Here is a 56,605-nt window from a genome sequence, read left to right on the forward strand (position 1 = left end):
TGACTTCGTTTCTCAGGAATTGAGAGCGGCGGAAGACCCGGAATTTGAAACCTTCTACACTAAAAATATTCTGCTTAACGAAGGTCTGAGAGCTTGGATGGCTCCCCAAGACCAACCCCACGAAAACTTTATCTTCCCTGAGGAGGTTCTCCCGCGTGGTAACGCTCTCTAATATCCCTACTGCTAGTGGTCGTGACCAAAGTTCCACCGGCTTCGCTTGGTGGTCTGGTAACGCTCGTCTTATCAACCTCTCCGGTAAACTGCTCGGCGCTCACGTCGCCCACGCTGGTTTAATCGTTTTCTGGGCCGGGGCAATGACCCTGTTTGAAACCGCCCACTTTATCCCCGAAAAACCGATGTACGAACAGGGTTTAATCCTGCTTCCCCACTTAGCTACCCTCGGTTTTGGGGTCGGTCCTGGTGGTGAAGTAGTCGATACCTTCCCCTACTTCGTCGCTGGTGTTCTGCACTTAATTTCTTCGGCTGTACTCGGTTTTGGTGGTATCTACCACGCCATCCGCGGACCGGAAACCCTAGAGGAATACTCTAATTTCTTCGGTTACGACTGGAAAGACAAAAACCAAATGACCAACATCATCGGTTATCACCTGATTCTCTTGGGTTGTGGTGCGCTGTTGTTGGTATTTAAAGCCATGTTCTTTGGCGGTGTCTATGATACCTGGGCCCCCGGTGGCGGTGACGTCCGCGTCATCACTAATCCTACCCTCAACCCCGCAGTTATCTTTGGTTATCTGACCAAAGCTCCTTTCGGTGGCGAAGGCTGGATTATCAGCGTCAACAACATGGAAGATATCATCGGCGGTCACATCTGGATTGGCTTAATCTGTATCGGTGGCGGTATCTGGCACATTCTCACCAAACCTTTTGCTTGGGCGCGTCGCGCTTTCATCTGGTCTGGAGAAGCCTATCTGTCCTACAGCTTGGGCGCTCTTTCCATGATGGGCTTTATCGCCGCCGTTTACGTTTGGTTTAACAACACCGCCTATCCCAGTGAATTCTACGGTCCGACTGGTATGGAAGCTTCCCAATCTCAAGCTTTCACCTTCTTGGTGCGTGACCAACGCTTAGGTGCTAATGTCGCTTCTGCCCAAGGCCCCACCGGTCTAGGTAAATACCTGATGCGCTCTCCCACTGGCGAAATTATCTTCGGTGGTGAAACCATGCGTTTCTGGGATTTCCGCGGTCCCTGGTTAGAACCTCTCCGCGGTCCTAACGGTTTAGACCTCGACAAAATCAGAAATGACGTACAACCCTGGCAAGTACGCCGCGCGGCTGAATACATGACCCACGCTCCTTTAGGTTCCTTGAACTCTGTGGGTGGGGTTATCACTGACGTTAACTCGTTTAACTATGTGTCTCCTCGCGCTTGGTTGGCTACCTCTCACTTCACCCTCGCTTTCTTCTTCCTGATTGGACACCTCTGGCACGCTGGACGCGCTCGCGCCGCCGCCGCCGGTTTCGAGAAAGGAATTGACCGCGAGACTGAACCCGCATTGGCAATGCCTGACCTCGACTAATTTCGCTTAGTTCGATGGTAGAGGCTCCCGTCTGGTTGGCGGGAGCCTTTTTGTGGTTAAATAGGGTTTGCGGCAAAAAGCTTTTCCTGGGGGCAGGGTGTGGGGTGTGGGCTTCGGCCGTGAGCTCAGCCGAACGGGTGTGGGGTGTGGGGAGAATAAAGCTGCCCCTTGTCTCCTGTCTCCTGTCTCCTGTCTCCTGTCTCCTGTCTCCTGTCTCCTGTCTCCTGTCTCCTGTCTCCTGACTCCTGACTCCTGACTCCTAACCTCACCAACAAACTTTTTCAGCAAACCCTAATTATCAGACGCGGCTAAAATACTCTCTAAAGCCGATAATAATCGTTGATTTTCTGCCGGTAAACGGACAGCGACCCGAAAATAATTGCTACCCAATTCGGGGAAACTGAGACAATCGCGGATGAAAATTCGATGATATTTTAATAAAGCTTCCTGTAGGGGTAAACAGGAAGATTGAGATTGTACTAAGAGGAAGTTAGCGGCACTGGTTTGGGGCTGTAATTGCGGAAAATTAGCTAATCCCTGCCATAAATCCTCGCGGGCCGCCGTTAACCAATCCCAAGTTTGTTGTTGAAAATCCCTATCTTCAATTGCCGCAATAGCGGCAACCACAGCCAAATTATTCACCGACCAAGGATCGCGCCATCTTTGCCATTGTAACAGGCGGTCGGGATGAGCGAGGACATATCCTAGACGTAAACCGGGGAGACTGTAAAATTTAGTTAGGGAACGCAAAATCAAGAGGTTGGGATATTCCGGCAACAGAGATATTAAACTCTCCTGTTGTTGGGGGGGTAAAAAGTCCATAAAAGCTTCATCCACTACCACCAAACCAAATTGCGATAGATAGGGACGAATGGCCGCCACCGTCCAGAGTTTCCCCGTGGGATTGTGGGGATTATTGAGTAATAAGCCTTGTTTTTCGGGATTAACCGGCTTTAAAGTGGTTAAATCTAGGGAATGTTGGCAGATTTTCCCACCAAAACTTTTTAAAGCCCGTTCGTAATCGCTAAAAGCGGGTGTTAGTACATAAACACTATCAAATGAGGCCAATTCCCGGCCGGCCCAGGTTAATAACTCAGCCGCACCATTGCCAGGCAGAATCCAATCTGGCCCGATATTGTGCCATTGACCGAGGGCAGAACGCAACTGCCAATAGCTCGGGTCAGGATAACGAGTCAGACTGGTTAAATGGCTTTTAATAGCGGTTAGGGCGCTTTCCGGCGGACCGAGGGGGTTGATACTGGCAGAAAAATCGAGAATAGAGGAAACCGGACAGCCGGCAATGGCGGCCGCCCAGTCAAGATTACCACCATGTTTAGGTCTAGGCAAAAGACTTACAGCGATCAAAACTCAACAGTAATTATTCCTTATCCGGGGCCACTCTGTCTTTAAACAGTTTACCCGCCGAGAAAGCCGGGACGCGAGTGGCCGGAATCTCCATCTTATCGCCGGTTTTCGGGTTGCGTCCCTCCCTGGCCTGACGTTCCCGGGCCTCGAAGGAACCGAATCCTACTAGGGTTACTTTGTCCCCCTCAGAAACCGCTTCGATAATGGTTTCGATGGCGGCAGTGAGAACAGCATCTGCTTGTTTTTTGGTCACAGAGGCTTTGAGAGCGATTTGATCGATTAATTCACCTTTATTCATGCGCTAACTCCTTTTTTTGCGGTTTTTCTGAGTTTAGGGTGGTTGTCAGTAGTTTATTATGGTTCCCCTGTTGAGGACTCGCCAGGATCGAGATCACTAAATAATGCCTCAAATCCTCATTGGCTATATATTCCACTGCATTATTCTAAGCGGGAATTGTCTCGATCGGAATCGCTGAAACCTTTAATTTATCTAGATTTCCCCCCGATTCCCCACCAAGGGGAGAGACAAAAGGGAATAAGCGAGAGATTAACAGCGATATAAGCTAATAAAAAGAGATTAGCTTGCTAAATTGCCGATAAATATTCTCTAAAAGCGATAGGTATCCTAACTTCCCAAAAATCGTTCATCGGTTCTCTCCAAGATTTTTGACTAATTTTGCCCCCAAAAACGTTAAAAAAGTTTACCAAAGCAATTTCTGCCCAAAAATTAAGGTTCGGTCCCAGGAGATATTGGCTAAAATTGGAACTTATGATCGTTAAAAATATTCAAAAAAGCAGGATTTAACTGGAAAGTTTGCTATCATTATCTATTCAGCGACAAACTCGCATGGTGATTTACTGCTATCCCCTAGCCGATCTAGGTCAAAGCTTAAGACGTTCTTTTATCGTGACTTTTTTGGCAGTAATCGCCATTCTTGGCGGTGTGATTCCCGAATTTTCTTGGACGACGGCGGTGGTTAGTTTCCGGTCTTCCGCTTATACTCAAGATTTTACGGCTGACCAAATTAAACGTTATGCGACCGCAGTTTTGTTGATCGAAACCCAAAGAAAACAAGCTTATCAGGCAATTTCGCAAATTTTAGGCAAAAGTCCCCCAGCAATTACCTGTAACCAACGGGAAAGCTTTAATAATCTTCCAGCTGATGCCCAAAGAATTGCCGTCGATTATTGTAATAACTCAAAAAAGATTGTCCAAGATAGTGGCCTGAATGCGACTGAATTTAACGCCATTACTAATCGGATTCGTAGGGATGATAACTTGAGACGACGGGTGCAAAATGAGATGATTCGTCTGCAACGGGAGAATAAATAGAAAAAGTTCCTCAGTTTTTCGGGTCAAGCTGGAGTCAGGGCTACAATTAAGAGTGTTTTTTCCCATTGACCACTACCATGTTAACTTTTACCGAGCGTTTACCCCCCCGTCATACCGCTAGTCCACCTCCCCCAGAAACGGTAGTTTTTAGCCTTCTACTTACGGCCGAAGAACGCACCCGCAGCCGTTATCGTCTCGACAGTCCCGAAGGTTTTTCCCTCTGTTTTCGTTTACCCCGCGGCACAATTCTACAGGACCGCGATTTCCTGCGGGGGGAAAACGGCGAAATTATTCAAATTATCGCTAAACCCGAACCAGTTATCACTATTACCGCCCCTTCAACCGATTTACTCCTCAAAGCTGCCTATCACCTCGGTAATCGTCATGTAGCCCTAGAAATTAACCCCGATTATCTCCGTCTGGCCCCCGATTCTGTCCTACAAGCAATGTTAGAAGGTTTGGGATTAACCGTAACTGAGGAAATCGCCCCCTTTAACCCCGAAATCGGCGCTTATCAGCATTATCATGACCTGGAAGAGGCAAAAAAGGGATAGTTAAAAAAGAACGGAATTCGGTATCGGTTAAAGTTCCTAGAAAAGCCCTCTGGGTGGCTTGAGTATTTATACTTATTGTAATCCAGATATACTTCTCCTAAGATAAAGACCGGTAATCGTGCCGAACTAATTAGCGAAAATTTGGGTCTAAAACCCTTTGAATGATGTTTTTATTGTATTCAGGAAGTTGAAAAAATGAAGACCAAATCGATCATAAGCTTACTATCTCTTAGCATTATAGGAATGTCAATCTATGCGGGTCAAGCTAATAGTAGTGATTATCGAGCTTTGACCCCGGAAGAAAAATCGCAGTTGACCGATGCTTTGCTAAAACAGGGCTGTAGGAATCCTAAAGAGATGAAATTTGATGTTGAGACTAACCAATTTGAAGCAGAAGATGCTGTGTGTGAGGGAGGAAGAAAGTATGATATTTACCTTGACAAAAACTTTAGGATTGTTTCAATGAAACCAGACTAAAAGATCAAAACCCTGAGAAGCTTTTACTGGTCGCTGCGAAGATTACCGATTAGGTATAATAAAGCCATTCTGACAGCGACACCACTGGTAACTTGTTGGGAAATCAGACTAAAATCGGGATCATCCATTAAATCGGAACTAATTTCCACTCCCCGATTCACAGGACCGGGATGAAGTACCTTCACCCCCGGTTGACAGGATTGCAAACGAGGACGAGTAATGCCAAAACTTTGATGATATTCGCGTAAACTGGGCAAAAGATTGGCGGTCATGCGTTCTTTTTGCAGTCGCAGGGTCATCACAAAATCGGCCTTTTCTAAAGCTGGTTCTAAATCCCAGTGGAGAAATAGGCGATCGCACAATTCCCCAAAATATTTCGGCAGTAGGGTGGGGGGTGCGGACAAATGTACTTCCGCCCCTGCCGTAGTTAAACTCCAGATATTGGAACGAGCCACACGAGAATGGAGTATATCCCCGACAATAGCGATTTTTTTGCCCTCTAACAGTTCTAAACGGGGATTTTCCTCATCTAACAGACAACAGATCGTAAACAGGTCTAAAAGTCCCTGGGAGGGGTGTTCGTGTTGACCGTCCCCAGCATTAAGAATACTGACCCCCGACTGCAAACGATCCATTTCTGCGGCAATTAAATCGGGAACCCCCGACTGTTGATGTCGGATAACAAAAATATCCGTACCCATGGCCACATAGGTTAAAGCGGTATCGAGAATCGTTTCCCCCTTAGTCAAACTGGAACTACCCGGGGCAAAATTGAGAACATCGGCCGAAAGACGTTTCGCCGCTAGTTCAAAACTACTACGGGTGCGGGTGGAAGGTTCAAAAAAAAGATTCGTCACCACTTGTCCCTGTAGGGCCGGCACTTTCTTGGTACGTCGGGAAAGAACTTCACGAAAACTAGAGGCCGTTTGTAGCAGGGTTTGGTATTCTTCTGGTTGCCAGTCTTGCAATCCCAAAATGTGATGTCGGATCCAAGTGAAAGCCATAGGAGTTGAGGAGGCGGTAAAAACGGCAAATTTCGTCTATGCTATTGTAGGATTTCTTTGCATCAAGTTAATAAATAGGGTTTATGAGAATTAATTTTTCCTTGTGTCAGGTCACTCTCGCGATCGCTTTATTTCTCAATCCCTTGCCGGCGATCGTTGCCCAGACTGCCACCTCTGGGGAAATGGTATCACCGACCACGGGCATTAATTACACTCGCCTGAAAAATTTCCTCGCTCAACAAAATTGGCGACAAGCTAACGATGAAACCCGTAATTTAATACTGAAAGCGACCGGACGGGAATTACAGGGCTGGTTTACCATGGAAGACCTGCAAAAATTGGCCTGTTGGGATCTGCAAAAAATGGATCAACTCTGGAAAGAAGCTTCCGGGGGTCGTTTTAGTTTCAGTACCCAATTTCGCATTTTTATCGAGACAGGTAATCGACCGGGGCGCTTAGTGGCGATCGAAAATTTTCAAACTTTTGGCGATCGAATCGGTTGGCGTAAAGATGGTGATTGGATTATTTTTAAAGAAAATCTTAACTATACCCTCAATGCTCCCGTTGGTCATCTACCGGCGCCCCGGGACGAATATCAGATCGCCGGTGGTCGTCTAGAATACACCACCCTCGCCCAAAGATTAGTCACCTGTAATATTGTTAGCTTAGGGCAAAGCAAACAGTGATCACGCGATCAATTCTGTAGAGTAAAATTTAAGGAAAAGCTTCTCTCCTCATCTTCCCCTTCTTTTTCCGATTTACTAGCACTTTTTCCGCTAAAAACCCGTAAATTTAACAATGATTAAACGATCCGTTAACGTATCGAGAGCGATCGGTTCGTCGATCGCCGTTTCCCTAATTATCACCGGTTGCGCCCCCCAAACCCCGCAAGCCACTGGACCGGCGGCTGTTCCCGTCAAACTGCAAACCCTCGGCACCGACAAATTAGTGCAAAGTAGCGAATTTGTGGGTACTTTGATCGCCCAAGAGCGTGTTAGCGTCTCCCCTCAGATTACCGGTCGGATTCGGTCTATTTTCGTTAAATCTGGCGATCAGGTAACTCAGGGACAAAAAATCGCCGAATTGGATCCCGAACAACAACAGCAACAGGTAAACGCTGGCATCGGCCAGGTAAATTCGGCCAAAGCGAACCTGAATGCGTCTGAGGCGGATTTAAGGCAAAGACAAGCGCAAGCGAGGGCAAATAAAGCCCAAATTGCCCAGAATCGGGCAAATGTGGCTAATGCGGAAGCTAATGTTAAAAGTCAGATCGCCACCTTGAGCGCCGCCGAAGCTGATTTACAGAGAGCGAGAGCTAATTTAGATTTAGCGGAAAAAAACCTAACAAGAGCCGAATTTCTGGTTAAACAAGGCGCACAGCCCCAACAGGACTTAGATGATCGCCGCCGCGACATTCAGGCCGCCAGGGCGGAAGTAGAGGCCCGGTCTAAAAATCGTGATGCGGCCCGTCAACAGGTGACGGCGGCTAGAGCTACCCTACAGGCAAACAAAGAAGCATTAAATATCGCCATTCAAAACGAATTAGCCTCACGGCAACAGGTGGCGGCGGCAGCGGCAACAGTGAACAGTCGTCAAGCAGCGGTAGCCAGCACTGAGGGGCAATTAGGGGCGACGCGTCAGAATTTAGTTTTTAACACCATTACCGCCCCGATTGATGGTTTTGTCGGCGATTTTAATCAAAGAAAAGTCGGCGATATTATCTCCCTGGGTGAAGAATTAACCTCGTTGACTAACAATAAAACTTTGGAACTAAATGTGCAGATTCCCGTGGAATTACAACCGCGTCTGCGCGTCGGGTTGCCTGTAGAAATTATTAATCCCGATGGCAGCGCCGGGGTTCGCGGTCAAGTAACTTTTATTTCCCCCACCGTTTCCCAAGCTACCCAATCGGTTTTAGTGAAATTTGCCTTTACTAATGATGGCAGTCTTCGCAATAACCAATATGTGCGGACGCGGTTAATTTGGGATCAAAAACCGGGGGTATTAGTTCCCACCACGGCAGTGACTAGCATCGGAGCGCAAAATTTTGTTTTTGTGGCCGAAAAAGAAAAGGCTAAAGAAGGTCAAGAAAATGCCAAGGAGCGTTTAGTGGTAAGACAAAAACCAATTCAAGTCGGCACGATTCAAGGGCAAGCTTATCAGGTTATTTCTGGAGTAAATGCCGGGGAAAGAATTGCTATTAATAATATTCTTTCTCTCCGAGATGGTACAGCTATAACTGTTAGTCAGCAGTAATTTTTATGAGTAATTCGATTACCGTTCGTCCCCTGTCAGCGCAACTAATTACAGCCGAGAGTTTCCGTCCCTACGGTCAATTAATAACCCCTAGCCATGATGGAAAACCGTTTGATGAAAGCGATGCACAACTGCATTTAAAAAACGGTGTCCCACGTTTTTATATTATGCGTTTACAGACTCGCGGACGTAAATTTAAGCGAATTACTCGTCATAGTCAATGTACCCAATGTCTTGGTTCTTTGGGGGGACAAGAGTGGTTTTTAGGAGTGGCCCCCCCTAGTCCTCATCCTCAACCAGATTTAGAAAAATTAAAGGTTTTTCGCATCCCCGGGGACTGTTTTATTAAATTAGAGGTGGGAACTTGGCACGCTGGCCCACTTTTTGATCAACCGGCAATCGATTTTTATAATCTTGAATTGAGCGATACTAATATTATCGATCATTTTACCTATAATTTTGCCCAAGAGCAGTCAATAGAATTCGAGATTGTTGATTGAAACAATTGATTTTTTTACTTAACTTTTCGCAATCCTTTAGAAAGATAGGCAACGAAAAAAGCCAACACTCCTGTCATCCCTACCTCAAAATAATTGGCCATGAGAATAGCGGTAAAAAACAGGAGCAAGATAATTAATATAGTCCGCTTTTGTTCAGATAATTTCATATCTAATGGCCTCTAATTCCCTTTTAATACTTAATGGTTGATAACCTAAAGAAAAAGCAAGAGAACTATCAAGAGAAACATCCTGCGGACGGGGCGCACTCATGGGAACATCTGACTGTAAACAGGGTTTTATTTGTTCTCTGGGAATATTAAAAACTGCCGCCATTAGTAAACCAAATTGATAACGAGAAACTCTTTCTTTACCACCCAGATGAATAATTCCTTGCACTTTTTCTAGGGCTAAAAGTAAACCATTCACCGCACTATTAACCCCAACAGCTGTACGATATTCATCAGTAAATAGAGATAATTCTTTTCCTTCTTGGAGGGTTTTTAAAAATGGTTGCAGGAAACTATTAGCACTGGGAGAAGGGGAACCAAACATCAAAGGCATTCGACAAATAGCCGCCCGAGGATATATTGCTAAAATACCCTTTTCTGCCGCTACTTTTTGCTCACCATAGACACTGACTGGAGAAACGGGATCATTTTCGGAATAGGGGGCATTTTTACCATCAAAAACTAAATCGGTAGAGGTAAAAACTAGGGGTATTTGATATTGACTACATAAACGGGCAATTTCTAGAGAAGCTGTCAGATTAATTGCCTCGGATGCTTGGGGAAATTCTTGACAGAGATTCGGTTTTGATTGGGCAGCCCCATGAATTACCGCGTCGGGTTTAATCTGTTGAAAAAGTTCTCTAACTGCGGCTAAGTCTGTTAAGTTAATTTTAATTAAATTCGGGTCATTACTATTGACATTGTGATTAAAATATGTACCAAAACTTGCCCAAGATGAGCGAGTTTTTTGGTAAATATGCCAACCTAAAAACCCACTAACTCCAGTGATTAACAGCGTTTTCATAGTTTAGAGATTAAATCCTTTTTCGTAGGCTAAAAACTGCACTTGCGGTTCCAAAGGTTCACTAACTAAACCAATTCCTGCAAATCCCCATCGCTGCATCAGTCCCTTTAATTGTGTTCCTGAGAGAGTTTCCACAGAAAAATTATTGGCTAAATCCTGAGCATGGGTATTGATATAACTTAAAGCATCGTAGGATTCTTTAAACAGAAGCAGATAACTGGCCGGACTTTCGCTTTCACCTTTTCTCAGACGCGCCACTAGGTATTGTCCGTCTTGTTTTGACCTGAGTAAATAATGCGTAGTTGCTAACATAGTTTATTAAGTAAAAAGTGACAAGGAAAAGAGGGGTTGGGTAGTGGGAAATTTAGCTGAAATTTCCCTATCACCCTACTTTAAATCCTCCAATTTAATTCTAGGATCTACAGCTTTGAGAAGTAAATCAGCCAGAAGATTACCGATAATCAACATAGTAGCCCCCATCATTAAACTGCCCATAACTAAATACAAATCTTTAGCCGTCACAGCTTGCAGAATTAAACGACCTAATCCGGGCCAGTTAAAGAAAAATTCGGCGATAAATGCCCCACTTAACAAACTAGAAAATTCAAATCCCAAAAGAGTTATCAGGGGATTAATAGCATTGCGTAAAGCGTGAACATAGATAACTTTATTTTCCGGTAAACCTTTCGCCCTTGCGGTTTGAATATAATCCTGTCGCAGAACATCTAATAATTGTCCCCGCATCAATCTTTGTAATCCGGCAAAACTGGTAACTGTTAGGGCAATAGTTGGTAAAATCATGTGCCAAGCGATATCTAAAACTTTACCGATAGGGGAATATTCCGAATAGTTAATACTGGTCATATCACCTACCGGTAAAAGCGGCGAGACATTTTGGGCGAGAATTAGCAGTAAAAGGGCAGTGATAAAACTGGGGAAACCTTGACCAAGATAACTGATAACTCGAAAAAATTTATCGATAAATTGGTTTTGTTTGACGGCGCTGAGAATGCCCAAGGGAATCGCAATCGCCCAGGTTAAAATGATGGAAGTCAAAGACATTAATAACGTCGCTGGAATTCTCTCTAATAGTAGGGAAGACACGGGACGAAAATAGGTAAAACTCAGACCAAAATTAAACTGAGTTACCACTTGCCACAACCATTTAAAATACTGGACAATCGCCGGGTCTTTTAAACCAAAAAGGGCAATATATTGTTCTTTAGTTTCCTGACTAATCTTGGGATTAAGGTCAAGCAAAGCCAGAAAACCGCCGGGGGTTAATTGGATAATAGCGAAACTCAAAGCCGAGGCCAACAACAGAGTTAATAAACCCTGGAGAACACGCTTGACAATATATAAAAAAGTTTCGCTAGTTAGGAGAGATTGTAACCCATTAGCACTCGATCGAGCGTTTGCAGCCTTATAATTATCATCAGTCGCCGTCATAGAAAAAAACCTAATAATCGATGAGGGTAATAGTCGGTAAATCGGGTAATTTTTCCCGACCACCGAGGTCGATTAACTCGATGATAAAAGCAAATCCTAACACCTCACAACCAATTTTTTCTAATAAATCGGCCGTCGCTTTCGCCGTCCCTCCCGTCGCGATTAAATCATCGACAATTAAGACTTTGTGATGGGATGCCACCGCGTCCTGATGAATTTCCAGGCTATCGCTTCCGTATTCCAAATCATACTCGATACTATGAACGGCGGCGGGTAATTTGCCTGGTTTCCGGACAGGAATAAATCCCGCTTCTAATTGGTATGCTAAAGGAACACCAAAGAGAAAACCCCTGGATTCCATACCGACAATGTAATCGGGGGATAAACCGTAATCGCGACACTTTGCCGTTAGGGTATCGATCGTGTAACGTAATCCTTGGGGATGATTGAGTAGGGTAGTAATATCGCGGAAGACAATACCCGGTTTGGGAAAGTCGGGAATATCGCGAATCAGTGATTTCAGATCCATTCGGTTTCCGTGTCTCGTAAAATGGGGGACAGCTATCTATACAATACAATTTACAATACCCTGACTCGATCGCCCTTGTGTTTTAGTTCTCCTATATCATGACCCCTACTAGCCTAACGCCCGAATCTACAACATCAGCCCCAGAAAAACCGTTTATTTTAAGCGTTTTACCCGATTTTCCGATTGCCAGTCAGCAATGCGCCCTACATCTCCAACAGCATATCGATTTAATGCTATTAGCGTTGGAATCCTTAGAAGTCGGTGCCGGGGAAGCCCTGTTAGCCCTCTGTAAAGAACTAGGACTTGATAAAATTGTCAGAAACCGGATTATTTTCTGGCGATTACGCTGTACTAATCCCTGGCGAATTTCCTACACCCTCGACCGTCTCACCCTTGACCAAGCAAAAGCTTTAGTTATCATTGCCAGTTATCGGGCCAAACCCCTGGCTATATCCATCCGACAATTACTGTTAGCGCGGCAACAGATGGAATCAAAGGGTTTACCCGTGGATAATAATTTTCTTTTATCAGAATACCTAGAACGATTTCGCTCCAATTTTCGCAGTCGCATGAACCCCCGCCGGGCCAAAGTATCGGTTTATCTAGCCGATGAAAATGCTTTAAATGAACTGGCTTTATCCCTCCTCGATCAGTTATTATTTTGTACTGGTACGACGGGAATGCAGCGCTTTTGGATTAGTTTATTTGATGGGGAGATAGTGTAAAAATGAGAAGACAGTATAGCCTGCCCAATTGTACCCTGATTCTCGATGGTTTCGGCGATGATTTCGCCCCGGCTAACCCCGGGGATAGCCGACCTTTACTCTCAATTTTGACTAACGTAGAATGTCGGTTAATCGGGGCCAATAAAGTCCTGCAAGGTGGTCGGGTTTTCTTGGAAAATTTGGTACAAGCGGTCAGTCAGTATGCCCAAGAATTTTTAAGTGGTGTTCGTCATCCCCAAGACCCCGTCCATGAACCAGATCATGTGTACCTAGAAAAGATTGACCATAATCTCCATCGTCTGGTCTGGTATCCATCAACGGACTTGAATATCCCGGAAAGTCCGGTCAACATAGAAATCAGTACCGTGCAGTTATTCGACTTAATAGAAGCGATTGACCAATTTTTTGCCGATACTCGCACTTTACCTGACCTAACCCTGAAATTACAGCCGGTTTCCCGTCGCTACCATAAGGTTAATGAATCGGTGGCCAGTCGAACAGTACCTTTTTTGGCGGGATTAGGCAGTCTTGTCGCTTGCGCCCTACTTTTCTATCTGTTACCCGTCCCCCAAGTCCGTAAACCCGAAAATCCCCCCATTCCCGCCGCTTCTCCCAGTCCCACCGTCCCCACTAATCCCGTCCCCCCTCCCAGATAAAATTAGTCCCTTGCGCTTTTCCCAACACCCAACACCCCACCCCCCACTCCCCACTCCCCAGCTCCGTCCCAGTTTTTTAGAGAAAGTACCCGAAAAAAAACCGATCTTTTTGGCACAAGTTAGAAAAATTGTGTTATGCTGGTAATTCTGTGAAGGTTTTTCGATAGGGAGTATTGAAAAAAAAATGACCAAACTGGGAACCCATTTGATTGTCGATGCTTGGCAAGTACCTGCTGACCTCCTCAACGATCCCGAGCGCATTCGTCGCGCTATCCTCGATGGAATTACGGCAGGAGAAGCAACGCTGATCGATTTGTGTGTCCACCAGTTCAGTCCCCACGGAGTTACCGCGACGGCGACTTTAGCTGAATCTCATATCGCGATCCACACCTGGCCTGAACACGGCTATTTCGCCGCCGATTTATTCTTCTGTGGTGCGGGTAAACCCGTGGTTGCCATGGAAATTTTGACCAAATCCCTGCAAGCAGGTGAGATTAAAGTGCGGGAACTAACCAGAGGATTCCCCGGTCCTGCGGCAGTTTATGAAAGCAAAAAGGAAGAACCCCTTAAGTCTTCCCTGGTTATGGCCTAATTTCTAGCGCCGGCCTCAATAATAAGTTAGCAGCACTGGCGATCGCCTAAACTGAAATCGTGATCAGGATAACCTTTGTTTTTATCCTTGCCATCTTTCCCTCTCTCGTTAGTCTCTGGTTGATTAACCGATCCCAACAGAGATTAAGTAACCGTTTGAGAGGGATTCGCTATCGTCACGAATACAGCACGGTGATGGCCAGTGATTTTTTGTCAATCCCTCTAGAGACAGAAAATAAACCGGCCTTTATCGGTGATCTTAGTTGTCGTTTTAATGCCTATTCCCCCCACTTGCGTTGTGCGGTTAATCCCCCAGGTCCCTGTGAAGGTTGTCGGCAGTACGAAGCTAAAACTGGCACAGTGTAGGCGGCTTGGGCTTCCAAACAGTTCCCTATTTGCTATCCTTAAAAATTATCGCTATCGCAATTGAGGAGTGTGGGAATAATGGCGTTCAAACGAAATTTGACCCTCTTAATCATCGGATTAGGATTAACTTGTTTACCCCTATATCCGGCCCAAGCTAACCAAATCAGCACTGTCACCCCGAATACGGCGGCCAATCAAACTCTCGCTACCCATCTGGTCCTGAAACTGAAAGAGAGAAAAGTTTACGTTTATCAAGATAGTAAAGTTTTAGCACAATTTACCGTCGCCGTCGGCAAAAAAGGCTGGGAAACCCCCACCGGTAAATTTGAGGTGCGGGAATTAGTTCGCAATCCCGTCTGGAAAAGTCCCTGGACGGGAAAAGTCAGCGCTCCCGGTCCCAATAGTCCCCTAGGGGAAAGATGGATCGGTTTTTGGAGTGACGGCAAAAATTCCATCGGTTTTCATGGCACCCCCGCAGAAAATTCCCTCGGTAGCGCCGCTTCCCATGGTTGTGTGCGGATGCGGAATCGGGATGTGAAAGTGTTGTTTGATCTAGTCCGCATGGGAACCCCCGTCATCGTTCAACCTTAATTCTGGCAGGTATTTTTTTAAGATGGGCAGGTCTTCCGGACGATCTATATCGGCTAATTTAGGCAGATAAGCGGTCTTTAAAGCCAGTTTAGCGGCGATTGTCTGAGTTTTTGCCAAGACTTCCCCCGTTCCCCAGGGAATGTCATCAAAAAGCTCTGGAAAGACCTGTTTTAAAGCAATTAGGTAGTATCCTCCATCTAACGCCGGCCCTAAAACCATATCGTGGGTTTTTAGGGCCTCAAAGGCTGCTAAAATCTCTTTTTCCCCGATTTCTGGGCAATCTGTGCCAATCATAGCGATCGCTGTCATCCCTTGAGCAAAACCATCGGCAAAGGCATTTTGCATCTTTTCTCCTAAGTCTTTTCCCCGTTGAGAATGATAAGAATAATGCTCACCTAACCAAGTACGCATTTTTTCCTCGCTGCCGCCATGGTAGTAGATGATCAGAGAGAGAAAATTCCTCAAACCCGCTAATTTACTGAGAGTATATTCGGCCAGTTTGCGGTGTAATTCTTCGGCTCCCTCGGCTGCCAAAGCTGGAATCATACGGGTTTTTACTTTCCCCAATTCCGGATAACGGGTAAAAATAATTAGTTGTTGTCTCCAGTCCACGAGTAATTGCGACGATGATATTAATTATTAGTTTTAGCCTACTGTTAATAGGAGGCAGGAAAGCCAATAAAACGGGCTTTATTGGCTTAGTATAGATTATTGTAAGTGGGTGGGTGGAATTAAATATAAGATGAACGTAGGTACGATGTCGGCGATCGCTTTATTGAGTCGAAACCTTTTTCCTAGCGGCATTTCAGACTTTTTCAGTCAACCCTGATTAGCTAGGGACTAGGTTTTTTGGGTGAGTTTAAACAGGATAAACCAGCATCTTTAGCATCTTTAGCAGTAAGATCCTTGATTGGGACAAAAGCAAAATCTGAACTTAGTGTCCGACACTCCACAATGTGAACAAATTCTACGGAGGGATTTTGGGGATCGCCATTTACATTAAGTTTCTTGCGATCGCCATTTTCATCGAATTGAATTGTCCCAGTTGCACCTTTAGTGACAAGAAAATCAAGAGACTTTAAGTGTTCAAGGATATTAATTCGTGTGGGAGTATTTGCCTTTTCTAGAGCTTTTGTTAGAGCAAGAGTTGCATCATAGGATAGGGCCGTTATTGCATTAACAGAAGTTGTAGTCCATAAAATTTTGGCATCCTTAAGAAAATCCTGGTTAGGACTGGTTAAAGAATCCCAAGGAACCGCTATAACAAACTTTTGAAAAGGTTGTAGGTTGTTAATTTGTTCTAAGGTACGAGAACTACGAAGCCCCCATGATCCGATAACCCAATTTTGACTATTATTAAGTTTTATAAGTCTAATTGCATCGCCTTGAGCATCGCCAATTGCTTTTGGGAATAGTACAAGCCCTATTTCTTCTGTTATTTTTCCTTGTCTTTTTCGTAACTCTTGGATGGCTTCTTCTGCCTTAAAATTATTTCCGAGATCAAATTCATCTAATTTTACTACAGTTCCAGAGAATGGAGGGCGTGTAAAAATAGTTTTAAAACTATTAAAAAAAGATTCACTAAATGGACTTCCTTCACTATAAAAGCCCACCACTTTTTTAATAGACTTTTCTTGTAAAAATTTTGCAATGGCAGGAGATTGTTGCTCGACGGAAAAAACAGTTCGCAGAAAATTTTTTCTGGGGTATTTAGTAAGATCGCTAGTCGTTGATCCGGGAGAAATCAAAACTAAATCATTGTCCTTATAAATATCCACCGTTGCCACAGTCATTTCACTGGGATAGTGACCAACAACCCCTAAAATTTCAGGACGCTGGGAAAGAGATGATGCTGTCTTTTGGGCTAATAATTCGTCATTTTCATCATTAGTAATGACAACTTTTAATCCCTTACCATTAATCGCTTTTTTATTGATAAAATTTTGATCTGGAAAATACTTGAGGAATGGATCATTGTCATTTAAAAGTCCCAGATTAATTTTTGTTTGTAATTGCGCTACTCCTCGTAACATTTCTTTTGCTCGACTATCACCATCATCATCATTAAAGTCACTTTGATTTTTGGGAATAGTAACAGCAACAGCAATCGTGTAATATTGCATTTTATTGGCTTCTAGTAAAGCATTATTTAAGTAAATTAATGTTTCTGGATCTAGCCTATCCTGTTGCCATGCGTCCTTAAATCTTAACAGGGCTTTTTGATAATCACACTGTGCAAAATATTCTGTACCTTTCTTCTTGTTAAACGATTGAGAGTAATTAAGAACTTCTTCTCCTTCACTAATAAAGTCTCCCGTTTGTTTTGGACAATTATCAGGGCGATAAATGGCAAATAAACTTACAACTGCTATTGATGCTATTCCTATGCTAACTGGCAGATTTAATTTGAAATTTTGGGGCTTTAAAGTTTTTATAGAATGCAAAATTTGGGCGATTTTTGCAGAAGGCGAAGTGATTGGTGGAATCGTCGGAGTAATGGGATAAACCTCATTTTGCACTTCTTCTTCAATCACCTGAATATCCTCATCCCTGAGTCCATAGATAATTTGCAGTTTCTTTAAACTCTCTATATCTTTGTTTTTCAATGGAGTATGATTAGCAGCAGCTATTATTTTCCGAAACGCATTCCTATATTTCTTAATATTGTCTCGTCGCAGTAGCAGTGGGTTAAGAACTTCTGTTTCAATCGTTCTGGCTTCATCTGGTGAGAGATTTAATTGATCTATTGTTGCATCCAAAACTGCCCTATCTGCAGCAGAAAAGTCTTCCTCCTTAAAACAATAATCTTTAATATCCTCATCATTCCACTTTTTAATAATATCCTCAACTATTTTACGATACTTAAATTTAGGATCATTAGCAGCAAGAGGAGATCTGGCTAAATAAATAGTATCCTCTCCTTCAAGAGAAAGATAAAATTTGGGAGTCATTGCCGGGGCAGCTTTCTTTACTTGTTCGCTGGCATACTCATGCAATTCATTAACAGAAATTAATTGATCACCATCCTGATCTGCTGCACCAGTTTCAATTCCTTCAACTAGATATTTTGTATAGATTGACAAACCGTTATCTTCCGACTCAAAAGAATATTCAATTGGACTAGAAGAGGTCAAGATCGCCCTTCCTCTACCTCCTAATTCCTCTTGAATGTTAAATTCCCCTTTGATTGGCATTCCCTGAACTAATGCTCCGCTAAAACAGCAGTCGAGAATAATCATCTGCCTTTGGGAACGACTATTGTTCATATACTTATTAAGTTTACTTGCGGCTAAAATTGTTGAGATACGAAGCTCTCCATTCTGATCACGCTCAGTGTCTCTTGCACTTAGGCAAAATTCAGCCGTTTGATCTTTAAGACCATGTCCAGAAAAATATAAAAGAACTAAGTCGTCTCTCTGGCGATTAGTAAATAAATCGTCAACTGCTTTTTCCATGCTCCCTTTGTCTGGGTTAGGCAAAACTGTAACCTGATCAAAGGCTCCCATGTCTGGATGCTCTAATACTCGGCGCATTGCTTCAACGTCTAGAATGGCACTAGAAATTGGGCGCAATCCTGCGGAATACTCGCTCACACCAATTAACAAAGCAAATTTTGCCATAATACCTTCTTTAACCTGAGATAAAGTCTTGAGCCGCTTTAATAGCCATTTCCAATTCTTCTCGACTGTGAGCCTTAACCGTCAACTTGCGACCATTGGCCTCTACCGACAATTCTATCGGTTTACCTCCCAGGCGATCGCCCAGAAACCCTAACAACTTTTTCCCATTAGCGGGGTTAACTTCGGTCATTAACATTCCTCCCAAAAAACCGCCCAACGACTTATTACCTTCAGGGGGATTGGGATCAAGAATACGTTTAACCGATTCAACTTCATCTGCCTGTTGTAGTTCTGTCAGTAATACTTGGGCCTGTTCGTCGCGTTCTTCAGGCTCCAGGTTAGGATCGTTAAAAGCGATCAGCAATTTAATCGTAGATTTGTTACTCATAGGAAGTTGAGTTGAAATAATATAGGATAATACTAATCTTACTGAATTATGCAAATTTTACCATATAGCATCTGAAATCTAAATAAGTGATCCCATTTTCATACTGCCCCTTGCCGAGTGCAGATTTCTTCACTGATGTTGTGCTGTTGCTGGACATAGAAGATCGATTTTTCAACCTGCTCCAAGAAATCATAACAATTATCGTGTGTTGGGTTTCGTTCCTCAACCCAACCTACTACTACTACAGGCTAATGGCGATAATTCCGCTAGAAAGTATGAGAATGTGTCTGACATTCCTGACAGGGGGTGAGTATTGGTATCATGATTAAAAGTAAGGATATAGATAGGGTTTGCGGCAAAAAGTAGGGGCGAAGCATTCGGATAGAAAATCTACGGTTTCACCGATAGGTTATTGCCCGAATGCTTCGCCCCTACAGGACGCGGGCCGATGAAGACGCAAGGTTTTGAACGACGATTCTCTCAAAATTTGCACCTGTTTCGCTCGTAAAGCCACAAAACTCTTACCTTGCCTACATTTCACATTTATTCAGCAAACCCTAGATATAACTTAATCCATCGCTTTTCTTGATTGAGATTAAACTAATGTTTGTGTTGTTGATCAGTGAGGTAAACTAATGACTACAGTTGAATTAAAACAAGCAAAAAATCAACTTAATGAGTTATTGGAAGCTGTACTTAAAGGTGAAGAAATTATCATCACAGAAAATAATGAACCTGTAGTTAAATTAAGTCCTGTAAAGTTAGCCAAGAAACCACCGCTTCAACCGAGAAGTGCTGCGGGAAAAGTTTGGATAGCCGATGATTTTGATGCCCCTTTAACTGATTTTGAATATTATCAATAATTAGGCTCAAATTTTTAATAGATACTTATGTATTTCTTTGGTATGTCACTAATAATAAACAGTTGAGAGACAAACATAAAATTATGATTAATGAAAGAGAAAATCTAGTTTATCTTAGTCAAGCTAGTATTGGGGAAATGACGATAAAATATAGTCTGGAAAAATTAACTTTTGATTCACCTTTCCGAGAATTTATTGAGTCACAAATTCAGAGCAATGATTGGCAAATTTTGCCCCTTAATTTACTACATTTTGAACGAGTAGTGCAATTGCCTGTTCAGCATTGTAGTAGATATGTAGGGGGTAAGTTCGGTTATATTACCAGATATTCTCGTTTCTGTAACGCCGCTAGATCCACTGATAACAGAGGACATCACTTTTGTGCAATTCCTGTAAACGGTTGAATAAAACCATCCACACCGACAAAGGAGGTGAGGGGCGACCAGTTTAAAATATCCTCTAAAATTGATTGATAGCCCTGGACATTGGGATGAAGTCCATCTTGCATTAATCTTTCTTGGCACCACAGATCACCCCGGTCCATCCAGAGATCAAATAAATCGAGATAGGGAATATTTTGCTCTAGACAAGCTTGTTTAGTGGTTTCCTTAAAACGATACTGATCGCGATGGTTGAAGTAAAAGCAATCTAAAAAGGGCATTTTCCGCTCATCCACGGGAATCATACCTATAAACAAAACCGGGCAAAGAGAACGGGCCCGGCCGAGTAAATGTTCGATTTGAGTTTGAAAAAGATCGTGATCGGTATAGGTGCGACCATCGGGCCGGCCTAAACGGGCTGTATCATTAACACCGACGGAGAGAAGAATCAGGTCGGGGAGACGATTGCGAATTTCCCCTCTGAGACGAAATTCTTGTTCTAAACGTTCGGACACTTGTACCACTCGATCGCCGCGAATCCCCAAATTATACAGGGCATGACCGGCACTTTCCATCCACAAACGACGTAGGCGTTCGGCCCAACCGCCACCCACGGGGTCGCCATAGCCATACACAAGGCTATCTCCTAAAGCGACGATTTTGAGGGGATGGGTCATGATTGCGTCTTTGTCTTTAGTAGGAGGAGGAAGAGTTTGCATGATCGCTCGATCGAATCGGTTGTCCTTTACACTTGTAAACGGATTTGGTTAAACTGTCCGTGTATTATACTACATTAGAAATTTTTTCCTGCCAGTTAACTTATCTGATATCAGCCAGGTGCTGACACCGACCAGTATAAAGCAGCCCGATGATCATTGCTTGCCTAAGAGCCATTTCCGGGCTAAATCTGCTATAAAATTTATGGTTAAAACCTAGATAAATTGATGACTACTCGTTTACGACGTGCGGTTCAAGACCGAGAATTTTTGATTACAGCCGAGATTACTCCCCCGAAAGGTGGTAATACCAGTCATATGCTAGAAATGGCCCTCTGGCTAAAAAATCGTGTTCATGCGGCTAATATTACCGATGGCAGTCGCGCCGTAGTGCGAATGTCCTCTCTGGCTGCCTCCGCTATTCTCTATCAACACGACATCGAACCCATCTGTCAAATGGCCTGTCGCGATCGCAATGTGATCGGATTACAAGCAGATCTCATGGGCGCTCATGCTTTGGGATTGAGAAATATACTAGCTTTAACTGGAGATCCCGTCAAAGCAGGAGATCACCCCCAGGCTAGAGCAGTTTTTGACCTAGAATCGGTACGTTTGTTAAAATTAATCGATAAATTAAATAAAGGTTTTGACTTTAACGATAAATCTTTACCCGATGGACCCCTAGAACTTTTTGCCGGGGCTGCCGTCGATGTGCAGTCAAAAAGTTGGTCTGGTCTTCAACGCCGTTTTGAGCGTAAAATCGAAGCGGGAGCGCAGTTTTTTCAAAGTCAATTAGTTACGGATTTCGAGTGCCTTGATAAGTTTATGCAACAGGTGGCCTCCCTCGCCGATAAACCAGTTCTAGCGGGGATTTTTCTGTTAAAATCAGCTAAAAATGCCGTATTTTTAAATAAAAATGTGCCGGGGGTACAAATTCCCGACCAGATCATTCAAAGACTCGCCGATGCAGCCCATCCCCTCGAAGAAGGTATCAAAATCGCCGCCGAACAAATAAAATTAGCCCAGCAGTTATGTCAAGGTGTCCACATCATGGCGATTAAACGGGAGGATTTAGTCCCGAAAATTCTCGACGTGGCCGGTATCCCGCCAATACATAACTGAGATGAAAAGTCAATAGTTTTTATAAAAAATTAACTTTCATTTTGACTACTGGTCTTTTGACAAGAATTCTACCCCTAACCTAGTATGGTAAGGCTCAAAGCATCTTCGGGGTTAAACATGGATTCCAATCTAGGTCAAGAAAAAGAGAATAGTTGTGGTAATTCCGGGCGAAAATGGTTGTCGATCGGTATTGCCCCCACTGGTATAATTTCCATTGGTATTGTCCCCATGGGCGTTATTTCCATCGGTATTGTTCCTATGGGAATAGTTTCCATTGGAACCGTGGCCATGGGGACAATTGCGGCCGGTTTTGTTTCCATGGGACTTTTCAGTATTGGTAGCGTTGGGATGGGATTAAATAACGGCCATTTTTCCAATCTTAATTCTCCCCCTGCTGAATCTCCCCATAAACATCATCAGCATTAAAATCAAGATTTGACTAGCAATCATGAATTATTCCATCCGTGCTGCCGTTGCTACCGATGTCAAGGCTATTTTTGACTTAATTGTTGCCTTAGCGGCCTATCAAGAACTCAGCCATTTAATGACAGGAAATAGTCAAGCTTTAGGGGAGCATTTATTCGGAGAAAAACCCTACATCGAAGCATTGGTGGCGGAAGTAGAGGGTAGAATAGTCGGTTTTGCCCTATTTTTTGCTAACTATTCCACCTTTATAACTAAACCGGGGATTTACTTGGAAGATATCTTCGTTTTACCCGATTATCGCGGTCAAGGTATCGGGAAAGCTTTACTAATGGCTGTGGCTAAAATTGCCGTCGCTAGGGATGCAGGACTTTTAGAATGGACTGTCTTAGAGTGGAATCAACTGGCGATCGATTTTTATGGAAAAATGGGGGCTAAGGCCTTCAAAGAGTGGCAAATTTGTCGTCTCACCGGGACCGCTTTAACCCAATTGGGTAATAGCGATAAATAAGTCAGTCCCGATGCAACAAGTTACACCGTCAAGCATGAAAATATTCTGATCCTAAATCCGGTTATTAAAAACTGATTATTTATTCCCCCTTTTGCAGGAGTTTCTTTCCTGATATGTGGCCTAGACTCAACGGATGGCCGTATTACTTCAGATCTGATTACTCAATCCAAGCTTTTGGGGGGTTCTACCCCCCAAACCCCCCGCGCATTAGTTTTTCGGTGGGATGCTTACACGCAGCCGCTGACGCATCTGTAATAATTTGAGAGTCACTTCACTCGCAGGAGTGCCTCTCCTGATATGTAGCCTATACTCAACGGATTTAGTATGATTGACGAATTTGCCTTATTTCAGCTTGTATTTTCAAGTCAGGAGATAGGAGTCAGGAGATAGGAGATAGGAGATAGGAGACTTTTTTATTTATTCTCCCCACACCCCACACCCGTTCGGCTGAGCTCACGGCCGAAGCCCACACCCTACACCCCACACCCTACACCCCACACCCTACACCCTACACCCCACACCCTCTTTCAAGTCAGACCCTTTGTCGAGTCTGGAACTTTGTGATCGATCGAGACTCCTTGCTATACTATACCTCTGACACTGGCTTTCCTCATTGGTGCAGAATGCAACCCACAGACTCGAATAAATTTACCGAACAAGCTTGGGATTCAATCGTTAAATCGCAAGAAATTGCGCGACGCTTTAAAAATCAGACCTTAGAGGTGGAACACGTTATTATTGCCCTCCTAGAGCAGAATAACGGTCTAGCCACCCGGATTTTACAAAAAGCTAATATAGAAATTCCCCGACTGCAACAACAGCTAGAAGTCTTCACCAACCGACAGCCGAAAGTGGCCATCGTCGATCAATTATACCTAGGTCGTGGTCTTGATCTGCTGCTCGATCGAGCGGAAGCATCCCGGGAAAGTTGGCAAGATAAATTTATCTCCGTCGAACATCTTCTCGTCGGTTTTGCCGAAGATGAAAGGGTTGGCCGGAAATGTTTACGCACTTTCAATCTTGACCCCCAAGATTTAGAATTAGCTATCAAAGCAATTCGCGGCACTCAAAAGGTTACTGAACCCAATCAAGAGGAAAAATACGAAGCTTTAGATAAATATGGCCGGGATTTAACAGCAGCGGCCAAAGAAGGCAAATTAGACCCAGTTATCGGTCGCGATGAAGAAATTCGACGGGTGGTACAAGTCCTCTCGCGACGGTCGAAAAATAACCCGGTTTTAATTGGTGAACCGGGGGTAGGAAAAACCGCTATTGCGGAAGGATTGGCCCAAAGGATTGTTAACGGAGATGTTCCCGAATCTTTGAAAAATCGTCAGTTAATTTCCCTTGATATGGGAAGTTTAATCGCCGGGGCAAAATATCGAGGCGAATTTGAGGAAAGATTGCGGTCAGTCATGAAAGAAGTGACCCAATCAGAAGGGCGAATTATTCTCTTTATTGATGAACTGCATACCGTTGTCGGTGCGGGTTCTAGGGAAGGGGGATCGATGGATGCAGGCAACCTATTAAAACCTATGTTAGCTCGGGGAGAATTGCGCTGTATTGGGGCGACAACTTTGGATGAATATCGCAATCATATTGAAAAAGATCCCCCTTTAGAAAGACGTTTTCAACAGGTTTATATTAAGGAACCTTCCGTGGAGGATACTATCTCAATTCTCCGGGGTTTAAAAGAACGTTATGAGGTGCATCATGGGGTGACAATTACTGATTCGGCCCTAGTGGCAGCAGCTACCCTATCCCATCGTTATATTAGCGATCGTTTTTTACCAGATAAAGCGATCGATTTAGTCGATGAAGCGGCGGCAAAATTAGAGGTAGAAAGTACCACTAAACCCGCCGATTTGGAAATGATAGATCGTCGCTTAATGCAGTTACAGATGGAAAAATTCTCCTTAGAAAAAGAGGAGAAAAAGGATCGAGCTTTTCAAGATCGTTTAGAAAGAATTATCGAAGAAATTGAGGAATTAGAAAGTAAACAAAAGCCTCTCGCTGACCAATGGCAAACGGAAAAACATATCGCCGAGGAAATTAAATTATTGCGAGAAGAAGAAGAACAATTGCGCCTACAGGTGGAGCAGGCTGAACGAGCTTATGATCTCAATAAAGCGGCACAATTAAAGTATGGCAAACTAGAAATTTTACAAGGGGAATTAGAAGCAAAAGAAAAAGAACTAGAAACGATTCAAACAGCCGGGGCAACCCTGTTAAGACAACAGGTAACTGATGCCGATATCGCCGAAATAGTTGCCCGTTGGACGGGAATTCCCGTCAATCGTTTAATGGAATCGGAACGACAAAAATTATTAGAATTAGAGTCTCATTTACAGAAAAAAGTTGTCGGACAAAATGAAGCGGTCACGGCAGTAGCAGCGGCGATTCGACGCGCACGCGCGGGAATGAAAGATCCCTCGCGTCCGATTGGTTCATTCCTGTTTATGGGACCCACAGGAGTGGGTAAAACCGAGTTAGCGCGGGCCTTGGCGGGGTTACTGTTCGACTCCGAAGAAGCCATGGTTCGCATCGATATGTCGGAATACATGGAAAAACACGCGGTTTCGCGGTTAATCGGCGCTCCTCCGGGTTATGTGGGTTACGAGGAAGGGGGACAACTATCGGAAGCGGTGCGTCGTCGTCCCTATTCTGTGGTTTTATTGGATGAAGTGGAGAAGGCCCATCGGGATGTTTTTAACATTTTATTACAAGTGCTTGACGATGGGCGCATTACCGACTCTCAGGGGCGCGTGGTGGATTTTCGGAATACGATTATCGTCATGACCAGTAATATTGGCAGTGACCATATTTTAAATGTTTCCGAAGATGCCGATTATGAGGAGATGCGGAAACGGGTTTTAACAGCTTTGCGGAGTCATTTTCGTCCCGAATTTTTGAATCGTATCGACGATTTAATTATTTTCCATACCCTGAAAAAAGAAGAATTGCGTTACATTGTTCGTCTGCAATTACAGCGTCTGGAAAGATTATTAGGAGAACAAAAAATTAATCTAGAATTAACTACGGCAGCAGAAGACCATATCGTTACTGTTGGTTACGATCCTACCTACGGTGCGCGACCTTTAAAACGCGCTATCCAACGGGAGTTAGAGAATCCTTTAGCCACAAAAATTCTCGAACAAGCTTTTATGGAAGGGGATACGGTGGTAATTGATTGTCTGGATGAGGTGTTAAGTTTTAGCAAAAAGGAGCTAGAAAAGGAAGGGACAACATTAGAATTAGCCGTGGTTAACCTCAGTTCGGATTAAAACCAGATAGGGGATATATTCCCCCTCTGAGTTGACTGTAAAAGCCAAAAATGTCCAAAAAGAATCCTATTTTTTCCCTTGGGCGGTTAGTCTAGTAACATCCCGCCAGAGGAAAAATTTCCTTAAGTTTTTTTATTCCTGAACTTACCACATACATATCTACTACAATAGCTGAAAACCCTTATCCGTCAATGTATACACCCATTAACTTCTCTTAATGTCCCCATGTTTATTGTAATATTTCTTAATAGAAAAGGATGAAGCCTATTTGCTAAAATGGTAGTCATGTATATAGAAAAAGTTTTTAACCGTAATTTCCCTCCACCGTTCTTTTCCCAGAATTCTACCGAGAGGGAGATTAGGTGGCACTCGCGGCTGCTAAACTTCTCGAAGATTATGGCACACTTGTCACAAAAATTCGAGAAGAGACGAAAGTGCTTTTCTCGTTGGTTCAATAATAAAAAAACACACCGCTAACACTTCGAGACGGGAAAACTTGCGTGAGAAAGACTTTTTCTTGATCGAAAAATTAGCGGTAATTTGTTCTCATTTAAAGTTGCTCGTGGTTTGATAAATTCCTATATCACGATAATGTCAAGAAGATTTACCAATGAAAACCAGGGAATCATTAGGATATACCCTCGTTTACTAAGGCATCATCGATGACGGAAAGATGTTTCCATTCAGCTAATTTCTAAGCACGAGTAGAGAGTTTTTTCAGCCTAGAGGCTAACCCCAATCCGCCTAGTCCTAACAAGGCAACAACGGAACCCGGTTCGGGAATATTAGTAGGGGGAGAAGTGTTTACTGTCCCGTTAACGCTGAATTGAAAAGGCCCAGACCCAGGAAAAACACCCCAGATATTTGAAGCCCCTTGATCATTACTAAAAATAGCCTGATTACCGATTGACCAACCAGGCAACCCTGTTTCTACGGTAGAATCAGTCTTAGCCCAAAAATATTCTCCACTACCGACCAAAATCCCTGCAACTAACCAGTAAGTAGTATTAGCGGTTAATAGTTGCGGATTAGTAAGCGTAAAATCGTAATTGTTAGTGACACCAATGGAAGGAACATTGAAACTGGTTATCTCAGTGGTTGGATTTCCAGCGACGTTGGTATAGAGTTTAACAAACAAAGAACCCGAAGTGAATTGACCAAACCGAAGAGTGACCGAGTTAAGAGTATAACCATCACTGGCATTGCCAGTTTGAAAGCTTGAACCCACCCATTGATTATTTTTTACCTCGAATCCTAGGTTATTTGGATTTGGTTCATTTAGGTTCTCAACGAGGGTGTCGGCAGAAGCTTGTTGTCCTAAGCTCAAGGAAAGAAGGAGAGCAAGGCTGCTCCCCCCCATTTTCGCCAAAAGTTGCTGATTTTTGGTCATTTTTCAAACTCTCAAGGTTAAAAAGGATAAAGTTGATTTCCATTGATGGTTTATCTTCTGAGGGCTACCTCAGTAAATAATCCTTGCAATAACTTAGCATAGATTCCTAGCTTCTGATAAGGTAAATCTGGACTTTCCCCATAGAGAAATAATAAAAAATCAACAAAACCCTTTTCCCCTTGAAAATGGACGTTCGGCGATGCTCAGACGTTCGGCGAAGCTCAGTCGAGCCGTCGAGCCGCTGTACCGTTGACTGTATCTGGAGTAGAGCGATTCCGTAGAGTTGGCTGTATAGTGATCGCTAACCTTATTCTAACAGATGGTGTCATTAATCTCTAGAGTAAGCGGTTCCCTCTGTAGCCATGTTTTTGCTGGTTTTCTGCCCCGGAACAAGTTATATTGGTAGAAGGGTCAAATTTGAAAATTTTTACCTCAAACCCTATCTGCGTAAGGACTTCAGGAGTTTGCATTTAGCAGTTTATTAGTATTGAATCGCTTTAACTCAGGCTCTGTAAGACTTTTAGCCATAGCTATCCCTCTTCTGGGACTTTCGCAAATCCCTGACCGCATCTAGGCAAATTTCGGGTTTCTGTTAGTCAGCACTCGCTTGAAGGCTTACCCCATAAGAGAGCCAGAGTTGAGAGACTGTAAGATTTTTGCCAGAGTTCCAGAAGAGCGATATAAGGATACTTTTAGTAGCGATTAATGCCATCCTTTTTACTTCTAATATCAAAATTGATGGATGCATTATAAAAACAACTTAATCCCAAAGTTACTTTATTTTTCGACTAATCTGACACTGTTACTGCTAGTGACTCTGTTGGTTTTTTCTTAAAAAAAAACGATGGGGATTAAATCTGACTAAAGTAATAGTAAATCCTGTTTTGAACAGCTGATAACAATCAATGATAAGTTAGCCAATGACAGTTAGTCAAGTATTATAACGAGATTTAGTATTAATTGTACTATATGCTAAAATCTGGACGCTAAGATCTAACTTATCCCTCTTCTGTCAGAGGAGGGATAAGTTAGAATAGAGAGAAAAGCCCTCAAAGCGAGAGTTGATATATGGTTAAGTCAATTAAAGGTTCGCTGCTATGAAATTTCGTCAATTGATGCGGGCAACAGAAAATAAATACAATCGGCTGCTGGCAAATCTAGTCTTGCTCTACATTATTTACCCATTTTTAGTATATCTACCCCTGGGAGATTTGCTGATTTTCTTTTTCTTCTCCCTCTCCCTGATCATCGCCGTCTATCAGATCGATCGCAGTAAATTGGCTTTAAGATGTAATATCAGTCTGTTTGTAATTGCACTTATCCTGAGAGTATTCGGCAGGATTATCCCTATTTATAGCGATTTAACCGGTTGGTTCGATCTGTCTAGTACATTAATTTCTCTAGCTTTTATTAGTTTATGCGTGTACTCGATTTTACGAGAATTAATTCTCGCCGAACAGGTAACATCCGATATCATCAAAGGGGGAATTTGTGTCTATTTTCTCCTAGGATTTTTCTGGGCATCCGCTTATAGTATTGTTCAGATTTTCGAACCCGATTCCTTTAGCTCCGCCGCTAAAACCGTCAACCAGGCGGATATAATTCATTTCAGCTTTACTACCCTAGCTACGGTTGGCTACGGTGATATCGTTCCTACCAGTAAAGTCGCTAGAGTTTTGGCCAATTTAGAAGGAATGGCTGGAGTTCTCTATCCCGCCGTTTTTATCGCTCGTTTAGTCAGTTTACACAATGGTCGTTAACCAAAACAATCGATCGCCTTGGGGGAATATTAGATGATTATGCGTCGCTTTATGCCGATTCTTTCTTTACTTTTGCCTTGGGTCACTGCCGCAGGAGTCTTGGCGGAAATACCGACTCTATCCCAGGAAATCCGCCCAAAAACGGCGGAACAGGTGATCGAGCAGCTCTGTGCTAATTTAACCAAACAGCGATCGTTCACCGTCAATATGGATGTCACCTATGACGATTTACTCGACTCCGGGGCGAAAGTTCAGTACAGTGCCTATCAAAACATCTGGGTAGAGAAACCCGATCGCCTGCGCTCGGACTACACTGGGGATGAACGAGTTACCCGCTTTTTTTACGACGGTAAAACCTTCACCCTTGCGGATATGGAACGGGATCTATACGTCACGAAACCGGCTCCGAATACTCTAGATGAAGCCTTAGACCAAGTAGAGCAAAGGTACGGGATCACCATTCCCATGTCAAATCTGGCAGCGAACGATCCCTGTGCAGATCTAATGGCCGATGTCAGGCAAATTATTTTTATCGGCAACAACATGGTTAATGGTGAACAAATGTATCACCTGCTGCTGATCGGTAGCGATCGCGATTATCAAATCTGGGTCACGCAGGATGCCACCCCCCTACTGAGGAAAGCGATTATTACCTATAAAACTCTACCCGGTTCACCCCAGTACACGGCAATATTATCCGACTGGAATTTTAATCCCAGTACACCCGCCGATACTTTCACTTTCCAACCGGGATCAGAGTCGATCCCTATCGAACTTCTACCTACTAGGAATAATCAATCCCAGCCATAAAAAAATCAAGGAGTCCGGGCCATGAAAAGATCTTTATGTCAAAACTTATGTGTTCTTGCCGCCCTCCTTTTGGGTACAAGTTTACTGATCACGGATTATGTGGACGCTCGCGGTGGCGGTGGTGGCGGCGGTGGTCGTGGCGGTGGCGGTGGTAGTCGTGGCGGTGGTGGAGCTTCCCCACGGGTTAACCGCAGTAGTGATCTGCAAAACCGAGGGAATTTCAGTAATCGTTCCCAACCCTCTAGAGATTTCAGTAATCGTTCCCAACCCTCTAGAGATTTTTCTGGAAGACAGGGGGAACGGCAAACCAGTCAACAAAACCGTCAAGGGGAACGCACGGAAAGACAGGGTGAACGGCAAACCAGTCAACAAAACCGTCAAGGGGAACGCACGGAAAGACAGGGTGAACGTCAAGGGGAACGCAGCGAAAGAACCGATATCCGTCAAGGGGAACGCACGGAAAGACAGGGTGAACGGCAGCAGCAGGTTGGTGATCGCCAACAGAACCGTCAGAACTTTATTGACGATAATCGCAACGGTTACTGGCGTGGTGGCGGTTGGTACGGTGGCGGTTATTACGTCCCCCCGGGTTGGGGTTGGGTAGGGTTAACCACTGGCTTAGTCATCGGTTCAGCGATCGCTACTCTCCCCCCCTACTACAATACCGTCTATGTGGGTTCCACTTCCTACATTTACTCGGACGGCATCTATCTTCAGCCTAGCGGCAGTTCCTACACGGTGGTGGCCCCGCCAATCGGCGCAATTGTCACCTATATCCCAGACGGCTGCACCACAATTACGGCTGACAATACGCTTTATTACAATTGCAGCGGTATCTACTATCAGCCCCTATTTGAGAATGGTTCCACGGTTTATCAGGTGGTTCGCTTCTAATCGGTTTCTTCTTCATCAATAATTGCCGATCGATCTAATAATAATAAATCTCGCAGGCGATCGGTATCTAATTCTGTTAACCAATTTTCCCCAGCATCTACGGTTTGTTCCGCTAATTGTTTTTTGCTTTCGATCATCTCATTAATGCGTTCCTCTAGGGTTCCCGTACAGATGAATTTATGTACCTGAACATTGCGTTTTTGTCCGATGCGAAAAGCGCGATCGGTGGCCTGATTTTCTACTGCTGGATTCCACCAACGATCGATATGAAAAACGTGATTAGCGCGGGTTAGATTTAATCCTGTTCCCCCTGCTTTCAGGGAGAGAATAAAAATCTTTGGTCCTTGGGGATCATTTTGAAAGCGCTCGATCATTTCTACCCGATCTTTTGTTTTGGTAGAACCGGAGAGAAATAATATTTCCTCGGCTAATTTTTTCTGGAGATGGGTTTGTAGGAGTTTTCCCCACTCGGCAAATTGTGTAAAAATTAAAGCTCGATCGCCTTCTGCTATCACTTCCTCTACCATGGCTTCTAAGCGTAATAATTTCCCCGATCTTTGACTGGTTTCTAAACTATTTTCTTTCAAAAAATGGGCGGGATGATTACAAATTTGTTTTAGTTGCATTAGCAAGGTTAAAATTAATCCATGTTTCTGAATTCCTTGAATTTCTTCAATTTTCTGGAGCGTTGTCTCGACTAATTGTTGATAAAGTTGTCCCTGTTCTTTCGATAAACCACAAAAAATATTCATTTCCTGTTTTTCTGGTAAATCTTCAATAATATTTTTATCGGTTTTCAATCTCCGTAAAATAAAAGGACGGACGAGGGAACGCAAATTATGCAGCGATTCTTGATCGCCGTATTTTTCAATGGGAAGGGCAAAACGACGCTGAAAAAATGTTTGAGTTCCTAAAAAATTGGGATTGAGAAAATCCAAAATTGACCACAATTCCGTCAGGCGATTTTCTACGGGAGTTCCCGTTAAGGCAATCCGAAATCCTGCGGGTATTTTTCGCACTGCTTGGGATTGTTTAGCCGTAGAGTTTTTAATATTTTGAGCTTCATCTAAAACTAAACCTTGCCATTGTACTGCTTCTAAACTGGACAGATCACGATAGATTAAAGGATAACTGGTAATAACAACCGATTTATTTTTTACCTCTTGAGCAAAAGCTTGACCTTTTAATCTTTTTTCGCCATGATGCACAAAAACCGCCAGGGTGGGAGCGAATTTTCTTAATTCATGTTCCCAGTTATTAACCACAGAAGTGGGAGCCACCACTAACACGGGATTAACTAACATATCCTCTTCTTTTAATGCTAGTAAAAAAGCGATTAATTGCGGGGTTTTTCCTAAACCCATATCATCCGCTAAACAAGCACCTAAACCCCACTTTTCTAGGAAAGCTAACCAACTAACTCCCTTGATTTGATAGGGACGTAATTCCCCCCGAAATTCCCGCGGTGGGTTGATTAATTGAATCCCTTGATTGTTATTTAAATTATCAATTAATTCCTTTAATGCTCCCTCCGCTTGGAAATTAACTACCGGCAGTTTAGCAATTAGATTATTATCTCCTGAACTCAAGCGCAGGGCATCCTCCACCGAGAGATTCAGGGGAGCGATGGTATTATTTAAAATTGCCTGAGCTGCTTTGACATCCGTAGGTTGTAGGATTAACCATTTGCCTCCCACTTCCACCACTGGCGATTTTTTCTCTAATAACTTATCAAAATCTTTTTTCGATATTTCCTGTTCCCCTACCACTAATTTAAGCTGAAAGTTTAATAAACTGGTTAAACTTAATCTTTCTCCTTTTTTGGGAGTTACACTGGCAGCAATCTTAATTCCTAATCTTTGTTCATTACTACCGGCAGTTAAACCCGTGGGCAAAATTACCCCTAATCCCTGATCTTGCAATTGCCAAGCGATCGAGCGAATAAACTGATAAACTTCGATCGAATCAAGTGAACATTCCTCCGGGTGTCTCTGCTCTAAACTAATTCTAATCGGTTCGTACAATCGCGATGCTAATCCTAATCCTTTTAAGAGAATTTCCTGGGGATTATTGACAACTCTTTGATAACTATGATAACTTTCTTTCCCCTCTAACCAAATCAACTTGGCACTAATGAGAAATTCGGGATCATCTAACGCTTGTAAATAATAGGTGAGTTTCCACGCTGTCCCTAAACTGGGAGGTTGTAAAGATAAACAGACACGGTATTGATTCTCGATTAATTGGCGATTATTGCCATTAACCAAACTTTCTTGGATAGGAAACACCCAGTTATGATAAGCATTTTCTAGACGCTGTAAATTCTTGGCTTCTAAGGCAATCTCATGATGATCACCGCTTAAAGATTGTAGCCAAGGTTTCACCATCAATGAGGGGGAAATATTAACACTACTATCTATCTTTTGTCGCAAACGAGCATCGACAATATTTTTTAAGCAATCGAGAATAATTGTTTGTGGTTCGCTATTTTCTTGATAGGCAAGACAGACCGGGGGGATGGTTTGGACAAACTTAGCTAAACGAGTGCGATCGATGGTACTATCTAGCAGGGGATACCAGCAACTTTCACCCTGATTTATTCCCGCTAAAAATTTTCCCCTTGCTAATAAATCTAAACTCCAACGGTGCAAATACAGCCAAAATCGTAGATCATTGCCGATAAATTCGGCCTTAGCTAGGGGTAATTTCTCCCATAACTGTATTATCATCCCCGCAGAAAAAGTTAATCCTGATATCTGCCATGGTTGCCAAGACAAGGATTTAGCTGTGGGTTCGAGAATTTGCCCAGACAGCAGCGGTAAAAAATATTTTTTCCTAGGGGGGGAATAACTAGGCAAACTGAGCTTGATTGATTCTGGAGAATAGCAGTCAAGCTGAGGGGAAAATTTCTCGATAAATTGGGCTAATTCCCCAGATTCTAGACAAAAAGGATGATTTTCCTTTGTTTCACTTAATTCTTTCCCTTGCCACTGTTCACCCCAAAGAAAAAAAACACTATCTTGCGAACCAATCAGCCAATTACCGTGTAGAGTAGTCATTATGAAATAGGGAAATTCCTCTAAAAAACTTGCTGTTGAAAAGGTAATAAATCTCGATTTTGTCACTGCTTCTGACGTTAAGAGCCTCTAATCTTCTATTTTAGTGGACAAGGGCTGATTTCTCAAGCAGAATCTAGTTAAGCGATTAGCCCCGATCGCATGGTTATTATCAATAAGAATAAATAGAGTTCTTTTTAAACTATGTACAAATCGATCGCCCTAACCCTCGTCCTCAGTCTTCCCCTGAACTTCTCCCTAGTTGGTTATGGGGAAGATTTAAACCACCTACAGCAATTATTATCCACCCGAAAATGTCCCCAATGCGATCTGAGCGGTTCGGGGTTAGTGCAATCGAATCTAGTCGGGGCAAAATTAAATGGGGCCAATCTCGTCGGGGCCAATCTTAGTCAAGCTAATTTAAGTGGGGCGGATCTGAGTGGCGCAAATTTAACTGGAGCCTCTCTTTTTGGTGCTAATCTCACTGGAGCGAACTTAACCGGGGCAATCTTGACGGGTGCGGATTTAAGAGGCACTTATCTCAATAATGCTAACCTCGACAACACCAAACTAGACACTGCATACGTGCAGGGTGCGGTGGGAATTCCCAGTAGTGCCGGTACTCCTGAACTATTCTATGGTCTAGGGATGGTGGAAGGAAAACAGGGACGCACCAGCGCCGCTATAGAAAATTTTAATAAAGCCTTGACAATTAACTCGGAATATGCTCCAGCTTATCTGGCCCGGGCCATGGCTCACTATCGTCTGGGACAAAATGCTCTAGCGGCCCAGGACGCTCAAATGGCTTCGACTCTCTTTGAACGACAAGGTAATACCCCCGGTTACGAAGCGGCAGAGAATTTTATTAAAGGCATGGAAATCGCCCTAAAACCGCGAGAACAAGGTGGTGGCAATGCTCAATTAGACCAAATGGTGCAGGGGATTGGTTCTCTGCTTTTACAGTTTGTTTTACCCGCTTTGGGACTGTTTTAATCCTCGTCCGCTGGCTCTTCTAAATGTTCCGAGACCGCGTAATAAAGGTCAAGAACATGGTGATCGGCAAGACGATAAAAGACTCTCCGTCCCTGTTTTTGGTATTTAACTAATCTTAAGGCTCTTAGGGTTCTTAACTGGTGCGATACGGCCGATTCACTCATCCCTAAGTCGTCGGCTAAGTCACAAACACATAATTCTTGTTTGGCTAAAAGCGACAGAATTCTGAGGCGGTTGGCATCCCCCAAAAGGCTGAAAAATTCGGCCATTTTTTGGGCTTTTTCGATTTCTAATCCCTGCAAGTGCTGGAATTTCGCCTCTTGGTGATGGGATTCCCCACAAACCGGCGCTATTTTCTCTAGGGCCATATTTTTTCCTGATCGGTTATTAAGGGAAAGTTGAGAAAGGGAGGTATCGATCAAATCTTCCATGCCGATACTTGTCCCCTTCTCCCCAATAACTAAATTTGACTGCAAGAACAGCCCTGGTGTCCACCGCCTTTCTCGTTCTCGTTAACGTGACCATTGGCACAAGCTTGGCAACAGTAGTATTTATCGTTTTCTTTGATGGCATCGGCGATCGATACTTGACACGTACAGGATTCACAAGCACATTTCATGGTGGTGACAGCGATCATGGTTACTACCTCTGAACTTCTTTACTGACTTTAGTATAACATCTGAACAGATGTTCATGGATTGAATAAAGTTAAATTTTTCTAAAATTCAGACGGGTGGGAAGTTCTCCTTGATCAGTGATCAGATTTGAGTTTTCAGTTTGCATATAGAGATTTTCACGTTACTGAGGTATCGACAAGTTTTGCCAACAAAGAGTTTAAGCCCCTTGCCCATGCCTCATTCTGATGAAAACTGCTATATATAGTCTAAGGTAGAAAAAAGTTAAATACTGACTAAACCGCCCAATCATAACAACTGAGCCGACAAATTCTGATGTTATTAGCATTAAAACAACTAACTGTTACCCCAGGCGACCGCCTGTTGTTAACTTCACTCACTTGGCAAGATTATGAAAAAATTCTTGACGAATTGGGAGATCGACGGTCAATTCGTCTATCTTATAGTCAAGGAACTTTAGAAGCAATGACTCCTCTTTTTATTGATGAAAACACCAAAGTTTTAATCGGGGATTTGGTTAAAGTTCTCCTGGATGAATTAGAGTTAGACTATGAACCCGCTGGATCGACAACCTTTAAAAATCAGCAAATGGATCAAGGAATAGAACCAGATGAGTCTTTTTATATCGGAAATTGTGCTGCTATCAGGGGAAAAAAGCGACTTGATCTGGCTATTGATCCCCCTCCCGATTTAGCAATTGAAATTGATATCACTAAGCGAACCCGATTTAATAATTATGAGCGATTGGGTGTTCCTGAATTGTGGCGATATAATGGAGAGAGACTGGAAATCAATGTTTTGCAAGGATCAGAATATGTTGAATCTTGCCAAAGCCGACTATTTCCTCAATTTAATCTAATAGAAAAAATTCCAGAAACGCTACAAAATAGTCAAAAAATAGGTAGTGCAATGGCATTAAAACAATTCCGAATTTGGGTCAAGCAAACGCTTAATACCTGACTTCAAATGTACAACGAAGTCAGGGAACTGAGGTTTTCTACTGTCTTTTTACTGCTCACTGTTTACTGCTCACTGTGTTTAGACGCGGAACAGCCTACCAGCGATCGCCAGCCTCATAAATTGCTAAACGTCCGACACCTAGATATAATCCGGGAGAATTCTCCCCGGGGGGATAAGCAGTAATTCCAAACTGATAGACACCACCATAATCGGGATTTCGTACTGGTTTCAGACCGATGGAAACGGTATTACCGGGGGGGACAGGAGGATCAAAAATGACCGTGATCGTCTGAGTCTTGGGGTCAAAAGTAGTGGATTTTAGGGTTAATTTTTCGCCTCGCTGATTGCGATCGCCAAGAAAAGCAAAGGTTTGATCGAGAAGAAAAGCAATAGTTTGAATATTGGGCTGCTGTTGTATGGTTACTTTGCCCAAGGGCGCCCCGAGAGACGGCGGTAGAGCGATGGTAAGATAGTATTTTGCTCCCCAAGCACGCACGGATTGGAAAGTAGCGGAGAAATTAACCAGAGTGGGAGAACTCTCAAAAAATATTCTGCCATCGGGAAATTGTCCTGCGAGAGAGACAGAAGCATCAAAAGCGAGTATAGCCATCAAAGCCAGCTTAGACAGACTTTCAATCTGTTTTAAAGGCAAAAAGGGAATTTTCAAGGTAAAAGCTGCTATAAAATACTGATTGTCAAGGGGAATTATACCAAATTCACTTAACACCGCTGCCATGATCAGTTGTCAGTTATCAGTTATCAGCTGTTTTCTCCCCACTTCCCACTTCCCACTTCATAATTCCCCAACCCCCAACTTGCAATGTATCTAGAACACCTGCACCTTCACAGTTTTAGAAATTATGCCGAACAGGTGCTAAAATTCGAGTCCAAAAAAACAATATTATTGGGCAACAATGCTCAGGGAAAATCCAATTTACTAGAAGCGATCGAACTTTTGTCCACTCTCAAGAGCCATCGAGTCAGCAAGGATCGGGATCTGGTGCTAGAATCGGACTCGGAGGCGAGAATTTTTGCTAGGGTTAATCGTCTTTATGGAGCATCAGAATTAAGTTTAATTCTCCGTTCTTCCGGTCGTCGCACCGTGATCCGCGACCGTCAACCCCTGCGCCGTCATCTCGATTTTTTGGGCGTGATTAATGCGGTACAATTTTCTAGTCTCGATCTGGATTTAGTGCGCGGTGGTCCGGAAGCTCGCCGAGATTGGTTAGATACTTTATTAATTCAATTAGAACCCCTATACGTTCATATTTTACAGCAATATAATCAGGTTTTACGACAAAGAAATGCTCTCTTAAAAGAGATTCGTAAACAGGAATTAGAGGGAAAAGTTTATGCGGATTTATCCCAACTAAAACTCTGGGATTTACAACTAGCAGAAACTGGTTCAAGAGTAACGAGAAGAAGAGCGCGAGTCCTGCAAAGATTAATTCCTTTAGCCCAAAAATGGCACGAAAGTATTAGCGGAAAAACGGAATTTTTAGAATTACAATATGTTCCCAATGTGCCTTGGCTAGAAGATGATGTCAATGGGGTACAAAGGGCTTTTTTAGATAAGATTGAAACCCGTCGTTTGGCAGAGAAACAACTAGGGACATCGGTAGTCGGTCCGCACCGGGATGAAGTGGATTTTTTAATTAACCAAAACCCCGCTAAATCCTACGGTTCCCAAGGACAACAAAGAACCTTAGTTTTAGCCTTGAAATTAGCGGAATTACAGTTATTAGAGCAGATTATCGGGGAACCTCCTCTACTACTCCTCGATGATGTTTTAGCCGAATTAGATATCGAACGACAAAATCAATTATTAGATGCGATCGAAGACCGTTTTCAAACTTTAATTACCACCACTCATCTCAGTTCTTTTGAGTCCCGTTGGTTGCAATCTTCCCAGATATTTTCTGTCAAAAAGGGACATATTTTTTATTAGCCTATAGCCTCTCTTTATTTTGCTCTTTGTCTGTATATACCCATAATAACAAAACAGGCCGCAGGCCTGTTTCACTATTAGATTAAGAATAATTAATCCTACCTAATCTCGCGGACTACCGGCTTACCGTCGATAATTTCACCGACGAGAATCAGATCAGCAACCCCGACAAATAAACCATTTTCTAAAACCCCCGGCATATTATTAATAGTTCTTTCCAAATCAGCCGGATCATCGATACTATCAAATTTAACATCGATAACTAAATTGCCTTGATCTGTCACCACGGGGCCAGCTTTTTTCACTCCCATGCGCAGGGAAGGTTTACCACCGAGGGCCTCTAATTTCAGCATAACTGGAGTCATGGCCATGGGTAACACTTCCACCGGCAAAAGAAAAGTCGATCCCAACTTATCCACCAGCTTATTGCCATCCACTACCACGACGAAAATATCGGCGAGACTATCGACAATTTTCTCCTGAGTATGGGCGGCACCGCCACCTTTAATCAGGTTTTTCTGGGGATCCACCTCATCGGCCCCATCGATGGCGATATCCATCTTCACGATGACATCGAGGGTAGTGAGGGGAATTCCGTACTTCCTAGCCAAAACTTGCGCTTGAAAAGAAGTAGGAACCCCGACAATATTGCTGATTTCCCCGCTTTGCAGTCTAGCGCCCAAATATTCGATCGCATAGGCCGTCGTTGAACCAGTTCCCAATCCCACGACTGAATTAGATTGAACTAGATTAGCGGCGGCCTTACCGACCTCCTGTTTCATAAGAATGACCGGATCGATTGCTGTCATGATGCACATTCCTAAAAGCGATGTTTTGAACCTCTTAGTTATCGGCTATCCCTTGCCCTCTTGTCAATGCAATTAGGGATTAGTGGCCTGAGCTGCTAACATTTCCTTGAGTTTAGCCAATTCATTGGCCCAACGGGGATCCGGCTGTAAAGCGTCACCATCACCGGTAACTTTCGGGGTACTGCTGCTACCCCGTTCAGCCTTGCGTTTTTTGCCGCCGCCGCCGCCACTGGATTTGCGCGGTGCTGCCGTCGTCGGTTTCGGAGTTGGTCTTTCGACTTTTTCTGGGGTTTCTACGCTTGCCTCCGTGCCTTCTGTTTCTTCCCCTTCTTCTTCTTTACCTCCCTTGCTGCGGGGGAGAGCTTTCTCGATTTTGATCGGGTTTTCCATGAAGGATTGGCCGTTGTATTTTTCGATAAACTGGTCGGCTAGTTCATCGCTAGGGACGGTAACGAAGGCAAAACCGCGACATTTGCCGGTTTTGCGGTCTTTGATGACTTTAGTGGTAATCGTATCCCCTTCATCGGCAAAAAGCGCCTGTAATTTTTCGCGCTCGACGGATTCTTTGGGCAAATTACCAACGTATAGACGAACGGACATGATGGATTCCTCCAAGTATAGGTTGATGTAAAAACTTGTGCGACATTCCGTGCCTGTATCCTGATTTTTTTAAGGCAAACAGAGCTAAGGAAGATGTTTCCCAGCGATAAGCTTGTAGTTTCTGCACGATAGCGGCTGTGGCCGTCAATTTCGACTATCCTTAACGATTTCAACGAGAGTAACGGAATCTAGGAGTTACGCTTTTTAGCTGTTAACAGGGCTAATCATTCAACTTACCCGATTTATGTCGCTCTCTTCGATTATTACAGAATGTTTACACAATTTGTCAAATATTTTCTCTCGCTCTGGGCTGCCTAAGTATAACTACTTAAGTATTTGTTCACAGTAAGCAAAATTTTATGAAAACTCTTGCTAAATGTATCATTATATGCTTCTTTCCTTTTGGCGGCGGGGTATCCTAGCTAACGGGAGGAAAAAAGCAAAACCCTCTCTACAGATACATTGACACTTTGTCAAGTATTTGTTACATTAGTTAAAAAAGGTGATACCGATCACCAATCTCGCTTGTTATCAACCACTGTCTTCATCGAGGAGGAACACCATGTCTCAACCGATCGAACTTTCCTTAGAACAACAGTTCAACATTCGTTCTTTTCAGACTCAGGTAGAAAAAATGAGTCAGGAGCAAGCGCAGGATTTCCTGATCAAGCTCTACGAACAAATGATGGTCAGGGAAAATATGTACAAAGCTTTTCTCAAACACCAGTGGGGTCTAGATTCTAATCCCTGGGCCTCCCAGTAACTCATTTCACCCCTGCGGGCGACCTCTTTCTCCGGCTGGGTTTCTCCGGAAACGAGCTAGGGATGCGGGGCGCATTTCTTCACCTTTTTAGCTATTCTTAGGGAAGAATAACCGAATTGCTAGGGGTTAATTTATGTTCGAGCGCGCTTTGATCTGTACAGATCTTTTCGATGGTCTCCATCGTCTTGTCCATTGTGTGCCACACTTAGCCCTGAGCGGCTTAAAACAAGTTATCTTCCTCCACAGTATTCCGGTTTGGGAACAACCCACCCTAGCTGCCGTAGATCAAGGAAAAATTGACGCGGCTAAAGAAAAATTATCCCCAGCTTTAGCAAATATTCCCGACGGTATGACAGTTATTGTCGAAATCTCTAACCGTCGTCCCGTGGATGCCGTGCGGGAAATCCTCGCGCATCACTCTATTGACGTGATTTTGATGGGAAATCCCATGCGCGGTGCCGTCCAAGAAAAATTATTCGGTAGTACCAGTTTAGCGATCGCAGGTATGACCGATATTCCGCTGCTGATTTTCCGACCGCAATTATTATCAGTTTATACTCGCGATGAATTGGCCCTGCGCTGTCAGCATCTCTGGAAACATTTATTAATTCCCTACGATGGCAGTCCCGACGCGATTTATCTAATTGAACAGATGGAAAAATACGCCAAAACCCGCGCCCCCGGCTCTTTTGAGCAATGTCTCCTCGTCCGGGTAGTGGAAAATATCAGTCGCGATCCCAGTGTCACCGAATCTCGTTTAAATGATGCCCGTCGGGAATTAGAATCGGTGCAAGTGCGACTAGAAAAACTCGGTTTGCAAGTACAGAGCCAAGTGCGACAAGGAACACCTGTATTAGAAGTTTTGACGGCAGCGGAAGAAGATGACATCAGTGCCATCGCAGTGGCTACCTGCCATCGTTCCAATATGTTGGAATGGTTAGCCGTGCGTCGGATTAATGAAGATATTCTTCATCAACTGTGGTTCCCCTTATTATTTTTCTCCCCCAAGGGATAGGCTAGAAAAAAGATTATCTTGGGGATAAACCACAGAGACACAAAGGACAGAGAGAAGAGCCGAAAATTTTTTGGGAAAATTAACTTAACTGCTCGATTAATCCAATAACTTTAGCCTTAATTTCATCGCGAACTCGGCGAAAAGTTTCGATAGGTTGACCATCGGGATCATCAATTAACCAATCCTCGAAAATTTCCTGCAAAACCCATCCTTCCGGCAGATTGACACCGCAACCACATAGGGAGATAACGGCATCGTAATCTTCAGGATTAAAATCCCTAATTGGTTTAGAAGTTTGGTCGGTAATATCGATACCAATTTCCCCCATAACTTCGATTGCTCCGGGGTGAACTTTGGCCGCTTCTAATCCGGAACTTGTGACGGCAATTTTACCCGCGCCTAAAGTTTTAGCGAAACCTTCGGCGATTTGGGAACGACAGGAATTTTTTCTACAGGCAAACATAACTTTTTTCATGATTTTAACTCCTAGAAATTGATTTAATTAATAGCTTTATGGGCAATTGTGGCTATTTCTTGGGCGGCTTTTTCTTTCCTTTCACTATAGCGATCAGTCAGATAATCTACCTGATCCCGCAGGAGAATGGTAAACTTATAAAGTTCCTCCATTACATCAATAACTCGATCTCGATAGGGGGAATCTTTCATCGTGCCATCCTCGTTAAACTCCTGATAAGCTTTAGCCACCGAAGATTGATTAGGAATAGTAAACATTCGCATCCAACGACCAAGAATTCGCAGAGTGTTAACCGCGTTAAAAGATTGGGAACCTCCGCTTACTTGCATAACTGCTAAAGTGCGTCCTTGAGTGGGTCTAACCGCACCAATACTTAAGGGAATCCAATCAATTTGGTTTTTGATAATGCCGCTAATATTACCGTGAAGTTCGGGAGATGACCAGACTTGACCCTCGGACCATTGACTTAATTCTCGTAGTTCTTGCACCTTGGCATGAGTATCGGGAACACTGCCATAAATCGGCAATTCACGCGGATCAAAAAAGCGCACTTCTGCCCCATATTCAGTGATAATTCTGGCAGCTTCTTCTGCTAGTAAACGACTGTAGGAACGTGGCCGCAAAGAGCCATACAGAAAAAGAATTCTTGGTTTGTGAGTCGATTGGATCATGGTGAATAATTATTTGTAAGGACTCAAGCAACGAGGATCGAGAAGGGTGGCTTTTTCTGGATCTCTGGGAAACCAAAAGGCGGTTTTTTTACAGAATTCTACCAACATTAACATCACAGGTACTTCAATCAATACCCCCACTACTGTCGCTAAAGCAGCCCCCGAATTCAATCCGAATAACATCACCGCAGTGGCGATCGCTACCTCAAAATGATTACTAGCACCAATTAAAGCAGCGGGAGCCGCATCTTCGTAAACTAAATTGAGTTTGAGAGCGGCCACATAACTAAGTAAAAAAATCAGATTAGTTTGAATAAAGAGGGGAATAGCAATCAGGAAAATATGCAGGGGATTACTGACGATTAAATCGCCTTTGAAAGCAAAGAGGAGGATTAAGGTTAGCAATAAGGCAGTGATTGCCACAGGACTGAGATAGTGAAGAAAACGCGATTCAAACCAGGCCCGTCCTTTATGTTTAAAAATCCAGTGACGGCTATAGATACCAGCAATAAGCGGTAAACCAACGTAGATTAACACAGAAAAAACAATGGTCTGCCAAGGGACTACAAAATTATTAGCTGCCAGTAACCATTTACCTAGAGGAGCGTAGAGAAAAAGCATCGCTAGGGAATTGACTGCTACCATAATTAGGGTATGACCCTGGTTACTGTAGGAAAGATAGCCCCACATCAAAACCATGGCCGTACAGGGAGCAATTCCTAGTAAAATAGCTCCAGCAGTGTAGGAACTAGCTAAACTTACCGTCTGTCCTCGGATAATCTCCGTTTGACTCAACCAAGGCAGAAATAGCCAGCCGAGAAAAAATTGAGCCAGCGCCACCATGGTAAAGGGTTTGATCAGCCAATTAACCACTAAAGTTAAAATAACTGGTTTGGGAGTACGGGCAGCCCGAAGAGCTTGAGAAAAGTCGATCTTAACCATGATCGGATACATCATGAAGAAAAGACAGATGGCGATCGGAATAGAAACGTTATAGATACTCATGGCATCTAAAGTCCGCGCTACGTCCGGAAATGACCGACCGAGGGCAATTCCCGCCAAAATACAGAAAATAACCCAAAGGGTAAGGTATTTTTCAAAAATACTAAGGCTACCGCCAGCTTTGGCGGCTTTAGGATTGATTTGATTAGTCATCGCACAAAGGTGGAAAGAGAATAATGGGAGATTGGGCAACCCACCTTTATTATTTCAAAAAAAGTTGATATGTCAAGGGTAAAAGCCAGTCATAAAGCTTTAATATTTCTAAAAATCTTGATCGGTTACTGATTTTCCTCGCAGAAACGAGCGGGGACGAGGGCGGCAAAACGACGATATTCGGATAGATATTCTTCTAGGAGAAGAAATTGAGATAGATTGAGGCTGTAGTAGATCCAACGACCCTCTTGACGACTGCGGACTAAATTGGCTTCTTTTAGCGTTTTTAGGTGAAAAGATAATTTAGATTGTGCGATATCAAGATGGTCGCGCAATTCACAGACGCATAATTCCTGATGTCGCAAAAGTTGCAGAATTTGCAGTCGCAGGGGATCCGAGAGTGCCTGAAAACCAGTATAAATCCGGGTTAACGAGTCGGGAGATGTGGCCAGAGAGTTGAACATTGAGATTGCCCCTAGTGGGAAGGAAATAAGAAAGCGGGAAAATTCAGAATTGCAACAAAACTTTATGTATTTTTGTATCGAATCAGGAAAACCAGCGAATCATCCCCTGTATGATAGACAATGGTTTTGACCAGATTAGCCTTTTAAATCATTGTAAACAGGTTAGGAGACATCATGGAATTATTTGCGGCTCTCAATTTAGAACCCATTTTTCAACTCACCTTCGTGGCGCTAATCATGTTAGCTGGCCCCTTTGTCATTTTCCTACTAGCTTTTCGTGGTGGCGACCTATAAAAACCGCCTCCCCCCCCATTGTTATTCGTGCTTTTTTGACTTCTCTCCTCTTTAGGGAGAGATTTTTTGTCTAAAAGTCAGGAGTCAGGAGATAGGAGTCAGGAGATTGCTTTTATTTATTCTCCCCACTTCCCCACTTCCCCACTTCCCACTTCCCCACTTCCCCTCTCCTAACAATCGACTGCTAAGATCGAACAGAGCGAGAGATCGATCGCTCCCACGATACCTGATAAAACTATCTATGATCATTAAAAATAACCCCTATTATCGGGCTGTAATCGGCTTTTGGGTCGCTTTTCTTGTGTTTTGGGGTTTTGGGAGTTTCTCACCCCTTCTTGCCCAAGCGAAAGAGCAACCAGCCGATGTACAATCGATTACCCCCTACCTTAAGCAATTTCAACAAAAAATTACCGAATTTCGCCTCGACAACGGACTAAAATTTATTATCCTAGAAAATCGCGATGCCCCTGTTATTTCCTTTGTCACCTACGCGGATGTGGGAGGTGCCGATGAACCGGACGGTAAAACAGGAGTTGCCCACTTTTTGGAACATTTAGCCTTTAAAGGCACAAAAACCATCGGTACTAGCGATTATCTTAGCGAGAAAAAAGTCCTCGATCGCCTTGAAGCTATAGACAAAGAACTGCAAGCGGCCAAAAAAGCGGGTAAAAGCGCAGAAGTGGCTAAATTAACGGAAGAATTTCAAAAAACTAAGGCAGAGTCCGAGAAATTCGTCCAACGCAACGAATACGGGCAAATTGTCGAAACTCAGGGAGGAGTCGGTTTAAATGCCACCACTTCCAGCGATGCAACTAGCTATTTTTACAGTTTCCCGTCGAATAAATTGGAATTATGGATGTCTTTGGAATCGGAACGATTTTTAGAACCGGTGTTCCAACGGGAATTTTACAAAGAAAAAGACGTAATTCTAGAAGAAAGACGGATGCGGACGGATAATAGCCCCTTGGGTCTATTAATCGAAGCTTTTCTCGATCAAGCTTATACTGTCCATCCCTACAAACGTCCCGTTATCGGCTACGATCGAGATATTCGCAATCTGGAACCCTCAGATATCCAAAACTTTTTCGATAAATTTTATCCTGCCAGTAATTTAACCATAGCTATCGCCGGGGATGTGGACCCAGAACAGGTCAAACAGTTAGCTAAGGTTTATTTTGGTCGTTTTCCCGCTAAACCGAAACCCCCACAGGTGACGGTAGTGGAACCGAACCAAACCAAAACAAAGGAAATTACCCTAAAATTAGCCTCGCAGCCTTGGTATTTAGAAGGATACCATCGTCCCGCCCTCAATCATCCCGATCATGCGGTTTACGAGGTTATTGCCACTTTAATGAGTGAAGGAAGAACTTCGCGACTGTATAAAGCTTTAGTGGAGGACAAACAACTTGCCCTCGCTGCCCAGGGATTTAACGGCTTTCCGGGGGATAAATACCCGAATTTGCTGTTATTCTATGCTCTGAGCGCTCCTAATGTCAGCCTGGAGGAAGTAGCGCAGGGTTTGAATTTGGAGTTGGAAAGATTGAAAAATGAACCAGTTTCGGAACAGGAATTAGAACGGGTTAAAAATCAACTACGGGCAGCCCTATTAAGAGGTCTTGATTCTAACATGGGCATGGCGCGATCTTTGATCGAATACGAGGTAAAAACCGGCGATTGGCGTAATTTATTCGCCCAATTAGATGCTTATAATGCTGTCACGGCAGCCGATATTCAACGGGTGGCTAAAGAAACTTTTACCCCCGAAAATCGCACTATTGGCCGAATTTTACCGAAATAGATAGATGGGGAGATAGGGAATTTTTCAGTGAGCAGTATTAGGTGAGCATTCACTGAAAAAAAGCTACCTTCTCTCCTTCCCAGTGCCGTCTTAAGTAGCTGGTTATAATTAAATTAAAAATGGATTTTAGCTTCGATCCCCCCTGCCCCCCTTGATAAGGGGGGTGCCGATCCCCCCTTAATCCCCCCTTGATAAGGGGGGTGTCTGATAATTTTTAACGCCTACCTACTTAACAAGTAATTTATACTAAATCCTAAGACTTTTAGACTTTTTTTCCCTCAAAAAGTGCCTACCCTTGGAGTGATCGGGGGTAAAATTCAGGTACTTTTTTCCTGAAAATTAGGTACTTTTTACCTGAAAATCGGTAAAACCCCACACCCCACACCCCACTTCCGGTGCAGTTAATCACCCAGTGCAGGATCGCAGAATCCAACCCAGTAAAATTCCAATACCACCAAAGCGGACAATTTGCCAAAAAACTTCCCCCAGCAGTCCGCGACGGATTCCTTCCCAGAATAAGCGCTTTAATTCCCCTTCTTTAAGTAAATTGCTTTCTAAAATTACCTCTAATTCTTGAATCTGTTCGCGAATTTGTACTAATTCCTTTTCTAGTTCAGGTAGGGGATTTTCCCGCCATTGGGGTTCTATTTCGCTAAATTGTGCTTCTATGTCTTTTTTTTGCTGTTCTGCTTCGTTGATCTGTCGATAACGGTCTTTTAGTGATGCGATCGCCGCTTCGACTTCTTCAATCGCTTCGGTAAATTCTGCCGATTCATCGTTAGGGTATGGGTTTTCTTCTAAGGACATGGACTCGATCCGATTGCCTGCGTCTAAACTATAGTTATAGACGATTTTACGGTTTTACGAAACCTTTTGATTATGATTCCATCCCCTGTCTCTTCCTCATCTCAGACTATTGATGATCTATCTACCTTGGAATTGGCGCGGATTTTGGCGGAACGTTTGGCGATCGCACCGATTGACTGGCATCGTCTGAAGGCCAACCGTAATGCTCGGGCTGCTGAACAATTGGGGACGGCTTTGGTGTTTTTATTAGACAATCAGCCAGAAGAAGCACTTCCTCGGCTACAACAGGCTACAGGCTGGCTCGATCGCTCGATTTCTGCTCCTCCCTGTCCTTCTCACGGTCATGCTCATTAATTCAACCAGCGTTCCTGTTTAATTTGTTTACAAAGTTTCAGTTGGGTTCCTTGTTGATTCCAGTGAACTTGGTCGAAGATTTGATATAACATACACAGTCCTCGGCCATTTTCCGCTTCTTCGGGGGGAAAATTGGGGCAATCGCAACTACAGCCATGATGGTGACAACCTGGCGTAAATCCACAACCTTCGTCGGTAATTACCCAAGAATACTCGTCTTTACTGCTGGAAAATTGAACAACCACGGTTTTGCTGGGATCGAGATGATTGCCGTGTTTAGCGGCATTAACTAAAGCTTCTTGCAATCCTAATCTAATTTCTGGTTCTAATTCTTCGGGAATACTAGCGGTCAATAAATCTAAAATCGGACAAAGATACAAGGTGGAAGCGAAACTCATGGTGTTCCAGCTTCGTTTTCCTGTGGGCAGTGAAATAGCAATCACGCGCTTTACCTCTAGCTTATATTCAATGACTGTTCTCTTACAGAAAGATTAAGGTCTCTCAACCGTCGATCTAGTTGATTGCCATACCTAATGAGTCATATTTTGTCCCTTTTCTGTCTCTGAGATGGATTAGATATTTTTATGATTGATCTACAAACCAATCGAAAATCAAGGCAACTTTGAGCGGGTGATTAATTAAAAAAGCGGCTGATTGGAACGGTTCCTAATATGCTATTATCCCTAACCGTTGACTTTTCAGGTATAAACGGCTAAAGTGTCAGGTTTTTCCTCATCTCTCATCCTACCATATTTGTGTTTTTTTGTCCAAGAAAAGCGGCGCATTCAACGTGGGGAGTTTGGGGAAAGAAATCGGCGGTTTGCACTTCTAGCAGTTGATAATCACCTGTTTTACAGAGATATTGCAAGTCTCTGGCTAAAGTTGCACTTTGACAACTGATATAAACAATGCGTTGACTTTGCAGCTGTAACAAACTATCAAGGACAGAGCGATCACAACCTTTGCGGGGCGGATCGAGTAGAATAATGTCGGGTTTAACTGTCAGTTGCGGTAAAGTTTTTTCTACTGCCCCTAAAATAAAGGTTGTATTGGTAATATTATTTAATTGGGCGTTAATCTTGGCTCGATCGAGGGAAAAGCTATAGGATTCTAGTCCAATCACCTCTTTAACCCGTTTAGCGAGGGGTAAAGTAAAAGTACCGATACCACAGTAGGCATCAATAAGAATTTCTTCACCTTTAAGCTCTAATTTCTGGGAAATAACCGCCAATAAAGCTTCAGCAGCCTCTGTATTAACCTGAAAAAAGGTATCGGCAGCTAATTGATAGGTTAATCCGGCAAACTTTTCGGTAATATAATCCCGTCCGGCGATAGTTGTGGTCTGAGCGCCAAAAATAGCATTACCTCGATCGGGGTTATAATTCAGGGTTACACCGACTAAATTGCCGTATTTTGCCAGCCATTGCTGCGCCTGTGCCTCAATTCCCTGTAAATTATTATCGGTACTAATCAGGGTTAATAAAACTTCTCCAGTGTGGCGACCAATTCTTAGGGATAAATGGCGTAATTGTCCTTGGTGGGTCTTTTCATCGTAAATTGACCAGCCTTGACCCTGAATATCCTGTTTTATCTCTGCTAGAAACGGATTTAAAGCCTGATCTTGAATTGGACATTGATTGAGATTAATCAGATGATGGCTGCCGCGACGATAATAACCCGCTTGCACATTGCCGGTGGGGGAAAATCCGAGGGGATAGGTAGCTTTATTGCGATAAGCGAGGGGAGAATTACCGGTGAGGGGAGGATAAACCAAAGGATCGGTAAAACCACCAATTCTGGTTAATACCTCTTGTACTTGCTCTTTTTTGACCTGAAGCTGAAATTGATCCTCGATGTGTTGCCATTGACAGCCACCACATTTATCGGCAACGATGCAGCGGGGACGGATACGATGGGGAGATGGTTGTAGAATAGTTTGTAGTTTGCCGATCGCATGACTTTTTTTGATATAGGTGATGCGAGTTTGAATGCGATCGCCAATAACCGTATCTGGCACAAAAATCACCTGTCCTCGGTATTTTCCCACACCTTCGCCCGTATGGTTGAGGTCGGTAATCTCGATCTCGATTAAATCACCTTGTTGCATAGTTAGGGAAACCAGTTTTCATCTAGGGTTTCTTCTCAGTAAAAATAACCCAACTCTATTCTACAATCAAAAGTTAATTTTTCTAAAATCCTAGATCAGCTTTGGCAATTTTGGCCGCCGCTAAAACTTCCTCATCGGGTAATTCTCGCCAGTCGGTTGCACCTATTTCAGTATAGAATTTTTGATCGTAGGCGCGAGTACGAATTACTACCGGCATAGGGACCGCATGACCTAAAACTAAAGCCTGTTGTTTTGAGTCTAATTTAGCTAAAACAGATCGCAAACTTCCCCCTCCAGAAACCCCAGTAAATATGGCTTCGATGTCCTTTTCATCGTTTAATAAACAGGTGATTCTCGTCCCTACCTGAGACATAACTTCGTTATCAATTCCTGAAGGTCTTTGATCGACAATTAAGAGAGTAACAAAGTATTTTCGCATCTCCCTGGCGATAGTTCCAAAAATAGTTTGATGCACCACGGCAGAATCTAAAAATCGATGAGCTTCTTCAATGGTAATCACTAACTGTTGCGGCCGATCAACGGGGTTTTTAGTTTGTAAAAAATATTCAGCTTTTTTAACATAATTAGCATGAATCCGACGGGTGATCATATTGGTGGCTAACATATAGGAAAGCATATTACTTTGGGAGCCAAATTCAATGACAACGTGCTTACCCGCATCTAAAGCTTGCAACACCTGATCGATATAATTGTGGGGACAAGAACTTCTTAAATATTTCAAACTATCTAGACGCATTAATTTTCTCTGGAGGGACATGATTGATCCCGCATGGCCTTGTTTTTCTGTACAGAAGATTTTAATATCCTCGTTACTCATATTCAATAACTGAGTAATCCAAGATTCTCCATACTCGTTATAGAGAATATTGGCATTATCTAAACTAGCTTCCGAGATGCCTAATTCCCGACCGATTAAACGAATATCTTCGATTTCAATTTGATTATAACTTAAGAATAATTCCTGCGCTCCTCTTACTCCCCGGCGTTTGGTAGAATCGGGATCGAGGGTATAAATTTCCACCTGTCCGGGGAATAATTGACATAATCCTTTCACCGTAGAAACCTCCTTCCCTTCTTTCATCGCTTCCCAACCGTATTCCGAGTGCATATCAAACATGAGGTTAACCCCTGCTTGTTTGCGAATAATACCCGAAATTAAGAGCCTGGTTAAAAAGGATTTTCCCGTCCCGGATTTGCCAAAAACACCGTTACTACGTTCCACAAAGCGATCAAGATTAATACATATTGGCACGTCCATGTCAAGGGGTTGACCAATAGCAAAATTCTTTCTGGTGGGATCATCTTCCCAACCGAAAACCATGCGAAAATCCTGCTCACAAGCTTCATAAACTTGGCTAAAATGGGCGGGAATAGTTTTAACTGGCAGTAATTCTAAATCGGCACTGGTTTGGGGTTGAAAAGAGCCTAAGGAAGTGTCGGAAACTGCCGGGGAATTACCTCCAGTCGGCGTAAACATGAGCATAGGTGATAGTTCAATAGTACCATAAGTACCGCTACCCGCTAAAACATCGCGCATAAAACTATCATCGGGATGGGGAGGATTCGCGATAATCCGGGGACTGGAGTTACCCAGGGAGACATCGGTGAGGAGACAGAAAAAACGCGAGCGAGTGCCTTGCACCACTAAAAATTTACCGACGCGCATATCCTCCACGGAAATATCCGGATAAAGACGGATTTCTAAACCTTCACTCAGGGAACCTTGAATAACCGATCCGAGGGGCTGTTCACTCATGCTAACCTTTATTTGTGGCGATCTATCTCCCTATTCTGTCACTTTTCCGTTAATCGGTGCAAACTCGATCGGGTACAGTCATCAGTGATCAGTGATCAGTAAACAGTAATCAGTGAACTTAAAACTCAAAACTAATAACTGATAACTGATAAAGGGGTTTAAGAAAAAAAATCGGGTTGATCAACGGGAAGCAAGGAAATAGCCAAGGGAGAAGAGAATGCCACTAAAAAAGTGAAGATTAACCGCTATAAACTTGCAGTTACTGACTAGCTGAGGTTGGTCGTGATTTTGGTTAACGTGGTGGACTAATTGCCAAGCGAAAGGGAGACTAAGGAAGATTAAGAGAGTGAGAGGGGGATAAACTTGCAGCAGGACAAAAACTACCGTTAAAACGTAAACGAGAACCGTCACTGCGGTTAAAACTCTAGAACCTTTTAAAGTACCTAAACGAGCAATAGGTGATTTTTTACCCGCTTTGAGATCATCGGCAACTTGATGGAAATGGGAACAAAAAAGGATGATAGAAGTGGTAATCCCGATAATAATTGAAGCCGCTAGACTAGAGAGGGAAAAAGAACCTGCTTGGGAATAGTAGGCAGCCGCAATCGCCAAGGGACCAAAAGTAAAGAAACAGATAATTTCACCTAATCCTTGATAACCGAGACGGAAGGGAGGTCCCTGATAGGTATAGCCCAAAAAACAACAGAGGGCGATTAATTCTAGGATAATCCAATCGCCTCGCCCATAACTAATGGCAAAAATACCGGCGATGCCCAATAATAGAAAAAGATTACTCAGCCAGAAAATTAAAGATTTATTGCCAGTTAAATTAACGATCGAATGAGCTTTATTAACATCGATCCCAGTATCGGCATCAAAAACATCATTACTGAGATTTAACCAAGCGAGAATTAAAATAGCTGAGAGGATAAAAGTGGCAAAAATCGGCAGGGAAAATTGACCTGTTTCCTGATAAGCGATCGCTGTTCCCAAAATAATCGGTATAATCGCCACACTATACATTGGTGGTTTCAGGGCTGCTAACCAGAGTTTTTTGGGTGAGGGAGTGGTGATAGTATCGGTGGTCATAGCTGAATAATAATCAGGAAAACTCGATCGCTCTAGGGATAAAAAACGAGGGTTTAAGGTAGAATTATAGCTTTTTGTGCCTCCACTAGAAAGGCGGCATTTCCTATTTGTGATGATAAACAGAAGTTATTAAAAATGGCAGGGGTGCAGGGGATGCGCCCAAAATTTAACATAGGGTGTTATTCTCTAGACGGTAAGCTGAAAATTCCTATAACTTTCCTAGCCACCGATGAGAGCGATCGCTAAAGATGATATTCTTTATATTCACCATGAGGATGTACCTGTTTATAAAAAAGGGGGTTCAGTGGTGAGAAATAGTTATTTTTGGGCGCTAAAATCGATCGCCTGTGGAGCGCGTCGGGGACAGGATTGGGAGTTTGATGCGGAGGTGTGGGTGGCGCTGGTGCGGATGTTGCTCTGTTTTGCCAATTCTGGCTATTTGGGGGATGGTGAGACAATTTTAGAGTTTACTGTCGATTGTCCTATTCCCGAACCTTTGCGGGGGATATCTACTTACTTATAGCCTCGCTGAGATAGTTAGCGGTGGATTCTACTAGGGGAATAGTATTTTCGTATAACATTCGCGTCGGTCCGATAATGCCAACACTACCGACGGGAGTATCTCCCTGTTTATAAAAAGCGGAGATAAGAGTACAAGGACGCATGGATTCCAGAGGATTTTCGGAACCAATGGTGATTTTGACTTTTTTAGCTGATTTTTCCGGTTCTGGTCTTTGTAAAATCAGGGGTAAAAGGCGATCCTGTTCTGCTTCCAATAGATGCAGTAACATTTGTACTTGTTGCCATTGGGCGAATTCTGGCTGTCGAATGACTTCAGCAACACCATGGACGATAATCTCTGGGATGGCAGTGGATTGGAGACTAGCGCTGATTTCTTGGCTTAATTGTTGGAGAAAATGAGTATAACGGGTAAATTCTCGCTCGATTTGCTGCCAATCGAGGTTAATTAAATCTGCCAAGCAATAACCTTTTAATTTTTCCCCGAGAAAATTAGAGAGGATTTGTAATTCTTCTGCTAATCCATCCTCCTTGTCCGTTGCCATAGACTCAGGAATCTCTATCATAACCGAGCGTGTTTGTAAACTATCTGTAACAATAATTAACATGATCTGCCGGTTCGAGACAGGGATTAATTGCAGATGACGCAGGGTATTGGTGAGGGTGTGGGGGAGGGTAACGATAGCGATATAACCGCTTAAACCGGCTAAAAATTGGGTGGCCCGTTGTAGCAGACTTTCGAGACTCCAAGCGGGAGATTTAGCGTTTTTATGCAGATAATAGCCGATTTTTTCGCCGATACGGTCATCGGGAGTCATTAACTCATCGACGTAGAGACGATAACCCCAATCGGAGGGAATGCGTCCGGAGGAAGTGTGGGGTTGATAGAGTAAACCTTCTTTTTCTAGTTTACCGAGAGCATTGCGAATCGTGGCGGAACTAACAGTAAATTTGTACTCCTCCAGCAGAGTTTTCGAGCCAACCGGTTCGGCTGTGGCGATATAATGTTGAATTGTCGCCTTTAAGATATGTTGATAGCGATCGCTGAGATGGTTTCTAGCGGACATAGGGGAATAATCTTAACAAAAGATTTATAACATTTTTTTAGACAGTATAACGCTTAATCAGTTATCAGTTATCAGTTATCAGTAATCATTAGTCAGTCCTCCGTGGGGAGAAAGGGGATAGTTTACCCCTCTCTTTTCCCGATGGGGGCTATAAAAATTAGTAACGGGGAATATTAGGATCGACGAGGAGGGAATAAGCATCGATGCCGCCGTTAATATTCTTAACATTAGTAAAACCCTGACTTTGTAGCCATTGGCACATCTGTAGGGATCTCATGCCATGGTGACAGATAACGAGGGTTTCCGCTTGGGGGTTGAATTGGGTGGCAATAGTGGGCGACCATTCTTGGTATTGACTCAAGGGTAAAATGGTAAAATTGGCCACAGATGCCATGGCAACCTCCTCCGGTTCGCGCACATCAATAAGTTGTAAATTAGGATCATGATCGGCTAAACGGAGAGCGAGTTCATGGACGCTAATTTCGGGAATGCTCATAGATTTGGTTTTAAGAATCGGTTATCTTTCCTTTAGAGTAGCAAATCGAGGGACCCTGAGCGGTTATCTGTGAACAGTGCCTAGGTTGTGATGATGGTGAGGAGAATTCTGAGGAACAAAAAAAGCGCATTTGTCCCCGGCTGGATTTCAGTTAAGCTTTGATCAGAGGTTATTGCAGGAGGGAGTTATTGATACCGAATAGATTCACCCAGATGTATTGCGCTGAAGCTATCTTTTCCCCAGTTTTTTATCCTCTGATTAATTTCTAACTTATACTGCATTCTCCCCATCTCCCCATCTCCCCATCTCCCCATCTTCCCATCTCCCCACTTCCCCACTTCCCCACTTCCCAGCTTATGATTCCCCTACAATTAACCCTGAAAAATTTTCTCAGTTATCGCGAGGCAGTGCTAGATTTTCGCGGATTACATACTGCCTGTATTTGTGGTGCCAATGGTGCGGGAAAATCCTCTTTACTCGAAGCAATTACTTGGGCAATTTGGGGAGAAAGTCGCGTCTCGATTGCTGATGATGTCATTCATGCGGGCAGCGATTATGCGCGGGTAGATTTCGAGTTTAGTTATGGGGGAGAAATCTATAAAATTATCCGTAGTCGTCACCGGGGGGGAAAAGCTTCTGGTTTAGATTTTCAGGTGATTAATGATCAAAGTTTTCGTCCTTTGTCGGGCAAAAGTATTAAAGATACCCAAGCACAGATTAATACTTATCTAAAAATAGATCATAAAACTTTCATTAATTCTGCTTATTTACGACAGGGACAAGCGGACGAGTTTATGAAACAGCCTCCCAGTGGTCGTAAACAGATTTTAGCAGAATTATTACAACTCGATCGCTATGAAATTTTAGCAAATAAAGCTAAGGATATATCGAAACAATTTGATGGACAGTCCCTCCAGATTGAGCAGCAAGTAGAAACGATAAAACTCCGTCTTCAGGAGAAAAATTCCTATCGGGAACACCTGCAAGAGTTAAGCACCCAAATTAACCAAATTAATCAAGAACAAGAGGTAAATAATCGGCGTTTACAGCAACTGCAAGGGGAAGAAAATCAGCGTCAGAATTGGGAAAAACAGCTGCAGTGGCAAAGAGAACAGGAGCGAGCTTTATTAGCAGAAATCGAGAGATTAGACCGGGAAAAAGTTAGTCTAGACAATCAATTAAATCAAATAAGGACTATTCTTCATCGCAAAAATGAGATTATTACCGCACACGAGCGCCTAATCAATTTAGACCAGAAAGAGGCCAGTTTGTCAAGTCAATTGCAAGCTTGGCAACAGGCCCAGTATGATAAACAACAATTAGAACAGAAATTACAGCAAAAAATTAACGAATTTACCCTTCCCATCCAACAAACGAGCGCTCGTTTAGAAGAATTGGGAAGACAGGAACAAGAAACTCAAAAAATTATCGAGCAAGCGGGAGATATTCAAGCAGGATTAGAGAAGTTAAATTATCATCGTCAACGTCTTCAGGAATTGGATAGATTAGCTTTAAAATATGCTCCTTTAAATAGCCGAAAAGCTGATCTAAATATGCAGTTGGAACGGGAAAAAGCCAGGATTAATGCTCGTCGGGAACAACTGCAAAGAAATCGGCAACAATTAG

The 56,605-nt window shown here is 43.3% G+C and carries 62 protein-coding genes (1 of these 62 cut by a window edge); 32 read left to right on the forward strand and 30 right to left on the reverse strand.

Going from position 1 to position 56,605, the window contains the following annotated elements:
• Both IM462_RS16565 and psbC read left to right on the forward strand, forming a co-directional pair.
• A partial coding sequence (locus IM462_RS16565; protein ID WP_271931852.1) for a photosystem II protein D2 occupies positions 1-172 on the forward strand: 172 nt, incomplete at its 5' end.
• Positions 156-1,538 (forward strand): photosystem II reaction center protein CP43, encoded by a 1,383-nt coding sequence (gene psbC / locus IM462_RS16570; protein WP_193958450.1) that lies wholly within the window; start codon positions 156-158, stop codon positions 1,536-1,538. The genes IM462_RS16565 and psbC, both read left to right, overlap by 17 nt.
• A 291-nt stretch (positions 1,539-1,829) precedes the next feature.
• Here psbC and cobD read toward each other — a convergent pair whose 3' ends face one another.
• Together cobD and hbs are read right to left on the reverse strand one after the other, a co-directional pair.
• Positions 1,830-2,885 carry a threonine-phosphate decarboxylase CobD gene (gene cobD, locus IM462_RS16575; RefSeq protein ID WP_287701905.1) on the reverse strand — a complete coding sequence of 352 codons (1,056 nt, stop codon included), beginning with the start codon at positions 2,883-2,885 and terminating at the stop codon, positions 1,830-1,832.
• A gap of 31 nt (positions 2,886-2,916) precedes the next feature.
• The gene (gene hbs / locus IM462_RS16580; protein WP_002759570.1) at positions 2,917-3,201 is read right to left on the reverse strand and encodes a non-specific DNA-binding protein Hbs; all 285 of its coding nucleotides are present in this window, start codon (positions 3,199-3,201) and stop codon (positions 2,917-2,919) included.
• Positions 3,202-3,750: 549 nt separating this feature from the next.
• Here hbs and IM462_RS16585 point away from each other — a divergent pair.
• The 3 genes from IM462_RS16585 to IM462_RS16595 all read left to right on the forward strand — a co-directional run bounded on the left by IM462_RS16585 (position 3,751) and on the right by IM462_RS16595 (position 5,267).
• On the forward strand, positions 3,751-4,236 hold the full coding sequence (locus IM462_RS16585; RefSeq protein WP_287701908.1) for a DUF4168 domain-containing protein: 486 nt from the start codon (positions 3,751-3,753) through the stop codon (positions 4,234-4,236).
• A gap of 77 nt (positions 4,237-4,313) precedes the next feature.
• A complete protein-coding gene (gene ureE, locus IM462_RS16590; protein WP_079207696.1) occupies positions 4,314-4,790 on the forward strand; it encodes an urease accessory protein UreE in 477 nt (158 codons plus the stop codon).
• 195 nt (positions 4,791-4,985) lie between these two features.
• The gene (locus IM462_RS16595) at positions 4,986-5,267 is read left to right on the forward strand and encodes a hypothetical protein (protein WP_002790909.1); all 282 of its coding nucleotides are present in this window, start codon (positions 4,986-4,988) and stop codon (positions 5,265-5,267) included.
• A gap of 23 nt (positions 5,268-5,290) precedes the next feature.
• Here the strand turns inward: IM462_RS16595 and IM462_RS16600 are convergent, their stop codons facing one another.
• Entirely contained in the window at positions 5,291-6,271 is a 981-nt protein-coding gene (locus tag IM462_RS16600; RefSeq protein ID WP_149976693.1) for an aspartate carbamoyltransferase catalytic subunit, read from the reverse strand.
• Positions 6,272-6,354: 83 nt separating this feature from the next.
• Here IM462_RS16600 and IM462_RS16605 point away from each other — a divergent pair, with 83 nt between their 5' ends.
• The 3 genes from IM462_RS16605 (at position 6,355) to IM462_RS16615 (ending at position 9,027) form a co-directional block, all read left to right on the forward strand.
• Entirely contained in the window at positions 6,355-6,957 is a 603-nt protein-coding gene (locus IM462_RS16605) for a GUN4 domain-containing protein (RefSeq protein ID WP_149106954.1), read from the forward strand.
• 112 nt (positions 6,958-7,069) lie between these two features.
• Positions 7,070-8,527: an efflux RND transporter periplasmic adaptor subunit gene (locus tag IM462_RS16610; protein WP_287701911.1), complete on the forward strand. Its 1,458-nt coding sequence runs from the start codon at positions 7,070-7,072 to the stop codon at positions 8,525-8,527.
• A gap of 5 nt (positions 8,528-8,532) precedes the next feature.
• Positions 8,533-9,027, forward strand: coding sequence for an ureidoglycolate lyase (locus IM462_RS16615; protein ID WP_287701913.1), 495 nt, complete (start codon positions 8,533-8,535; stop codon positions 9,025-9,027).
• Between the two features lie 14 nt (positions 9,028-9,041).
• On the opposite strand, the gene IM462_RS16620 is transcribed toward IM462_RS16615, so the two are convergent.
• The 5 genes from IM462_RS16620 to IM462_RS16640 form a co-directional block, all read right to left on the reverse strand.
• Positions 9,042-9,194 (reverse strand): hypothetical protein, encoded by a 153-nt coding sequence (locus IM462_RS16620; protein WP_002759543.1) that lies wholly within the window; start codon positions 9,192-9,194, stop codon positions 9,042-9,044.
• Positions 9,181-10,059: an SDR family oxidoreductase gene (locus tag IM462_RS16625; protein WP_287701915.1), complete on the reverse strand. Its 879-nt coding sequence runs from the start codon at positions 10,057-10,059 to the stop codon at positions 9,181-9,183. The genes IM462_RS16620 and IM462_RS16625 overlap by 14 nt, the downstream gene beginning before the upstream one ends.
• 3 nt (positions 10,060-10,062) lie before the next feature.
• A complete protein-coding gene (locus IM462_RS16630) occupies positions 10,063-10,371 on the reverse strand; it encodes a hypothetical protein (protein ID WP_287658651.1) in 309 nt (102 codons plus the stop codon).
• A 75-nt stretch (positions 10,372-10,446) separates the two neighbouring features.
• A complete protein-coding gene (locus IM462_RS16635) occupies positions 10,447-11,508 on the reverse strand; it encodes an ABC transporter permease (RefSeq protein WP_002801333.1) in 1,062 nt (353 codons plus the stop codon).
• Between the two features lie 10 nt (positions 11,509-11,518).
• Positions 11,519-12,037, reverse strand: coding sequence for an adenine phosphoribosyltransferase (locus IM462_RS16640; RefSeq protein WP_287701918.1), 519 nt, complete (start codon positions 12,035-12,037; stop codon positions 11,519-11,521).
• A gap of 98 nt (positions 12,038-12,135) precedes the next feature.
• Here IM462_RS16640 and IM462_RS16645 point away from each other — a divergent pair, with 98 nt between their 5' ends.
• The 5 genes from IM462_RS16645 to IM462_RS16665 all read left to right on the forward strand — a co-directional run bounded on the left by IM462_RS16645 (position 12,136) and on the right by IM462_RS16665 (position 14,966).
• A complete protein-coding gene (locus IM462_RS16645) occupies positions 12,136-12,762 on the forward strand; it encodes a DUF3038 domain-containing protein (protein ID WP_287701920.1) in 627 nt (208 codons plus the stop codon).
• Between the two features lie 2 nt (positions 12,763-12,764).
• Entirely contained in the window at positions 12,765-13,418 is a 654-nt protein-coding gene (locus IM462_RS16650; RefSeq protein WP_104398317.1) for a DUF4335 domain-containing protein, read from the forward strand.
• A 184-nt stretch (positions 13,419-13,602) separates the two neighbouring features.
• Complete coding sequence (gene speD, locus IM462_RS16655) at positions 13,603-14,010, forward strand: adenosylmethionine decarboxylase (protein ID WP_002781248.1); 408 nt, start codon at positions 13,603-13,605, stop codon at positions 14,008-14,010.
• 59 nt (positions 14,011-14,069) lie between these two features.
• Positions 14,070-14,375, forward strand: coding sequence for a DUF6464 family protein (locus IM462_RS16660; RefSeq protein WP_287701923.1), 306 nt, complete (start codon positions 14,070-14,072; stop codon positions 14,373-14,375).
• A 78-nt stretch (positions 14,376-14,453) separates the two neighbouring features.
• Positions 14,454-14,966 (forward strand): L,D-transpeptidase, encoded by a 513-nt coding sequence (locus IM462_RS16665; RefSeq protein ID WP_002781245.1) that lies wholly within the window; start codon positions 14,454-14,456, stop codon positions 14,964-14,966.
• Here the strand turns inward: IM462_RS16665 and IM462_RS16670 are convergent.
• The 3 genes from IM462_RS16670 to IM462_RS16680 all read right to left on the reverse strand — a co-directional run bounded on the left by IM462_RS16670 (position 14,928) and on the right by IM462_RS16680 (position 18,974).
• The gene (locus IM462_RS16670) at positions 14,928-15,578 is read right to left on the reverse strand and encodes a TIGR04282 family arsenosugar biosynthesis glycosyltransferase (RefSeq protein ID WP_287701925.1); all 651 of its coding nucleotides are present in this window, start codon (positions 15,576-15,578) and stop codon (positions 14,928-14,930) included. The two genes, IM462_RS16665 and IM462_RS16670, sit on opposite strands and share 39 nt — an antisense overlap.
• A gap of 221 nt (positions 15,579-15,799) precedes the next feature.
• Positions 15,800-18,586, reverse strand: coding sequence for a caspase, EACC1-associated type (locus IM462_RS16675; RefSeq protein WP_287701927.1), 2,787 nt, complete (start codon positions 18,584-18,586; stop codon positions 15,800-15,802).
• A gap of 10 nt (positions 18,587-18,596) precedes the next feature.
• Positions 18,597-18,974 (reverse strand): hypothetical protein, encoded by a 378-nt coding sequence (locus tag IM462_RS16680; protein ID WP_002754965.1) that lies wholly within the window; start codon positions 18,972-18,974, stop codon positions 18,597-18,599.
• A gap of 635 nt (positions 18,975-19,609) precedes the next feature.
• Here IM462_RS16680 and IM462_RS16685 point away from each other — a divergent pair.
• On the forward strand, positions 19,610-19,837 hold the full coding sequence (locus IM462_RS16685; protein WP_287701930.1) for a type II toxin-antitoxin system Phd/YefM family antitoxin: 228 nt from the start codon (positions 19,610-19,612) through the stop codon (positions 19,835-19,837).
• 17 nt (positions 19,838-19,854) lie between these two features.
• Entirely contained in the window at positions 19,855-20,241 is a 387-nt protein-coding gene (locus IM462_RS16690) for a type II toxin-antitoxin system VapC family toxin (RefSeq protein WP_353737356.1), read from the forward strand.
• Here IM462_RS16690 and IM462_RS16695 read toward each other — a convergent pair.
• Positions 20,211-20,936: a GDSL-type esterase/lipase family protein gene (locus tag IM462_RS16695; RefSeq protein WP_287701934.1), complete on the reverse strand. Its 726-nt coding sequence runs from the start codon at positions 20,934-20,936 to the stop codon at positions 20,211-20,213. The genes IM462_RS16690 and IM462_RS16695 overlap by 31 nt on opposite strands.
• 225 nt (positions 20,937-21,161) lie before the next feature.
• Between IM462_RS16695 and IM462_RS16700 the strand changes: the two genes are divergently transcribed.
• The 4 genes from IM462_RS16700 to clpB all read left to right on the forward strand — a co-directional run bounded on the left by IM462_RS16700 (position 21,162) and on the right by clpB (position 26,273).
• The gene (locus IM462_RS16700; protein ID WP_287701936.1) at positions 21,162-22,055 is read left to right on the forward strand and encodes a methylenetetrahydrofolate reductase; all 894 of its coding nucleotides are present in this window, start codon (positions 21,162-21,164) and stop codon (positions 22,053-22,055) included.
• Positions 22,056-22,172: 117 nt separating this feature from the next.
• Positions 22,173-22,481: a hypothetical protein gene (locus tag IM462_RS16705; RefSeq protein ID WP_002759516.1), complete on the forward strand. Its 309-nt coding sequence runs from the start codon at positions 22,173-22,175 to the stop codon at positions 22,479-22,481.
• 22 nt (positions 22,482-22,503) lie between these two features.
• On the forward strand, positions 22,504-22,989 hold the full coding sequence (locus IM462_RS16710; protein WP_287701938.1) for a GNAT family N-acetyltransferase: 486 nt from the start codon (positions 22,504-22,506) through the stop codon (positions 22,987-22,989).
• 623 nt (positions 22,990-23,612) lie between these two features.
• A complete protein-coding gene (gene clpB, locus IM462_RS16715; protein WP_287701940.1) occupies positions 23,613-26,273 on the forward strand; it encodes an ATP-dependent chaperone ClpB in 2,661 nt (886 codons plus the stop codon).
• 694 nt (positions 26,274-26,967) lie between these two features.
• On the opposite strand, the gene IM462_RS16720 is transcribed toward clpB, so the two are convergent.
• Entirely contained in the window at positions 26,968-27,663 is a 696-nt protein-coding gene (locus IM462_RS16720; RefSeq protein WP_287701942.1) for a choice-of-anchor R domain-containing protein, read from the reverse strand.
• Between the two features lie 1,097 nt (positions 27,664-28,760).
• On the opposite strand from IM462_RS16720, the gene IM462_RS16725 reads away from it, so the two are divergent.
• The 3 genes from IM462_RS16725 to IM462_RS16735 are packed head-to-tail and all read left to right on the forward strand — an operon-like array spanning position 28,761 to position 31,127.
• Positions 28,761-29,423 (forward strand): potassium channel family protein, encoded by a 663-nt coding sequence (locus IM462_RS16725; RefSeq protein ID WP_287701944.1) that lies wholly within the window; start codon positions 28,761-28,763, stop codon positions 29,421-29,423.
• A gap of 33 nt (positions 29,424-29,456) precedes the next feature.
• Positions 29,457-30,233 (forward strand): DUF2092 domain-containing protein, encoded by a 777-nt coding sequence (locus IM462_RS16730; RefSeq protein WP_287701946.1) that lies wholly within the window; start codon positions 29,457-29,459, stop codon positions 30,231-30,233.
• 21 nt (positions 30,234-30,254) lie between these two features.
• Positions 30,255-31,127: a DUF6515 family protein gene (locus IM462_RS16735; RefSeq protein WP_287701948.1), complete on the forward strand. Its 873-nt coding sequence runs from the start codon at positions 30,255-30,257 to the stop codon at positions 31,125-31,127.
• Here IM462_RS16735 and IM462_RS16740 read toward each other — a convergent pair.
• A complete protein-coding gene (locus IM462_RS16740; RefSeq protein WP_287701950.1) occupies positions 31,124-34,186 on the reverse strand; it encodes a sll1366 family intein-prone helicase in 3,063 nt (1,020 codons plus the stop codon). The genes IM462_RS16735 and IM462_RS16740 overlap by 4 nt on opposite strands.
• 201 nt (positions 34,187-34,387) lie before the next feature.
• On the opposite strand from IM462_RS16740, the gene IM462_RS16745 reads away from it, so the two are divergent.
• Positions 34,388-35,176, forward strand: a complete 789-nt coding sequence (locus IM462_RS16745) for a pentapeptide repeat-containing protein (RefSeq protein ID WP_012263945.1) — start codon at positions 34,388-34,390, stop codon at positions 35,174-35,176.
• Here the strand turns inward: IM462_RS16745 and IM462_RS16750 are convergent.
• A complete protein-coding gene (locus tag IM462_RS16750; protein WP_002754959.1) occupies positions 35,173-35,607 on the reverse strand; it encodes an ArsR/SmtB family transcription factor in 435 nt (144 codons plus the stop codon). The two genes, IM462_RS16745 and IM462_RS16750, sit on opposite strands and share 4 nt — an antisense overlap.
• A 29-nt stretch (positions 35,608-35,636) precedes the next feature.
• Entirely contained in the window at positions 35,637-35,813 is a 177-nt protein-coding gene (locus IM462_RS16755) for a metallothionein (RefSeq protein WP_287701953.1), read from the reverse strand.
• 313 nt (positions 35,814-36,126) lie between these two features.
• Between IM462_RS16755 and IM462_RS16760 the strand changes: the two genes are divergently transcribed.
• A complete protein-coding gene (locus tag IM462_RS16760; RefSeq protein ID WP_287701955.1) occupies positions 36,127-36,771 on the forward strand; it encodes a Uma2 family endonuclease in 645 nt (214 codons plus the stop codon).
• Between the two features lie 94 nt (positions 36,772-36,865).
• On the opposite strand, the gene IM462_RS16765 is transcribed toward IM462_RS16760, so the two are convergent.
• Positions 36,866-37,438 carry a DUF2808 domain-containing protein gene (locus IM462_RS16765; protein ID WP_287702006.1) on the reverse strand — a complete coding sequence of 191 codons (573 nt, stop codon included), beginning with the start codon at positions 37,436-37,438 and terminating at the stop codon, positions 36,866-36,868.
• Positions 37,439-37,591: 153 nt separating this feature from the next.
• Here IM462_RS16765 and recF point away from each other — a divergent pair, with 153 nt between their 5' ends.
• Positions 37,592-38,719, forward strand: coding sequence for a DNA replication/repair protein RecF (gene recF, locus IM462_RS16770; RefSeq protein WP_287701957.1), 1,128 nt, complete (start codon positions 37,592-37,594; stop codon positions 38,717-38,719).
• 98 nt (positions 38,720-38,817) lie between these two features.
• Here recF and rpiA read toward each other — a convergent pair whose 3' ends face one another.
• On the reverse strand, positions 38,818-39,528 hold the full coding sequence (gene rpiA, locus IM462_RS16775; protein WP_149985664.1) for a ribose-5-phosphate isomerase RpiA: 711 nt from the start codon (positions 39,526-39,528) through the stop codon (positions 38,818-38,820).
• Between the two features lie 72 nt (positions 39,529-39,600).
• Positions 39,601-40,128, reverse strand: a complete 528-nt coding sequence (locus IM462_RS16780; RefSeq protein ID WP_287701958.1) for an RNA recognition motif domain-containing protein — start codon at positions 40,126-40,128, stop codon at positions 39,601-39,603.
• 562 nt (positions 40,129-40,690) lie between these two features.
• Here IM462_RS16780 and IM462_RS16785 point away from each other — a divergent pair.
• Entirely contained in the window at positions 40,691-40,891 is a 201-nt protein-coding gene (locus IM462_RS16785; RefSeq protein ID WP_002791926.1) for an NblA/ycf18 family protein, read from the forward strand.
• 133 nt (positions 40,892-41,024) lie between these two features.
• Entirely contained in the window at positions 41,025-41,906 is an 882-nt protein-coding gene (locus tag IM462_RS16790) for a universal stress protein (protein WP_287701960.1), read from the forward strand.
• Positions 41,907-41,985: 79 nt separating this feature from the next.
• On the opposite strand, the gene arsC is transcribed toward IM462_RS16790, so the two are convergent.
• The 4 genes from arsC to IM462_RS16810 form a co-directional block, all read right to left on the reverse strand.
• Positions 41,986-42,381 (reverse strand): arsenate reductase, glutathione/glutaredoxin type, encoded by a 396-nt coding sequence (arsC, locus tag IM462_RS16795; RefSeq protein ID WP_271947643.1) that lies wholly within the window; start codon positions 42,379-42,381, stop codon positions 41,986-41,988.
• A gap of 23 nt (positions 42,382-42,404) precedes the next feature.
• Positions 42,405-43,052 carry an arsenical resistance protein ArsH gene (arsH, locus tag IM462_RS16800; RefSeq protein WP_002750383.1) on the reverse strand — a complete coding sequence of 216 codons (648 nt, stop codon included), beginning with the start codon at positions 43,050-43,052 and terminating at the stop codon, positions 42,405-42,407.
• Positions 43,053-43,061: 9 nt separating this feature from the next.
• Entirely contained in the window at positions 43,062-44,207 is a 1,146-nt protein-coding gene (gene arsB, locus IM462_RS16805; protein WP_103112036.1) for an ACR3 family arsenite efflux transporter, read from the reverse strand.
• 125 nt (positions 44,208-44,332) lie between these two features.
• The gene (locus tag IM462_RS16810) at positions 44,333-44,671 is read right to left on the reverse strand and encodes an ArsR/SmtB family transcription factor (RefSeq protein WP_079205464.1); all 339 of its coding nucleotides are present in this window, start codon (positions 44,669-44,671) and stop codon (positions 44,333-44,335) included.
• Positions 44,672-44,845: 174 nt separating this feature from the next.
• Between IM462_RS16810 and psb30 the strand changes: the two genes are divergently transcribed.
• Both psb30 and IM462_RS16820 read left to right on the forward strand, forming a co-directional pair.
• The gene (gene psb30 / locus IM462_RS16815) at positions 44,846-44,965 is read left to right on the forward strand and encodes a photosystem II reaction center protein Ycf12/Psb30 (protein WP_002736367.1); all 120 of its coding nucleotides are present in this window, start codon (positions 44,846-44,848) and stop codon (positions 44,963-44,965) included.
• Positions 44,966-45,206: 241 nt separating this feature from the next.
• Complete coding sequence (locus IM462_RS16820; RefSeq protein ID WP_002776347.1) at positions 45,207-46,763, forward strand: M16 family metallopeptidase; 1,557 nt, start codon at positions 45,207-45,209, stop codon at positions 46,761-46,763.
• Positions 46,764-47,168: 405 nt separating this feature from the next.
• Here IM462_RS16820 and IM462_RS16825 read toward each other — a convergent pair whose 3' ends face one another.
• A complete protein-coding gene (locus IM462_RS16825; protein WP_287701965.1) occupies positions 47,169-47,570 on the reverse strand; it encodes a sll0565 family protein in 402 nt (133 codons plus the stop codon).
• Between the two features lie 72 nt (positions 47,571-47,642).
• Here IM462_RS16825 and IM462_RS16830 point away from each other — a divergent pair, with 72 nt between their 5' ends.
• The gene (locus IM462_RS16830) at positions 47,643-47,924 is read left to right on the forward strand and encodes a DUF6439 family protein (protein WP_287701968.1); all 282 of its coding nucleotides are present in this window, start codon (positions 47,643-47,645) and stop codon (positions 47,922-47,924) included.
• Here IM462_RS16830 and IM462_RS16835 read toward each other — a convergent pair.
• From IM462_RS16835 to menA, 4 genes are all read right to left on the reverse strand, one after another.
• The gene (locus IM462_RS16835; protein ID WP_149973853.1) at positions 47,921-48,322 is read right to left on the reverse strand and encodes an ATP-binding protein; all 402 of its coding nucleotides are present in this window, start codon (positions 48,320-48,322) and stop codon (positions 47,921-47,923) included. The two genes, IM462_RS16830 and IM462_RS16835, sit on opposite strands and share 4 nt — an antisense overlap.
• A 341-nt stretch (positions 48,323-48,663) precedes the next feature.
• A complete protein-coding gene (gene rlmD, locus IM462_RS16840) occupies positions 48,664-50,031 on the reverse strand; it encodes a 23S rRNA (uracil(1939)-C(5))-methyltransferase RlmD (protein ID WP_287701970.1) in 1,368 nt (455 codons plus the stop codon).
• A gap of 82 nt (positions 50,032-50,113) precedes the next feature.
• Positions 50,114-51,808, reverse strand: coding sequence for a helicase HerA domain-containing protein (locus IM462_RS16845; protein WP_002737662.1), 1,695 nt, complete (start codon positions 51,806-51,808; stop codon positions 50,114-50,116).
• A 180-nt stretch (positions 51,809-51,988) separates the two neighbouring features.
• On the reverse strand, positions 51,989-52,897 hold the full coding sequence (gene menA, locus IM462_RS16850) for a 2-carboxy-1,4-naphthoquinone phytyltransferase (RefSeq protein WP_287701972.1): 909 nt from the start codon (positions 52,895-52,897) through the stop codon (positions 51,989-51,991).
• Between the two features lie 229 nt (positions 52,898-53,126).
• On the opposite strand from menA, the gene IM462_RS16855 reads away from it, so the two are divergent.
• A complete protein-coding gene (locus IM462_RS16855; protein ID WP_002760270.1) occupies positions 53,127-53,420 on the forward strand; it encodes a hypothetical protein in 294 nt (97 codons plus the stop codon).
• Here IM462_RS16855 and hrcA read toward each other — a convergent pair.
• Positions 53,407-54,483, reverse strand: a complete 1,077-nt coding sequence (gene hrcA, locus IM462_RS16860; protein ID WP_287701974.1) for a heat-inducible transcriptional repressor HrcA — start codon at positions 54,481-54,483, stop codon at positions 53,407-53,409. The genes IM462_RS16855 and hrcA overlap by 14 nt on opposite strands.
• A 157-nt stretch (positions 54,484-54,640) precedes the next feature.
• Positions 54,641-54,979: a rhodanese-like domain-containing protein gene (locus IM462_RS16865; protein ID WP_002744103.1), complete on the reverse strand. Its 339-nt coding sequence runs from the start codon at positions 54,977-54,979 to the stop codon at positions 54,641-54,643.
• 356 nt (positions 54,980-55,335) lie between these two features.
• Here IM462_RS16865 and sbcC point away from each other — a divergent pair, with 356 nt between their 5' ends.
• Positions 55,336-56,605, forward strand: partial view of an exonuclease subunit SbcC gene (gene sbcC / locus IM462_RS16870; protein WP_287701977.1) — the beginning only. It continues 1,754 nt past the right edge of the window; 1,270 of the gene's 3,024 nt are visible here — the first part of the coding sequence; the start codon lies at positions 55,336-55,338; its stop codon lies off the right edge, out of view.

It is taken from the genome of Microcystis sp. M144S2 (assembly GCF_020246065.1).
GTDB classification, from domain to species: domain Bacteria; phylum Cyanobacteriota; class Cyanobacteriia; order Cyanobacteriales; family Microcystaceae; genus Microcystis; species Microcystis ichthyoblabe_A.

Coding starts and splice junctions, on each gene's coding strand:
- hbs (WP_002759570.1), bottom strand. CDS start 3,201: ATGAATAAAGGTGAATTAATCGATCAAATCGCTCTCAAAGCCTCTGTG.
- IM462_RS16585 (WP_287701908.1), top strand. CDS start 3,751: ATGGTGATTTACTGCTATCCCCTAGCCGATCTAGGTCAAAGCTTAAGA.
- ureE (WP_079207696.1), top strand. CDS start 4,314: ATGTTAACTTTTACCGAGCGTTTACCCCCCCGTCATACCGCTAGTCCA.
- IM462_RS16595 (WP_002790909.1), top strand. CDS start 4,986: ATGAAGACCAAATCGATCATAAGCTTACTATCTCTTAGCATTATAGGA.
- IM462_RS16600 (WP_149976693.1), bottom strand. CDS start 6,271: ATGGCTTTCACTTGGATCCGACATCACATTTTGGGATTGCAAGACTGG.
- IM462_RS16605 (WP_149106954.1), top strand. CDS start 6,355: ATGAGAATTAATTTTTCCTTGTGTCAGGTCACTCTCGCGATCGCTTTA.
- IM462_RS16610 (WP_287701911.1), top strand. CDS start 7,070: ATGATTAAACGATCCGTTAACGTATCGAGAGCGATCGGTTCGTCGATC.
- IM462_RS16615 (WP_287701913.1), top strand. CDS start 8,533: ATGAGTAATTCGATTACCGTTCGTCCCCTGTCAGCGCAACTAATTACA.
- IM462_RS16620 (WP_002759543.1), bottom strand. CDS start 9,194: ATGAAATTATCTGAACAAAAGCGGACTATATTAATTATCTTGCTCCTG.
- IM462_RS16625 (WP_287701915.1), bottom strand. CDS start 10,059: ATGAAAACGCTGTTAATCACTGGAGTTAGTGGGTTTTTAGGTTGGCAT.
- IM462_RS16630 (WP_287658651.1), bottom strand. CDS start 10,371: ATGTTAGCAACTACGCATTATTTACTCAGGTCAAAACAAGACGGACAA.
- IM462_RS16635 (WP_002801333.1), bottom strand. CDS start 11,508: ATGACGGCGACTGATGATAATTATAAGGCTGCAAACGCTCGATCGAGT.
- IM462_RS16640 (WP_287701918.1), bottom strand. CDS start 12,037: ATGGATCTGAAATCACTGATTCGCGATATTCCCGACTTTCCCAAACCG.
- IM462_RS16645 (WP_287701920.1), top strand. CDS start 12,136: ATGACCCCTACTAGCCTAACGCCCGAATCTACAACATCAGCCCCAGAA.
- IM462_RS16650 (WP_104398317.1), top strand. CDS start 12,765: ATGAGAAGACAGTATAGCCTGCCCAATTGTACCCTGATTCTCGATGGT.
- speD (WP_002781248.1), top strand. CDS start 13,603: ATGACCAAACTGGGAACCCATTTGATTGTCGATGCTTGGCAAGTACCT.
- IM462_RS16665 (WP_002781245.1), top strand. CDS start 14,454: ATGGCGTTCAAACGAAATTTGACCCTCTTAATCATCGGATTAGGATTA.
- IM462_RS16675 (WP_287701927.1), bottom strand. CDS start 18,586: ATGGCAAAATTTGCTTTGTTAATTGGTGTGAGCGAGTATTCCGCAGGA.
- IM462_RS16680 (WP_002754965.1), bottom strand. CDS start 18,974: ATGAGTAACAAATCTACGATTAAATTGCTGATCGCTTTTAACGATCCT.
- IM462_RS16685 (WP_287701930.1), top strand. CDS start 19,610: ATGACTACAGTTGAATTAAAACAAGCAAAAAATCAACTTAATGAGTTA.
- IM462_RS16695 (WP_287701934.1), bottom strand. CDS start 20,936: ATGCAAACTCTTCCTCCTCCTACTAAAGACAAAGACGCAATCATGACC.
- IM462_RS16700 (WP_287701936.1), top strand. CDS start 21,162: ATGACTACTCGTTTACGACGTGCGGTTCAAGACCGAGAATTTTTGATT.
- IM462_RS16705 (WP_002759516.1), top strand. CDS start 22,173: ATGGATTCCAATCTAGGTCAAGAAAAAGAGAATAGTTGTGGTAATTCC.
- IM462_RS16710 (WP_287701938.1), top strand. CDS start 22,504: ATGAATTATTCCATCCGTGCTGCCGTTGCTACCGATGTCAAGGCTATT.
- clpB (WP_287701940.1), top strand. CDS start 23,613: ATGCAACCCACAGACTCGAATAAATTTACCGAACAAGCTTGGGATTCA.
- IM462_RS16720 (WP_287701942.1), bottom strand. CDS start 27,663: ATGACCAAAAATCAGCAACTTTTGGCGAAAATGGGGGGGAGCAGCCTT.
- IM462_RS16725 (WP_287701944.1), top strand. CDS start 28,761: ATGAAATTTCGTCAATTGATGCGGGCAACAGAAAATAAATACAATCGG.
- IM462_RS16730 (WP_287701946.1), top strand. CDS start 29,457: ATGATTATGCGTCGCTTTATGCCGATTCTTTCTTTACTTTTGCCTTGG.
- IM462_RS16735 (WP_287701948.1), top strand. CDS start 30,255: ATGAAAAGATCTTTATGTCAAAACTTATGTGTTCTTGCCGCCCTCCTT.
- IM462_RS16740 (WP_287701950.1), bottom strand. CDS start 34,186: ATGACTACTCTACACGGTAATTGGCTGATTGGTTCGCAAGATAGTGTT.
- IM462_RS16745 (WP_012263945.1), top strand. CDS start 34,388: ATGTACAAATCGATCGCCCTAACCCTCGTCCTCAGTCTTCCCCTGAAC.
- IM462_RS16750 (WP_002754959.1), bottom strand. CDS start 35,607: ATGGAAGATTTGATCGATACCTCCCTTTCTCAACTTTCCCTTAATAAC.
- IM462_RS16755 (WP_287701953.1), bottom strand. CDS start 35,813: ATGATCGCTGTCACCACCATGAAATGTGCTTGTGAATCCTGTACGTGT.
- IM462_RS16760 (WP_287701955.1), top strand. CDS start 36,127: ATGTTATTAGCATTAAAACAACTAACTGTTACCCCAGGCGACCGCCTG.
- recF (WP_287701957.1), top strand. CDS start 37,592: ATGTATCTAGAACACCTGCACCTTCACAGTTTTAGAAATTATGCCGAA.
- rpiA (WP_149985664.1), bottom strand. CDS start 39,528: ATGACAGCAATCGATCCGGTCATTCTTATGAAACAGGAGGTCGGTAAG.
- IM462_RS16780 (WP_287701958.1), bottom strand. CDS start 40,128: ATGTCCGTTCGTCTATACGTTGGTAATTTGCCCAAAGAATCCGTCGAG.
- IM462_RS16785 (WP_002791926.1), top strand. CDS start 40,691: ATGTCTCAACCGATCGAACTTTCCTTAGAACAACAGTTCAACATTCGT.
- IM462_RS16790 (WP_287701960.1), top strand. CDS start 41,025: ATGTTCGAGCGCGCTTTGATCTGTACAGATCTTTTCGATGGTCTCCAT.
- arsC (WP_271947643.1), bottom strand. CDS start 42,381: ATGAAAAAAGTTATGTTTGCCTGTAGAAAAAATTCCTGTCGTTCCCAA.
- arsH (WP_002750383.1), bottom strand. CDS start 43,052: ATGATCCAATCGACTCACAAACCAAGAATTCTTTTTCTGTATGGCTCT.
- arsB (WP_103112036.1), bottom strand. CDS start 44,207: ATGACTAATCAAATCAATCCTAAAGCCGCCAAAGCTGGCGGTAGCCTT.
- IM462_RS16810 (WP_079205464.1), bottom strand. CDS start 44,671: ATGTTCAACTCTCTGGCCACATCTCCCGACTCGTTAACCCGGATTTAT.
- psb30 (WP_002736367.1), top strand. CDS start 44,846: ATGGAATTATTTGCGGCTCTCAATTTAGAACCCATTTTTCAACTCACC.
- IM462_RS16820 (WP_002776347.1), top strand. CDS start 45,207: ATGATCATTAAAAATAACCCCTATTATCGGGCTGTAATCGGCTTTTGG.
- IM462_RS16825 (WP_287701965.1), bottom strand. CDS start 47,570: ATGTCCTTAGAAGAAAACCCATACCCTAACGATGAATCGGCAGAATTT.
- IM462_RS16830 (WP_287701968.1), top strand. CDS start 47,643: ATGATTCCATCCCCTGTCTCTTCCTCATCTCAGACTATTGATGATCTA.
- IM462_RS16835 (WP_149973853.1), bottom strand. CDS start 48,322: ATGAGTTTCGCTTCCACCTTGTATCTTTGTCCGATTTTAGATTTATTG.
- rlmD (WP_287701970.1), bottom strand. CDS start 50,031: ATGCAACAAGGTGATTTAATCGAGATCGAGATTACCGACCTCAACCAT.
- IM462_RS16845 (WP_002737662.1), bottom strand. CDS start 51,808: ATGAGTGAACAGCCCCTCGGATCGGTTATTCAAGGTTCCCTGAGTGAA.
- menA (WP_287701972.1), bottom strand. CDS start 52,897: ATGACCACCGATACTATCACCACTCCCTCACCCAAAAAACTCTGGTTA.
- IM462_RS16855 (WP_002760270.1), top strand. CDS start 53,127: ATGAGAGCGATCGCTAAAGATGATATTCTTTATATTCACCATGAGGAT.
- hrcA (WP_287701974.1), bottom strand. CDS start 54,483: ATGTCCGCTAGAAACCATCTCAGCGATCGCTATCAACATATCTTAAAG.
- IM462_RS16865 (WP_002744103.1), bottom strand. CDS start 54,979: ATGAGCATTCCCGAAATTAGCGTCCATGAACTCGCTCTCCGTTTAGCC.